This is a genomic window from Rhodovulum sp. PH10 (assembly GCF_000293785.1).
Lineage (GTDB): Bacteria > Pseudomonadota > Alphaproteobacteria > Rhizobiales > Xanthobacteraceae > Rhodoplanes.
On record NZ_AKZI01000121.1, the window covers coordinates 1 to 46,309 of the forward strand.

At 70.9% G+C, this 46,309-nt stretch carries 41 protein-coding genes, 1 tRNA gene and 1 riboswitch; of the genes, 26 read left to right on the forward strand and 16 right to left on the reverse strand.

What is annotated here, in order from left to right; all coding sequences use genetic code 11:
• From A33M_RS17960 to A33M_RS24180, 7 genes are all read left to right on the forward strand, one after another.
• Positions 1 to 1,164, forward strand: a 1,164-nt coding sequence (locus A33M_RS17960; RefSeq protein WP_040621521.1) for a gp53-like domain-containing protein, incomplete at its 5' end; no start/stop codon positions are given.
• 2 nt (positions 1,165 to 1,166) lie between these two features.
• Complete coding sequence (locus A33M_RS22540; protein WP_008390136.1) at positions 1,167 to 1,604, forward strand: hypothetical protein; 438 nt, start codon at positions 1,167 to 1,169, stop codon at positions 1,602 to 1,604.
• Between the two features lie 7 nt (positions 1,605 to 1,611).
• Entirely contained in the window at positions 1,612 to 1,785 is a 174-nt protein-coding gene (locus A33M_RS24175; protein WP_008390138.1) for a hypothetical protein, read from the forward strand.
• 86 nt (positions 1,786 to 1,871) lie between these two features.
• Positions 1,872 to 2,132, forward strand: a complete 261-nt coding sequence (locus tag A33M_RS17970) for a hypothetical protein (RefSeq protein WP_008390141.1) — start codon at positions 1,872 to 1,874, stop codon at positions 2,130 to 2,132.
• Entirely contained in the window at positions 2,132 to 3,070 is a 939-nt protein-coding gene (locus A33M_RS22545; protein WP_008390142.1) for a hypothetical protein, read from the forward strand. Before A33M_RS17970 ends, A33M_RS22545 begins: the two co-directional genes overlap by 1 nt.
• Positions 3,067 to 3,282, forward strand: a complete 216-nt coding sequence (locus A33M_RS17980; protein ID WP_008390145.1) for a hypothetical protein — start codon at positions 3,067 to 3,069, stop codon at positions 3,280 to 3,282. Before A33M_RS22545 ends, A33M_RS17980 begins: the two co-directional genes overlap by 4 nt.
• Positions 3,283 to 3,285: 3 nt before the next feature.
• Positions 3,286 to 3,981: a hypothetical protein gene (locus A33M_RS24180; RefSeq protein ID WP_008390147.1), complete on the forward strand. Its 696-nt coding sequence runs from the start codon at positions 3,286 to 3,288 to the stop codon at positions 3,979 to 3,981.
• Between the two features lie 137 nt (positions 3,982 to 4,118).
• Here A33M_RS24180 and A33M_RS17990 read toward each other — a convergent pair.
• Positions 4,119 to 4,195: transfer RNA gene (locus A33M_RS17990), tRNA-Arg, on the reverse strand.
• A gap of 431 nt (positions 4,196 to 4,626) precedes the next feature.
• Between A33M_RS17990 and A33M_RS17995 the strand changes: the two genes are divergently transcribed.
• Complete coding sequence (locus tag A33M_RS17995) at positions 4,627 to 6,318, forward strand: methyl-accepting chemotaxis protein (RefSeq protein ID WP_008390149.1); 1,692 nt, start codon at positions 4,627 to 4,629, stop codon at positions 6,316 to 6,318.
• Positions 6,319 to 6,429: 111 nt separating this feature from the next.
• Here the strand turns inward: A33M_RS17995 and A33M_RS18000 are convergent, their stop codons facing one another.
• Both A33M_RS18000 and cobS read right to left on the reverse strand, forming a co-directional pair.
• The gene (locus A33M_RS18000) at positions 6,430 to 6,996 is read right to left on the reverse strand and encodes a histidine phosphatase family protein (protein ID WP_008390151.1); all 567 of its coding nucleotides are present in this window, start codon (positions 6,994 to 6,996) and stop codon (positions 6,430 to 6,432) included.
• Between the two features lie 14 nt (positions 6,997 to 7,010).
• Entirely contained in the window at positions 7,011 to 7,796 is a 786-nt protein-coding gene (gene cobS, locus A33M_RS18005; protein ID WP_008390153.1) for an adenosylcobinamide-GDP ribazoletransferase, read from the reverse strand.
• 15 nt (positions 7,797 to 7,811) lie between these two features.
• Between cobS and cobT the strand changes: the two genes are divergently transcribed.
• Positions 7,812 to 8,828: a nicotinate-nucleotide--dimethylbenzimidazole phosphoribosyltransferase gene (gene cobT / locus A33M_RS18010; RefSeq protein ID WP_008390155.1), complete on the forward strand. Its 1,017-nt coding sequence runs from the start codon at positions 7,812 to 7,814 to the stop codon at positions 8,826 to 8,828.
• A 159-nt stretch (positions 8,829 to 8,987) separates the two neighbouring features.
• Positions 8,988 to 10,430, forward strand: a complete 1,443-nt coding sequence (locus tag A33M_RS18015; protein WP_008390157.1) for an aldehyde dehydrogenase family protein — start codon at positions 8,988 to 8,990, stop codon at positions 10,428 to 10,430.
• Positions 10,431 to 10,707: 277 nt separating this feature from the next.
• Here A33M_RS18015 and A33M_RS18020 read toward each other — a convergent pair whose 3' ends face one another.
• On the reverse strand, positions 10,708 to 11,103 hold the full coding sequence (locus A33M_RS18020) for a rhodanese-like domain-containing protein (RefSeq protein WP_008390160.1): 396 nt from the start codon (positions 11,101 to 11,103) through the stop codon (positions 10,708 to 10,710).
• Between the two features lie 330 nt (positions 11,104 to 11,433).
• Here A33M_RS18020 and A33M_RS18025 point away from each other — a divergent pair, with 330 nt between their 5' ends.
• The 8 genes from A33M_RS18025 (at position 11,434) to A33M_RS18060 (ending at position 24,555) form a co-directional block, all read left to right on the forward strand.
• Positions 11,434 to 11,904 carry a PaaI family thioesterase gene (locus tag A33M_RS18025; protein ID WP_008390161.1) on the forward strand — a complete coding sequence of 157 codons (471 nt, stop codon included), beginning with the start codon at positions 11,434 to 11,436 and terminating at the stop codon, positions 11,902 to 11,904.
• A gap of 80 nt (positions 11,905 to 11,984) precedes the next feature.
• Positions 11,985 to 12,584, forward strand: coding sequence for a Uma2 family endonuclease (locus A33M_RS22555; RefSeq protein WP_008390163.1), 600 nt, complete (start codon positions 11,985 to 11,987; stop codon positions 12,582 to 12,584).
• A gap of 437 nt (positions 12,585 to 13,021) precedes the next feature.
• Positions 13,022 to 18,271: an alpha-2-macroglobulin family protein gene (locus A33M_RS18035; RefSeq protein WP_008390165.1), complete on the forward strand. Its 5,250-nt coding sequence runs from the start codon at positions 13,022 to 13,024 to the stop codon at positions 18,269 to 18,271.
• A 3-nt stretch (positions 18,272 to 18,274) separates the two neighbouring features.
• The gene (gene pbpC / locus A33M_RS18040) at positions 18,275 to 20,554 is read left to right on the forward strand and encodes a penicillin-binding protein 1C (protein WP_008390167.1); all 2,280 of its coding nucleotides are present in this window, start codon (positions 18,275 to 18,277) and stop codon (positions 20,552 to 20,554) included.
• A 141-nt stretch (positions 20,555 to 20,695) separates the two neighbouring features.
• A complete protein-coding gene (locus A33M_RS18045) occupies positions 20,696 to 22,564 on the forward strand; it encodes an ArnT family glycosyltransferase (RefSeq protein WP_052027118.1) in 1,869 nt (622 codons plus the stop codon).
• Positions 22,561 to 23,436: a phosphatase PAP2 family protein gene (locus tag A33M_RS18050; RefSeq protein WP_157223545.1), complete on the forward strand. Its 876-nt coding sequence runs from the start codon at positions 22,561 to 22,563 to the stop codon at positions 23,434 to 23,436. Before A33M_RS18045 ends, A33M_RS18050 begins: the two co-directional genes overlap by 4 nt.
• A gap of 16 nt (positions 23,437 to 23,452) precedes the next feature.
• Positions 23,453 to 24,187, forward strand: coding sequence for a glycosyltransferase family 2 protein (locus tag A33M_RS18055; protein WP_008390172.1), 735 nt, complete (start codon positions 23,453 to 23,455; stop codon positions 24,185 to 24,187).
• A gap of 5 nt (positions 24,188 to 24,192) precedes the next feature.
• Positions 24,193 to 24,555 (forward strand): lipid-A-disaccharide synthase N-terminal domain-containing protein, encoded by a 363-nt coding sequence (locus A33M_RS18060; RefSeq protein ID WP_085977092.1) that lies wholly within the window; start codon positions 24,193 to 24,195, stop codon positions 24,553 to 24,555.
• A 64-nt stretch (positions 24,556 to 24,619) separates the two neighbouring features.
• On the opposite strand, the gene A33M_RS18065 is transcribed toward A33M_RS18060, so the two are convergent.
• The 3 genes from A33M_RS18065 to metC all read right to left on the reverse strand — a co-directional run bounded on the left by A33M_RS18065 (position 24,620) and on the right by metC (position 26,599).
• The gene (locus A33M_RS18065; protein WP_008390176.1) at positions 24,620 to 25,033 is read right to left on the reverse strand and encodes a DUF5615 family PIN-like protein; all 414 of its coding nucleotides are present in this window, start codon (positions 25,031 to 25,033) and stop codon (positions 24,620 to 24,622) included.
• Complete coding sequence (locus tag A33M_RS18070) at positions 25,030 to 25,293, reverse strand: DUF433 domain-containing protein (RefSeq protein WP_040621528.1); 264 nt, start codon at positions 25,291 to 25,293, stop codon at positions 25,030 to 25,032. Before A33M_RS18070 ends, A33M_RS18065 begins: the two co-directional genes overlap by 4 nt.
• A gap of 100 nt (positions 25,294 to 25,393) precedes the next feature.
• Positions 25,394 to 26,599 carry a cystathionine beta-lyase gene (metC, locus tag A33M_RS18075; RefSeq protein ID WP_008390180.1) on the reverse strand — a complete coding sequence of 402 codons (1,206 nt, stop codon included), beginning with the start codon at positions 26,597 to 26,599 and terminating at the stop codon, positions 25,394 to 25,396.
• Positions 26,600 to 26,860: 261 nt separating this feature from the next.
• On the opposite strand from metC, the gene A33M_RS18080 reads away from it, so the two are divergent.
• The 4 genes from A33M_RS18080 (at position 26,861) to A33M_RS18095 (ending at position 31,209) form a co-directional block, all read left to right on the forward strand.
• Positions 26,861 to 27,877, forward strand: a complete 1,017-nt coding sequence (locus A33M_RS18080; RefSeq protein WP_008390181.1) for an amino acid ABC transporter substrate-binding protein — start codon at positions 26,861 to 26,863, stop codon at positions 27,875 to 27,877.
• 15 nt (positions 27,878 to 27,892) lie between these two features.
• Positions 27,893 to 29,068, forward strand: coding sequence for an amino acid ABC transporter permease (locus tag A33M_RS18085; protein ID WP_008390182.1), 1,176 nt, complete (start codon positions 27,893 to 27,895; stop codon positions 29,066 to 29,068).
• Between the two features lie 172 nt (positions 29,069 to 29,240).
• Entirely contained in the window at positions 29,241 to 30,404 is a 1,164-nt protein-coding gene (locus A33M_RS18090) for an amino acid ABC transporter permease (protein WP_008390183.1), read from the forward strand.
• A gap of 16 nt (positions 30,405 to 30,420) precedes the next feature.
• On the forward strand, positions 30,421 to 31,209 hold the full coding sequence (locus A33M_RS18095; protein WP_008390184.1) for an amino acid ABC transporter ATP-binding protein: 789 nt from the start codon (positions 30,421 to 30,423) through the stop codon (positions 31,207 to 31,209).
• 30 nt (positions 31,210 to 31,239) lie between these two features.
• Here A33M_RS18095 and A33M_RS18100 read toward each other — a convergent pair whose 3' ends face one another.
• The 3 genes from A33M_RS18100 to sseA all read right to left on the reverse strand — a co-directional run bounded on the left by A33M_RS18100 (position 31,240) and on the right by sseA (position 32,981).
• Positions 31,240 to 31,734, reverse strand: a complete 495-nt coding sequence (locus A33M_RS18100; RefSeq protein WP_008390185.1) for a hypothetical protein — start codon at positions 31,732 to 31,734, stop codon at positions 31,240 to 31,242.
• Positions 31,715 to 32,029: a nucleotidyltransferase family protein gene (locus A33M_RS18105; RefSeq protein WP_008390186.1), complete on the reverse strand. Its 315-nt coding sequence runs from the start codon at positions 32,027 to 32,029 to the stop codon at positions 31,715 to 31,717. The genes A33M_RS18100 and A33M_RS18105 overlap by 20 nt, the downstream gene beginning before the upstream one ends.
• A gap of 73 nt (positions 32,030 to 32,102) precedes the next feature.
• The gene (gene sseA / locus A33M_RS18110) at positions 32,103 to 32,981 is read right to left on the reverse strand and encodes a 3-mercaptopyruvate sulfurtransferase (RefSeq protein ID WP_040621532.1); all 879 of its coding nucleotides are present in this window, start codon (positions 32,979 to 32,981) and stop codon (positions 32,103 to 32,105) included.
• 196 nt (positions 32,982 to 33,177) lie between these two features.
• Here sseA and A33M_RS23180 point away from each other — a divergent pair, with 196 nt between their 5' ends.
• Entirely contained in the window at positions 33,178 to 33,330 is a 153-nt protein-coding gene (locus A33M_RS23180) for a DUF3096 domain-containing protein (RefSeq protein WP_008390188.1), read from the forward strand.
• Here the strand turns inward: A33M_RS23180 and A33M_RS18115 are convergent.
• Positions 33,318 to 34,799: a cryptochrome/photolyase family protein gene (locus tag A33M_RS18115; protein WP_008390190.1), complete on the reverse strand. Its 1,482-nt coding sequence runs from the start codon at positions 34,797 to 34,799 to the stop codon at positions 33,318 to 33,320. The genes A33M_RS23180 and A33M_RS18115 overlap by 13 nt on opposite strands.
• Before the next feature lie 226 nt (positions 34,800 to 35,025).
• Here A33M_RS18115 and A33M_RS18120 point away from each other — a divergent pair, with 226 nt between their 5' ends.
• Both A33M_RS18120 and thiL read left to right on the forward strand, forming a co-directional pair.
• Positions 35,026 to 36,252 carry a GGDEF domain-containing protein gene (locus A33M_RS18120; RefSeq protein WP_008390192.1) on the forward strand — a complete coding sequence of 409 codons (1,227 nt, stop codon included), beginning with the start codon at positions 35,026 to 35,028 and terminating at the stop codon, positions 36,250 to 36,252.
• A gap of 121 nt (positions 36,253 to 36,373) precedes the next feature.
• On the forward strand, positions 36,374 to 37,405 hold the full coding sequence (gene thiL, locus A33M_RS18125) for a thiamine-phosphate kinase (protein WP_008390194.1): 1,032 nt from the start codon (positions 36,374 to 36,376) through the stop codon (positions 37,403 to 37,405).
• Here thiL and A33M_RS18130 read toward each other — a convergent pair.
• From A33M_RS18130 to pdxA, 3 genes are all read right to left on the reverse strand, one after another.
• On the reverse strand, positions 37,392 to 38,348 hold the full coding sequence (locus A33M_RS18130; protein ID WP_008390197.1) for a homoserine O-succinyltransferase: 957 nt from the start codon (positions 38,346 to 38,348) through the stop codon (positions 37,392 to 37,394). The two genes, thiL and A33M_RS18130, sit on opposite strands and share 14 nt — an antisense overlap.
• A 42-nt stretch (positions 38,349 to 38,390) precedes the next feature.
• Positions 38,391 to 38,510: riboswitch (SAM-I-IV-variant riboswitch) on the reverse strand.
• A 33-nt stretch (positions 38,511 to 38,543) separates the two neighbouring features.
• Positions 38,544 to 39,467: a DeoR/GlpR family DNA-binding transcription regulator gene (locus tag A33M_RS18135; protein ID WP_008390198.1), complete on the reverse strand. Its 924-nt coding sequence runs from the start codon at positions 39,465 to 39,467 to the stop codon at positions 38,544 to 38,546.
• Complete coding sequence (gene pdxA, locus A33M_RS23185) at positions 39,425 to 41,875, reverse strand: 4-hydroxythreonine-4-phosphate dehydrogenase PdxA (RefSeq protein WP_008390200.1); 2,451 nt, start codon at positions 41,873 to 41,875, stop codon at positions 39,425 to 39,427. Before pdxA ends, A33M_RS18135 begins: the two co-directional genes overlap by 43 nt.
• A gap of 591 nt (positions 41,876 to 42,466) precedes the next feature.
• Between pdxA and A33M_RS18145 the strand changes: the two genes are divergently transcribed.
• Positions 42,467 to 44,590, forward strand: a complete 2,124-nt coding sequence (locus tag A33M_RS18145; protein WP_008390203.1) for a sodium-translocating pyrophosphatase — start codon at positions 42,467 to 42,469, stop codon at positions 44,588 to 44,590.
• Positions 44,591 to 44,710: 120 nt separating this feature from the next.
• Here the strand turns inward: A33M_RS18145 and A33M_RS18150 are convergent, their stop codons facing one another.
• Positions 44,711 to 45,955 (reverse strand): lipid A biosynthesis lauroyl acyltransferase, encoded by a 1,245-nt coding sequence (locus tag A33M_RS18150; protein ID WP_008390205.1) that lies wholly within the window; start codon positions 45,953 to 45,955, stop codon positions 44,711 to 44,713.
• A gap of 69 nt (positions 45,956 to 46,024) precedes the next feature.
• Positions 46,025 to 46,309: hypothetical protein (locus A33M_RS25065; RefSeq protein WP_040621535.1), on the reverse strand; the 285-nt coding region annotated here is incomplete at its 5' end.

A 46,309-nucleotide genomic window follows, 5' to 3' on the forward strand; every position in this document is an offset into this window, starting at 1 on the left:
GCCACCCCCCCCCCCCCCCCCCCCCTCACGCCGTTCGCGCGCGGCCTGCTCGCCGACGAGACGGCCGGTGACGCACGGGCGACGCTCGGCGTCGCGATCGGCTCCGACGTGCAGCCGCATGACGCGGACCTCGACGCGCTCGCCGCGCTGTCGACGAGCGGCCACGTCGTGCGCACCGGTGCCGCGACCTTCGCGACGCGCACACTCGTCGGCCCGGCGGCGGGCCTGACCGTTGCGAACGGCACGGGCGTGGGCGGCAATCCTACCCTCGGGCTTGCGAACGACCTCGCCGCGCTCGAAGGGCTCGCCGGGACCGGCATCGCGGTGCGCACGGCGGCCGACACCTGGGCACAGCGCACCATCACCGGGTCGGCGACGGTCGCCGTCGCCAACGGGGACGGCGTCTCCGGCGACCCGACGCTTTCCGTGCCGGACGGGGCGATCACCCTCGCCAAGATGGCGCCGCTCGCGACCGCCCGGCTGATCGGGCGCGATACGGCCGGAACGGGCTCTCCCGAAGACCTGACGATCTCGCAGGCGCTCGACCTGATTGGGTCGGCGGCGCACGGCGATATTCTGTTTCGCGGCGCGTCCGGATGGCAGAAGCTCGCGGCCGGGACGGGGGGACAGTATTTACGGACGGCAGGCCCCAACGCCGATCCGGGATGGGACACGATCGCCGGCGGCGGTGATCTGCTCGCGGCGAACAACCTGTCCGACGTCGCGAGCGCGCCGGCGGCATTCGCGAACATCAAACAGGGCGCGACGGACAGCGCCTCCGGCGTCGTCGAGCTTGCGACCAGCGCAGAAGCCTTGGCCGGCACTGATGCTGTTCGCGCTGTCACGTCGGCTGGGCTCGCGAGCGGCCTCAGCAAGGCGTCGAGCGGGTATGTCAAGCTCCCAGGCGGCCTGATCATCCAGTGGGGGATGACGGGGAGTCCGTCCAACGGGACACGGACTACCAGCTTCCCCGTCGCTTTTCCTGCTGTCTGCTGCTCAGTGCAGGTGACGATGAACGTCGGGAACAATCCGGCCCTACTGCGATCCGTGTACGTCACCAGTGCCTCTCGCACTTCGTTCGTGACCGAGCATCGATCGATCGACAACACTGGTGTTATTGCTGCGGCCGGTGCTGCCGCCTTCTTCATCGCCATCGGATACTGATCATGAGCAAATTCGTAATTCTCGACGCTGCCGGATTTGCCACGGCCTTCTACTCCGACGACATCAATCCGACGATCCCTGCCGAGTCTGTCCCGATCACCGACGAGCAGTGGCGCGAGATGATCGAGCATCCCGGACGGCGGCGATTGATCGATGGCGCGCTCGTGAGCTTTGAGCCTCCGGCCGAGCCCGATCCTGTTCCAGAGATCAGCAAGGCACAGTGCCTGCTCTGGCTCCTCGACCTCGGCAAGACCGAGGCGGATGTGGCCGCGGCGATCGGCGCCATCACGGATCAGACGGAGCGCGCACGCGCCGAGATCGAATGGAAATACCGGGCCACGTTCAACATCGCTAACCCCCTATTCAGCACACTCGCCCCCGCGCTCGGGATCGACCCCGCGACACTGCCCGATGCGTTCCGCGCTGCCGCAAGACTGTGAGGCCATCATGCCGACCTGGGTTCTCGTCTTCCTTCTGATCACGACGTCACAGCCGGCGTTCCTGTCACCGTATCCCGACGCCGAAGCCTGCGAGGCCGCCCGCGCGCGGCTCGCCACCAGCACGGGGCATGCGCTCCGGGCCTCTGCCTGCGTGCCGATCGGCGGCGTGCCGAAGAACTGATCACCTTACCAGACGGGTAACGGCCGGCCGCCTTCGGGGCGGCTTTTTTGTTGCCTTCGCCACCTCCTAACGAAAGGGAAATGGAAATGGGTTTCCTTAGCGACGTCTCGACCGCCTTGCAGGTCTTGCTCGGCGGCATGGCTGCGATCGGCGGATGGACGGTCCTGTCCGGGCTGTTCGCCGCCGCCCGCAAGGCCATCGCGTCCTGGCAGGCCGCGGCCAATGCCCCGAACCCGAATGACGCCCGCCTCGAAGCCGTCGAGGAGGCGCTCCGCGAGATGGCGGAGGCGCTCGACAAGCGCAACGCCGTCGCCGTGGCCGACCCGCCGAAGGGCGAGGTGGGCTGATGGCGAACCCCTCTTTCGCGGCCTCCAAAGTCGGGCTCGCGAACCTGTGGGCGAAAGCGACGATCTCGCCGGACGATCACGCCCGCGCCGTCTCGGCGGCGCGCAAGCTGATCGCCAACCGCGCCCGCTACGAGGCCGTTCAGGCCAAGACGGGCGTGCCGTGGTGGTGGATCGCCTGCGCCCACTGGCGCGAGTCGAGCGGCGACTTTGCCGGCGTCCTGCACAACGGCGAGAAGATCATCGGCACCGGGCGAAAAACGCGCCTTGAACCGCCGAACCGCGGCCCGTTCTCGACCTGGGAAGCCGCGGCGATCGACGCGCTCACCATGCCGGGTAAGCAGCTCGACAAAATCACCGACTGGTCGATCCCGCGCGCCCTCTACCAGTGGGAGCGCTTCAACGGCACCGGCTACATCGCCCGCGGCGTGAACTCGCCGTACCTCTTCGCCGCCACGAGCTTGCAGCAGCGCGGAAAGTACATCGCGGACGGGAAGTGGTCCTCGACCGCCTGGGACGAGCAGCTCGGCACCGTGGCGATCGCCAAGGCGCTCGTCGAGCTCGACCCGCACGCCCTCGACCTTCCGTCCGGGCCTTCCCCCGTCATCGAGATCGGCGCCGCCACCGGCGCCGTCGTCGCCGCGACCGCCGCCGGCGTCCCGTCCCCGATCGTCGTCGGCGCGGCAGTCGTCGTCCTCGTCATCCTCGCCGCCAATGTGCGGCGCCTCTTCGAAGGAAAAGCCATGTTCTCCGCCATTTTCGCCAACTGGAAGACCTCGACCGCCGGCGGCGCCGGCATCCTCGGCGCCGTGATCGACATCCTCGTGCAGATCAACACGGGCTCGTTCGACCTCGGCCGGCTGATGACCGACGCCACGGTGATCGCCACCGCGCTCGGCCTGTTCGCCGCCAGCGACGCGCCGAAGGCGGCCGCGAAGTGACTCGCTGGGGCTGGGGGGCATTCGTCGTCGCGGTGATCGCGACGTTCGGCCTCCTCGAAGGGTGGGCGCTCGCGACCGACACACCCACCCTGTCGCAGACCGTGTGGTGGGCCAGCGCGGCGTTCCCGCTGCTCGGCCCGCTCGTCGGCTTCGTGGTCGGCGGGCTGTTCGTCCATTTCTGGTGGCCGAACCAGGGACCGGGGAAGGACTGAGCCATGGCGCGCACCACCGTCGCCGAACTCGGCGCCGTCCTCGCCCGGATCGAGGCGCGGCAAGAGGACATGGTCCGCCGGCTCGACCGCATCGACGAGAGGATCGAGCAGGCGTTGACGCCGCGGGACCTGGCGCCGGTGGTGGAGCGCGCCCTTGCCTTGGCCGCGCGAGTGGAGACCCTGGAAAGCGGCCACCGGCACGTCGTGCGCTCGATCGCCGGTGCCGTGCTCACCGCGGCCGCCGGCGCGCTCGCCGCCGCCGTCCGGTTCGGCGCGGTGGCCGCGGTCGCCGCCGTGGGCCTGGCCGGCTCGTCCGCCACCGCCCGCGCCGACTGGCGGATCACGGACGATCCGGGCGGGCCGATCGCTCTCTATAGAGTCAAGTACGACGGTCTCGCACGGGAGGGCCGGCGGGTGGTGATCGACGGGCCGTGCCTGTCCGCCTGCACGCTCGTCCTCACCCTGCCGCGCGACCAGGTGTGCGCCACGTTGGGTTTCCACTCGGCGTGGGCGCCGACCGCAGACGGTCGCCGGGTCTATAGCCGAGAGGGCACCGCCGCGCTGTGGCGCTCCTACCCGGCGCCGGTCAGGGCCGCGCTCCGCCGGCGAGGATGGCGGGGAGGCCCGCACCCGGACCTCGTGATGCTCGGCGGCCGGGCGCTGGCCCGGATTGTCGCCCCGTGCGACGCTGTGCAATAGTTGCACGCGCCGCCGCTCGGTTGCGGGGCTCCTTGCTCGACCGAAAGCCGCCCCCGTGCCACCGGGGGCGGCTTTTCGTGCCGAACGTTGTCGAACCTTGTCGAACCGGCCCTTAACCCATTGAAATCAAAGAGTGTTGGCGACCCCGGCAGGATTCGAACCTGCGACCAACAGCTTAGAAGGCTGCTGCTCTATCCGGCTGAGCTACGGGGCCGTGAGAGAAGACTGTCCGCTCGTTTCGACACGGCGGCTCCTGCCGTTTCGGCACCCGCCGGCTCGCCGGCCCAGATAACCCGGCAGCGCGGTCCGGAGCAAGTCGCCGGATGCGATCGCGCGGCCGAAGGCGGCCCGGCCGCTGCCGCCGGGCCGCGCGGGCGGCGCGAGCAGCGCCGGCGGTGCCGCATCGCCGGCGCGACGTCCTCGCTCGCGGGCGGTCGGACGCTCGTTTTCGGAATCCGAAGTTTTCGTGTCGAGCGCTGTCCGCGAATACGCTGCGATACCGGCCGAGAACTGCCTTCACGCGAGGCGGATGCTCGAATTGCACGGGCCGATTGTTTTTATCTCCTCCCTTAATACTAATTTCAGCGTCGCCGGGACGTAATGCCTCGCCTTCCACGTGATGCAACAGTCTCGGATTTTTCTCCCATGTCCCGGTTCTTCCGTCTTTCCGTTCGCGCCAAGGTCGTGGCGGCCTTCGCGCTGGTCGCGCTCACCGCGGCCGGGCTCGGCGCCTTCGCGATTCGCCAGCTCGCCAATGTCGACGCCTCGGCGGCCGAGCTGCGCGACGTCTGGCTGCCGGCGATCGGGCGGCTCGGCACCACCGGCAAGCTGGTCGAGCAGATCCGGCTGGTCGAGGCCTCGCACATCATCGCCTCGCGGCCGGAGGACAAGACGCGGCTCGACGGGCTGTTCGACGAGGGCAACAAGGAGCTCGACGAGACCTGGGCCGCCTATGCGGCGAGCGTCAAGACCCCCGAGGAGAAGGCGTTCGTCGAGGCCTTCGAGCGCGACCTCGCCGCCCATCGCACCGAGGGGCGGGCGCTGCTCGCGACCTCGTGGACGGACGACATGGCGGCGGCCCGCAAGCAGTTCGTCGGCAATGTCCGCAAGCTGTTCTTCGGCCTGCGCAAGCGCGTCGAGACGGCGCTCGCCGGGCACATCGAGGGCGGCCGCGCGGCGGCCGAGCGCGGTGCCTCGGTGTTCGCCTCGGCGCGGGTGCTGATCCTCGGTGCGATCGGCTTGGCGCTGGTGCTGTGCCTCGCCGCCGGCTGGTTCGTGGTCACCGGGCTCCTGCGGCCGGTGGCGCGGATGACGGCGACCATGCAGAAGCTCGCGGCGGGTGACCTCGGGGTCGAGATCGAGGGCGCCGACCGCCACGACGAGATCGGCCGGATGGCGGCGGCGCTGCAGGTGTTCAAGGACAATCTCGTGCGGGTGGCGGCGCTCGAGAGCGAGCAGAAGGCGGCCGAGGCGCGCACCGCCAGCGAGCGCGAGGCGACCCGCGAGCGGCTCGCCTGCGAGTTCGAGACGGCGGTCGGCGCGATCGTGTCGGGCGTCTCGTCGGCGGCCAAGGAGCTCGAGGAGACCGCGGCGTCGCTGACCCGCACCGCCGAGACCACCCAGTCGCTCGCCTCGACGGTCGCCGCCTCCTCGGCGCAGGCCTCCGACAACGTCCAGAGCGTCGCCTCGGCCACCGGCCAGCTCACCGCCTCGGTGAGCGAGATCGGCCGCCAGGTGCAGGAATCGGCGCGCATCGCCGACGAGGCGGTCAAGCAGGCGGAGAAGACCGACGGCCGCATCAATGCGCTGTCGCAGGCGGCGGGCCGGATCGGCGACGTCGTCGAGCTGATCACCGCGATCGCCGAGCAGACCAACTTGCTGGCGCTGAATGCGACCATCGAGGCGGCCAGGGCCGGGGAAGCGGGGCGCGGATTTGCCGTGGTCGCCCAGGAGGTGAAGGCCCTGGCCGGCCAGACCGCCAAGGCGACCGGCGAGATCGCGACGCAGATTTCCGGCATGCAGGCGGCGACCGGCGAATCGGTCGCGGCGATCAAGGAGATCGGCGGCACCATCGGGCGCGTCGCGGAGATCGTCGGCTCGATCGCCGCGGCGGTGGAAGAGCAGGGCGCGGCGACCGCCGAGATCGCCCGCAACGTGCAGGAGGCGTCGCACGGCACCACCGAGGTCGCCTCGACCATCACCGAGGTCGACCAGGGGGCGGGCGAGACCGGCGAGGCGTCGAGCCGCGTGCTGTCGTCGGCCCGGGCCTTGGCCGGCGAGAGCGACCGCCTCGCCGAGGAGGTGGCGAAGTTCCTCCGCACGGTGCGCGCCGCTTGACGGCGCGCCGAGCCAAGCACGGTGCGCGCCGCTCGACGGCGCGCCGAGGCAGCACCCTGCGCGCCGCTCGACGGCGCGCCGAGGCCAGCACGACGATACGGGGCGGCCGCGTCAGCGCCGGTTGACGCAGCCGACCCGCCAGCTCCCCGCCAGGCGGTCGAGCCGGGTGAGCGACAGCGGATCGGCGACGAACCGCAGCGCGCATTCCGGGGCGAGGTCGAGCGCGATCGACAGCGCCGCGCGGATGGTGCCGGAATGCACCACCAGCACGGCGTCGCCGTCGGGCAATGTGTCGATCCCGCGCTTCACCCGCGCGATCTGATCGCAGAAGCTTTCCCCGCCCGGCGGCCGGCGGCGCGCCGGCGCCCGCCAGAAGATCGTGTAGGCGGGGCCGAGCTCGACCGCGAGGTCGTCGTGGCGCCGCCCGGTCCACTCGCCGAACCCCTGCTCGCGAAAATCCATCTCCTCGGTCGCGGTGAGGCCGAGCGCCTGCGCGGTCTCCACCGTGCGGCGCGCCGGGCTCACCCAGGCGGGTGCGTCTTTCGGCAGCGCCGCCTTCAGCGCCTCGAGCCGTGCGGTGTCGGTGAGATCGGCGGGCGCGTCGGGCGCGTGGATCACCCCGCGCGGCCCGTCGACCGGGGCGTGCCGGATCAGCCAGAGGCGAAGCTCGTCGGCCATCGCGTCGCGTCCCGTCACGCCGCGAAGCGCGACGCGCAGGCGACCAGCACGGCGACCTCGACCGCCTGCTCGGCGGCGCCCAGCACGTCGCCGGTCTGCCCGCCGATCTGGCGCATCGCCAGCGCGCCGATCGCCGCCGCCGCGGCGACCGCCAGCAGCACCGAGAGCAGCGCCTCGCGCAGCGGCAGCATCAGCAGCGCCACCACCAGCGCGATCATCGCGGCGGTGACCGCGACCGACTGCTCGGGCGCGCCGACCCGCGCGCCGAGCCCGTCCTTGCGCGCCGCCGGCAGCTTGACCGACAGCGCCGGGATCGCCGCCCGGCCGAGCGCGTGCGCGGTCACCAGCACCGGCAGCACCGCCACCACCGGCAGCGACGCGATCGCGAACAGTTTCGTGGCGAACGTCACCACCAGCGTCACCGAGCCGTAGGTGCCGAGCCGGCTGTCGCGCATGATGTCGAGCTTCTTCGCCTTGGTGTGGCCGCCGCCGAAACCGTCGCCGACATCGGCGAGCCCGTCCTCGTGCAGCGCGCCGGTGACGAGCGCGCTCGCCCCGAGCGCCAGCGCCGCACCGACCGGCGCCGGCACGCCGAGCCCGTGCAGGGCGAGATAGACGAGGCCGACGATCGCACCGATCAGCGCGCCGACGAGCGGGAAGACTCGGAGCGCTCGCGCGAGGTAAGACGGTGCCGGCCCGTCCGGATGCGTCATCGGGATTCGGGTCAGCAGCGCGATTGCCACCCGCATGTCGTCGCGCCAATCGCGCAGGCTGTTCGTATTGCTGAATGGACTGGTCATCGGGAAGGACTCTCCTTGAATTTCGACACTCTAGACGACCTTCGCGCCGCCTGTCGCGACCTGCCGGAGGGTGACCGCGCCTCCGCCGAAGCCGCGGCCGAGCGGCAGGGCCGACTCACCAAGCCGCCGGGCAGCCTCGGCCGGCTCGAGGAGCTGGCGATCTGGCTCGCCCGCTGGCAGGGCCGGCCGATCCCGCGGCTCGACAAGGTCGAGATCGTGGTGTTCGCCGGCAATCACGGCATCGCCGCGCGCGGCGTCTCCGCCTTCCCGATCGACGTCACCCGGCAGATGGTGGCGAACTATGCGGCGGGCGGGGCAGGGATCAACAAGCTCGCCGAGGAGGCCGACGCGGCGCTGCGCGTGGTGCCGCTCGATCTCGATCGGCCGACCGGCGACTTCACGCAAGGGGTCGCGATGGACGACGCCGATTTTCTCGCCGCCGTGACGGCGGGATACGAGGCGGTCGACCCAGAGACGGATCTGTTCGCGGTCGGCGAGATGGGCATCGGCAACACCACCGCGGCGGCGGCGCTGTGCGCGGCGCTGCTCGGCGGCGGCGGCTCGCGCTGGGTCGGCCGCGGCACCGGGATCGACGAGGCGGGCCTCGCCCGCAAGCGCTCGGTGGTCGATGCCGGGCTCGCCCGCCACGAGAAATTGGTGGCCGATCCGCTGCGCATCGCCGCGGCGCTCGGCGGGCGCGAGCTCGCCGCGATGATGGGGGCGACGCTCGCTGCGCGCCACCACGGCGTGCCGATGCTGCTCGACGGCTTCGTCGCCACCGCCGCCGTGCTGCCGCTCTCGCGGGTGAACGCCGACGCCTTGGCGCACTGCCGCGCCGCCCACGTCTCGGCCGAGCCCGGCCACCGCGCCGCGCTCAACGCGCTCGGCCTGGTGCCGCTCCTCGACATCGGCATGCGGCTCGGCGAGGGGACGGGCGCGGCGGTCGCCATGCTGCTCGCCCGCGCAGCCCTCGCCTGCCACGCCGGCATGGCGACCTTCGACGAGGCGGGCGTCGCCGAGAAGACGGTGTGACATCGCCGCCGAACCGTCGCCGGGCTTTTTCTTTCCCCGCCCGGCGACGGACCGGGCGCGACGGGAGCGGGCGGGTGCGGCGCCCGCCCGCGTTGCCTCGACGGACGGAGCCTCTATGATCCGGCCGTCCCGAAAACTTCAGCGGAAGACCTTCCCGGCATGACGGTGCATCAGAATTTCATCGGCGGCGAATGGGTCGCGGCCGCCAATGCGGCTCCGAACGTCAACCCGTCCGACCTCTCCGACACCGTCGGCGAGTACGCCCGCGCGAGCCGCGCCGACGCGGAGGCCGCGATCGCCGCGGCGAAGGCGGCGTTTCCGGCGTGGTCGCGCACCAGCCCGCATCTGCGCTACGAGGCGCTGAAGAGGATTTCCGACGAGATTCTCGCCCGCAAGGAGGAGCTCGGCCGGCTGCTCGCGCGCGAGGAGGGCAAGACGCTCGCCGACGGCATCGGCGAGGCGACCCGCGCGGGCCAAGTGTTCGCATACTTCGCCGGCGAAGCGGTGCGGATGGCCGGGGAAAAATTCGCCAGCACGCGGCCCGGCGTCGAGGTCGACGTCACCCGCGAAGCGGTCGGCGTGGTGGCGATGATCACGCCGTGGAACTTTCCGATCGCGATCCCAGCCTGGAAGATCGCGCCTGCGCTCGCTTACGGCAACTGCGTGGTGATCAAGCCGGCCGATCTGGTGCCGGGCTCGGCCTGGGCACTCGCCGACATCATCGCGCGGTCGGGCATTCCGGCCGGCGTGTTCAATCTGGTGATGGGGCGCGGCTCGGAGATCGGCGACGTGCTGCTCGGCCACGACGACGTCGCGGCGATCTCCTTCACCGGCTCGGTCGCGACCGGCCGAAAGATCGCCCAGGCGGCCGTCACCGCGCCGGTGATGAAGAAGGTGCAGATGGAGATGGGCGGCAAGAGCCCGCTCGTCGTGCTCGACGACGCCGATCTCGGCGTCGCCGTGGAGTGCGCCGCCAACGGCGCTTTCCACCAGACCGGCCAGCGCTGCACCGCCGGCACCCGGCTGATCGTCACGGAAAAAATTCACGACCGCTTCGTCGACGGCCTCACCGAGCGCATGAAGGCGCTGGTGGTCGACCATGCGCTGAAGCCGGGCACCCATATCGGTCCGGTGGTCGACGACAATCAGCTCGAGCAGGATCTGCGCTACATCGCGATCGGCCAGAAGGAGGGCGCGACGCTGCACTGGGGCGGCGAGCGGCTCAATCGTGATACCCAGGGCTTTTATCTCCAGCCGGCGCTGTTCGTCGGCTGCCGCAACGACATGCAGATCGCGCGGGAAGAGATTTTCGGGCCGGTCGCCGCGGTGATCAGGGTGAAGGACTACGAGGAGGCGCTGACGGTGGCGAACGACACCGCGTTCGGCCTGTCGTCCGGCATCTGTACCACGAGCCTGAAGCACGCGACCCACTTCAAGCGCAACTCCGACGCCGGCATGGTGAACGTCAATCTGCCGACCGCCGGCGTCGACTATCACGTGCCGTTCGGTGGCCGAAAAGGCTCGAGCTACGGTCCGCGCGAGCAGGGCCATTACGCCATCGAGTTCTACACCACGGTGAAGACCAGCTACACGCTGGCCTGACACACGCTCCCGTGACACGCTCGCGTGTGTGTCACGCGCGGATGCGCGGACCGTAGGGTGGGCACGGCGAAGCGTGCGCACCACGGGCCGACCCGATGGGCCGCCACGGTGGACTGGTGGGCACGGCGCCATGCGCCTCTGCCCACCCTACGGCTGCCGACCTACGGCTTTTCACCTCTCCCCGCCGTGCGGGGAGAGGTCGGAGTCCGAGCGACAGCGAGGGCTCCGGCCGAGGGGGCCTCGCGTGGGCCATCGCTGTCCGTCCAAAAAAATCACGTCACATGCCGGGCTCGAGCGGCTTCTCCACCGCGCCGCCGGCGGCCACCCAATCTTTGAACGCGCCGAGATTGAGCACCTTTTCGTAGCCGAGGTCCTTCAAGACTTTGCCGCCGAGCGCCGAGCGGCCGCCCGAGGCGCAGTAGACGATCACCGTCTTCGCCTTGTCGAACGCCTTGTCGTGGAACGGCGACTCCGGGTCGGCCCGGAACTCCAGCATGCCGCGCGACACGTGCACCGCGCCCTTCACCTTGCCGGAATTGGCGACTTCCGGGGCGTCGCGCACGTCGACCACCAGAACGTCGCCCCCCGCCATCAGGCCGCGCGCCTCGTCCGGGGAAATTTTCGGGACTGCGGCATTGGCCGCGGCCATCATCTCCTTCAGGCTGGTCGCCATTCCAACTCTCCATGTCACTTTCAGGGGTCTTTGCGGGGGTTTTCGCGCACGGCTGCTGCAGCGCAGCAACCGTGGGTCTCGTCCTACACCCTGCGCGGGCGTCGCGGGACCCGGAAATCGTTGCATGAGGCAGAAAGGAAGGCGGAAGCGGCCGATCTACAATCGCTTATGGTTGTGTGAGGCTCGCGGTAATATCGTCTGGTTGTCATGCCGTTTCGATCGGACGGGCGAGGCATGTCCCCGCGCAGCACCATCGGGCGTTGTCCGTCACGCGCGAGGCGTTATTCTCTTCCTCGCCACTCGCCCCCTTTGCCACCGCCGAGCGATCGCATGGATGCATTTCAGGACCACTATCCCGAGGCCGTCGCCCATTGTTACGGGTGCGGCCGGCTCAACGCGCACGGCCATCGAATCAAGACCGTGTGGGACGGCGACGAGACCGTCACCCGCTTCGTGCCGGAGCCCTGGCACACCGCCATTCCGGGCTTCGTCTATGGCGGGTTGATCGCCTCGCTGATCGACTGCCACTCGACCGGCACCGCCGCTGCCGCGATGTATCGCCAGGAGGGGCGGGGGCTCGACACGCTGCCGGCGTTCCGCTTCGTCACCGGCTCGCTGCACGTCGACTATCTGGCTCCGACCCCGCTCGGCGAGATCGAGATCCGCGGGCGCGTCGCCCAGATCAAGGGCCGCAAGGTGGTGGTGGAGACCGACGTTCTGGCCGGCGGCAAGGTGACCGCGCGGGGCACCGTGGTCGCGGTGCAGATGCCCGAAAATTTCGGCGCCGTGTCGCCCGACTGACTGCGTTTTCGCGCTCGCCGAGACGTCATTCGCGCCGCCTCCGGCGTTTCGCTATCCTCCCGTGCGCAAAAGGACGAGCGATGACCATTCCGCAGCGGCACATGGACAAGGCGACCTTCCTCGACTGGGTCGAGCGCCGTGCAGCGCCCGACCAGGAGGGCCGCTGCGAGCTGGTGGGGGGCTTCGTCGTCATGATGATGCGGCCGGTGAGGGGACACGCGCTGATCGTGGGGAACCTGCTCGTCGCCCTGCGCGAAAGGCTGGACCATACGCGTTGGGATGTGCTGTCGGACTTCGGCACCGAAACCGGCATCGACACGGTGCGGGCCCCGGACATCGTCGTGGTGCCGGCCGGCGGAAGCCCGAAGGACCGCACGACGACATTGCCGGTGCTGGTGGCCGAGGTCTTGTCGCCCTCGACCGTCACCGTCGACCTCGGCGACAAGGCGGCCGAATATCTCGGGCTCGACAGCCTCGTGGCCTATCTCGTGGTGGCGCAGGACGAGCCGAAGGTGTGGCTGTGGGTGCGCGGCGAAAACGGCTTTCCCGCCGGCCCGCAGCCGATCGCCGGGCGCGATGCGATGGCAAGAACTCCTCCGCTCGGGCTCGACCTGCCCTTGTCGGAGGTTTTTGCCGGCATCGTGCAGGACGAGGACGGAGCGGAGGGTAGGGCGGAATAGCGAAGCGTATTCCGCCGCAGGCACGGGAGGTTTGGTCGGCGGATCACGGCGCGGTGCGCCTGATCCGCCCTACGGGACTGCCGGGGTGACGGAGGAGCGCGAAACCGAAGGTAGGGCGGAGGGTAGGGCGAAATAGCGAAGCGTATTCCGCCGGGCGGCCGGGAATGCACCACCGGCGGATTGCGGCGCGGCTTTCGTGACTGGACGTCCCGCCGGCGGATCACGGCGCGGCCTTCGTGCTCGGACGGCGCGAAGCGCCGGTCCGAGTGCGCCTGATCCGCCCTACGACTGCCCACTCGCTACTCCCCACTCGCCATTCGCCACCCCATCGAACCATCCACCGCCGCCGCCACACCAAGCCGGTGGCGGAGTTGCGCCGCCGGCCTGCGATGCGGCCGGGAGGCACCGGGACGCCGCCCGGAGAGAGGATCTTTTCCATGCTCGATCGTCTGCGGGCCGGCGCGCTCGCCGTGCTTCTCGCGCTGCCGCTCGCTTTCGGCGCCACCGCCTTCATCGCCCCCGTCGGCGCGGCTGAAAAAGCCTTCCAGCGCGACGACCTCGCCGATGCCGCGATCCGGCTGGAGGCGCAGCTGCGCAGGGACGCCGGCCCGGCGGGCAAGGCGACGCCCGAGACGCTGCGCCGCGACGCCGCCCGCGCACTCTCCCGCAACGATGCCAAGACCGCGCTGCAGGCGCTGGCAAAGCTGGTCGCCGTGACGCCCGATGCCGCCGACGGCTGGCTGCGCTACTCGCGCGCCATCCTCGACACCACCGCCGCGAACGACCGCAACCGCTGGGGTTCTCTCGACCGCGCCGCCACCGCCGCCTATGCCGGCTACCAGCGCGCCACCACTCCGGCGGACGAAGCCTCAGCCCTCGTGCTGCTCGGCCGCGCCTATGGCGATCGCAACATCTGGCGCCCGGCGCTCGACACGCTGCGGCTTTCCCTCGACCTCCAGGACGACCCCGGCGTCCGCGCGCTGTACGAAAAGCTGCGCGCCGAGCACGGCTTTCGCCTGCTCGACTACACGGTCGATGCCGACACCGCCTCGCCGCGTGCCTGCTTCCAGTTCTCGGAAGCCCTTCCCGCCCGCACCGATTTTTCGCCCTACGTCGCGGTGGAGGGTCAGAACCGGCCGGCGCTCTCGGTCGAGGGCAGCCAGCTCTGCGTCGGCGGCCTGAGCCATGGCGAGAGCTATCACGTCACGCTGCGCGAGGGCTTGCCCTCGACCGTGCGGGAAAACCTCGCCACCGCCGCCGAGTACACGCTCTATGTGCGCGACCGAAAGCCGTTCGTCCGCTTCAGCGGCAAAGCCTATGTGCTGCCGCGCACCGGCCAGCAGGGCATTCCGGTGGTCAGCGTCAACACGCAGGCGGTGGCGATCACCGTCTACCGGATCGGCGACCGCAACCTGATCGACCCGCTCTCCAACGACAATCTCGAGCGCAATCTCGACCGCTACACGCTGGAGCAGATCGCGGAGACCCGCGGCCAGAAGGTGTGGACGGGCGACCTTTCGGTCGAATCGCCGCTCAATGCCGAGGTGACCACCGCCTTCCCGGTCGGCGAGGCGGTGAAGACGCTCGAGCCCGGCGTTTACGTGATGGCGGCCGAGCCGAAGGGAAAGCCCGACACCGACTACGGCCCGGTCGCGACCCAGTGGTTCGTCGTCTCCGATCTCGGCCTCTCTGCGGTCTCGGCCGGCGACGGCATCCATGTGTTCGTGAACGCCTTGGCGAGCACCGATCCGCGGGCGGGCGTCGAGGTGCGGCTGGTCGCCCGCAACAACGAGATCCTCGCCACCCGCACCACCGATGCCGACGGCCACGCGCTGTTCGAGGCCGGGTTTTCCCGCGGCGAGGCGGGGCTGGCGCCGGCCGTGCTGGTCGCCGCGCTCGCCGGGGACTACGCCTTTCTGAGCCTCACCGCGCCCGCCTTCGACCTCACCGATCGTGGTGTCGACGGCCGCCCGGCGCCCGACGGGCTCGACGCCTATGTGGTCACCGAGCGCGGCGTCTACCGCACCGGCGAGACCGTGCATGCGACGGCGCTGCTGCGCGACGCCAAGGGCGTCGCCGCGACCGGCGTGCCGCTGACGCTGGTCTTCTCGCGGCCGGACGGCGTCGAGCACCGCCGCATCGTGGTCGCCGACCAGGGGCTCGGCGGCCGCACCGTCGATCTGCCGATCGTCGCGACCGCCCCCACCGGCACCTGGCGGCTGCGCGCCTTCACCGACCCCAAGCGCCCGGCGGTCGGCGAGACCTCGTTCCTGGTGGAAGACTACGTGCCGGACCGGATCGAGTTCGACCTGAAGACCGAGGCGAAGGCGATCTCCGAGAGCGCGCCGGCGACCGTCACGGTCGACGGACGCTTCCTCTACGGCGCGCCCGCCGCCGACCTCGATCTCGACGGCGAGGTGACGGTGAAGGCGGTCGACGGACGGCCGGGTTTTCCGGGCTACGTCTTCGGCGTGAGTGAGGACGACGAGGAGGGCGCCGGCACCACCCGCCAGCCGCTCACCGACCTGCCGGCGACCGACGCGAAGGGATTTGCCGGCATCGAGGTGCCCTTGCGCGAGAAGCCGGCGACCTCGCGTCCGCTGGAGGCAACCGTGGCGATCCGCATGGCGGAGGCGGGCGGCCGGGCGGTGGAGCGCACGCTGACGCTGCCGGTCGCCCCGAGCGGCCCGGCGATCGGGATAAAAGCGCTGTTTTCCGGCGACACCGTGGGCGAGGGCGAGACCGCGCGCTTCGACGTGGTGGTGGCGGCGCCCGACGGCAGCACGCGTGCCCAGCGCGGCGTGAAATGGGAGCTTTTGAAAGTCGACACCCGCTATCAGTGGTATCGGCAGGACGGCTCCTGGAGCTACGAGCCGGTCAAGACCATCCGGCGCGTCGCCGACGGCACGCTCGACGTCGCGGCGGACACGCCCGGCCGCATCGCGGTGCCGGTCGAATGGGGCCGTTACCGTCTCGACGTGTCGTCCGCCGAGCCCGGCGTGCCGGGCGCCTCGGTTGCGTTCGATGCCGGCTTCTTCGCCGAAGCCTCCGCCGACACGCCGGACCTTCTGGAGATCGCGGTCGACAAGCCGGCCTATCGCAGCGGCGAGACGATGACCGTCGCGGTCACCGCCCGCACCGCGGGGCGGGTGCGCCTGAGCGTGCTCGGCGCCGACAAGCTGATCACCACGGTGAACCGCACGGTCGAGGCCGGCGTCGCGAAGCTCACCCTGCCGGTGACGGCCGAGTGGGGCAGCGGGGCCTATGTCGTCGCGACGCTGCTGCGGCCGCTCGATGCGCAGGCGAAGCGCATGCCCGGCCGGGCGGTCGGCGTGCAATGGGTGTCGGTCGACCGCGCGGCGCGCACGCTCGGCGTGGCGCTGAAGACGCCGCAGGTCGTGCGGCCGAACGAGACCTTGTCGGTGCCGGTCACCGTCTCCGGCCTCGCCGGCAAGCAGGCGAGAATCGTCGTCGCGGCGGTCGATGTCGGCATCCTCAACCTCACGAGGTACGAGCCGCCGGCGCCCGAAAACTGGTATCTCGGCCAGCGCCGGCTCGGCGCCGAGCTGCGCGACCTCTACGGCCATCTGATCGACGGCATGCAGGGGACGGTCGGGGCGATCCGCACCGGCGGCGACGGCGGCGGCATGGCGCTGCAGGCGAGCCCGCCGACCCAGCCGCCGCTGGCGCTCTTTTCCGGGCTGGTGCCGGTGGCGCCCGACGGCACCGCCGAGGTGAGCTTCGACATTCCGGCCTTTGCCGGCACCGTGCGGGTGATGGCGATGGCGTGGTCGGAGGCCCAGGTCGGCCACGCCTCGGCCGACGTCATCGTGCGCGACCCGGTGGTGCTCACCGCGACGCTGCCGCGCTTTCTGCTGAGCGGCGACGAGAGCACCGTTGCGCTCGAGCTCGACAATGTGGAGGGCGCCGCCGGCGACTACTGGATCACCGCCGAGGCGGACGGGCCGGTGACGCTCGGCCAATCGGCCGCGACCGTGCGGCTTTCCGCGCACCGGCGCCAGGGGTTGTCCATCCCGGTGAAGGCGAACGCCTCGGGGCATGCGACGGTCCGGCTCGCGGTGAGCGGCCCGAACGGCTTTTCGCTCGAGCGTGCCTTTTCGCTCACCGTGAAGCCGGCGACCCAAATCCTCGCGCGCCGCACGGTGCGGCCGGTCGCCCCCGGCGAAAGCCTCACGTTTGGCGCCGATCTGCTCGGCGACCTGGTGCCGGGCACCGGCGCGCTGTCGCTCTCGGTCGGGCCCTCGGCGGCGCTCGACGTCGCCGGGCTTTTGAAGGCGCTCGACCGCTACCCGTTCGGCTGCTCCGAGCAGATCACCAGCCGGGCGCTGCCGCTCCTCTATGCGAACGAGCTGGCCGCCGACGCCCGCGTCGCGCGTGATGCCGACGCCGACCAGCGGGTGCGCGACGCGATCGACCGGGTGCTGGCGCGGCAGGATTCCGGCGGCGCCTTCGGCCTGTGGGGGACCGGCGGCGGCGACGTCTGGCTCGATGCCTACGTGACCGACTTCCTCACCCGCGCCCGCGAGCGGGGCTTTTTGGTGCCCGACGCCGCGTTCCGGCTGGCGCTCGACCGCTTGCGCAACGTGGTCGCCAATGCTCCTGAACTCGGGCAAGGCGACGACGATGCCGCCCGCGGCCTGCCCTATGCGCTCTATGTGCTCGCCCGCAACGGCGCGGCGCCGGTCGGTGACCTGCGCTACATCGCCGACACCAAGCTCGATGCGCTCGCCACCCCGATCGCCAAGGCGCAGATCGGCGCGGCGCTGGCGATGCTCGGCGACCGGGTGCGGGCCGAGCGGGTGCTCGGCGCCGCGGTGAAGGCCGCCGCGCCGCCGCCGTCGGACGGGCTCGGAGCCGGGCGGCCGGACTACGGCTCGGCGCTGCGCGATGCGGCGGCGGTGGTGACGCTGGTCGCCGAGAGCCGGGCCGGGGCAGACCTGCTCGCCGCCGCTCAGACGGCGGTGGAGGAGGCCCGCGCCCGCGCGGTGCACACCTCCACCCAGGAGAATGCCTGGATGGTGCTCGCCGCCCGCGCGCTCGCCGGGGAGACCAAGCTGGCGCTGACGCTCGACGGCCGGCCCGTCGACGGCGCGCTCTACCGCAGCTTTGCCACTGATGATCTCGACCGGCCGATGCGGGTGGAGAACATCGGCGATCGGGCGGTGGAGGCGGTGCTCACCGTGTCCGGTGCCCCGGTGGTGCCGGAGCCCGGCTCTGCGCACGGCTTTTCCATCGAACGAAAGTACTTCTCGCTCGAGGGGCAGCCGGCCGACCCGTCGACCGCGATCCAGAACCAGCGCTTCGTGGTGGTGCTGTCGGTCACCGAGCCGCAGCCGCAGTTCGGCCGGGTGCTGGTGGTCGACCCGCTGCCGGCCGGCTTCGAGATCGACAATCCGCGCCTCGTCTCGTCCGGCGACACCGGCACGCTGTCCTGGATCACCGGCGGGGTGGCGCCGGTGAACACCGAGTTCCGCGACGACCGCTTCTCGGCGGCGTTCGAGCGCAACGCCCAGTCTCCGGCGATGTTCACGGTCGCCTATGTGGTGCGGGCGGTGTCGCCCGGCCGCTATGTCGCGCCGCAGGCCCATGTGGAGGACATGTACCGCCCCGACCGCTTCGGCCGCACCGCGACCGGCACCGTCGCCGTCACCGCTGCCCGGCAATAGGCGATGAACCGGGACAGGCTGCGACGAGCACTCGCCTCGATCGGCCTCGTGGTGAGGAGCGATCCGCAGGATCGCGTCTCGAACCACGGGGCCGCCCATTGGCTCGCCTCTCGGGCCGCCCCCGCCCTTCGAGACGCCCGCTCCGCGGGCTCCTCAGGACGAGGGCAGAAGACGCTCTGGCAGCCGGGCAAGGGCCGGGGGTGGTTCGTCGCGGCCGGACCGGTTCTGGTGCTGGTCGCCCTCCTTTGCACGGCCCTCTGGGTCGCCGCACTCGGTCCGCCGCCGGTGGGCAAGGATCTCGCATGGTCGGTCGAGGTGTCGGATCGGCACGGCGAGCTGCTGCGGCCCTACACGACGCCGGAGGGGCGGTGGCGGCTGCCGGTAAAATCCGACGAGGTCGACCCGCGCTTCTTCGACCTCCTGCTCGCCTACGAGGACAAGCGGTTCCGCGACCATCCCGGCGTCGACCTTTGGGCCGTGCTGCGGGCGGCCGGCCAGCTCCTCGCCAACGGGCGGATCGTGTCGGGCGGCTCGACGCTCACCATGCAGGTCGCTCGCCTGCTGGAGCCGCGGGAGGAACGCTCGCTCGCCGCAAAGCTGCGGCAGGCGGTGCGGGCGATCGAGATCGAGCGGCGGCTCTCGAAGGACCAGATCCTCGCGCTGTATCTCAGCCTCGCCCCCTATGGTGGTAATCTGGAAGGGATAAAGGCCGCCGCGCTCGCCTGGTTCGGCAAGCCGCCGCGGCGCCTGACGCTCGGCGAGGCGGCGCTTCTGGTGGCGCTGCCGCAGTCGCCCGAGGCGCGCCGGCCCGACCGGTTCCCGGGTGCCGCCAAGCGGGCACGCGACCGGGTGCTCGACCGCATGGTGGCGGCCGGCGTGGTCGAGCCGGCCGAGATCGCGCGCGCAAAAGCCGAGCCGGTGCCGACGCTTCGCCGGCCGATGCCGCTCGTCGCCCCGCACGTCGCCGACCGGACGCTAGCGTCCCGGACACTCGCATCCTCGACGCTCGCGTCATCTCCGAATAATCCGCCACAAGCCATTCGCCTGACGATCGAAAAGCCGCTTCAGAAATCCCTCGAAGCGCTCGCCCTCGAGCGGGCGCAAACGCTCGGGCCGGAGGTGTCGGTCGCGATGCTGGCGGTCGACCACGCGACCGGCGAAGTTCTCGCGCGGGTCGGCTCGGCCGACTGGGGCGACGCGAAACGGGCGGGGCAAGTCGACCAGACCCTGGCGGTCCGCTCGCCCGGCTCGACGCTGAAACCCTTCGTCTACGGGCTCGGCTTCGAGGACGGCTTTCTTCATCCGGAAACTCTGGTCGACGACCGGCCGGTGCGTTACGGCGCCTATGCCCCGACCAATTTCGATTTCGCCTATCAGGGCACGGTGACGGCGCGCCGCGCGCTCCAGCTCTCGCTCAACGTGCCGGCGGTGCAAATTCTCGACGAGGTCGGCGCCAGCCGCTTCACGGCGCGGCTCGCCCAGGCCGGCGCGACGCTGGCGTTGCCGAAGGGCGAGGCGCCCGGCCTCGCGATGGGGCTCGGCGGCACCGGCGTCACGCTCGAGGGCTTGGTCGGTCTTTATGCCGGGCTCGCCCGCCAGGGCACCACCGTGGCGCTGACCGAAACCCGTGACAACGCCCTGATCGTCCCGCCCAAAAGGCTGCTCGACCCGGTCGCCGCCTGGTACGTCGCCGACGTGTTGCACGGGGTGCCGCCGCCGGAAAACGCCGCCGGCGGGCGGATCGCCTTCAAGACCGGCACCAGCTACGGGTACCGTGATGCCTGGGCGTTCGGCTTCGACGGCCGCACCACCATCGGCGTATGGGTCGGTCGGCCGGACGGGGCGCCGGTGCCGGGCCTCACCGGCATCTCCGCGGCGGCGCCGATCCTGTTCGACGCTTTTGCCCGGCGGGGCGGGCCGCCCGCGGCGCTGCCACCGGCCCCGCGCGGCGTCGTGGTCGCCCCGACCGCCCGGCTGCCGACGCCGCAGCGGCATTTCCGCCCCGGCGCGCTGCCGAGCGAGGGGGCGCCCGCTCTGCGCATCGTCTTCCCGCCGAACGGCGCCAGGCTCGATGCGCTCGCCGGCGGCGGTGCTCCGGCGGCGTTGGCGGTAAAGATCGCCGGTGGCAGAAAGCCCGTCACCGTGCTGGTCGACGGCCGCCCGGCGGCGACGCTCCGCGACCGACGCAGCACGGTGGTGGCGCCCGACGGGCCGGGCTTCGTGCGCCTCACCGTCACCGACGCCGCGGGTGCGAGCGACAGCGTGCTCGTGCGGGTCCAGTAGAACTCGCATCAAATTATTGTCGAAAAAGCGGTTTTCCGTGTGTTGCCCGGCGGTGACAGAGGAGCCGCCCCGCGCCGTGGGGTGCTTCCCCGGCCGCTGCCTTTTCTCTATTGTCCGCGCGACTTTCAGCAGGACACCACGATGACGGTCGCTGCCCGATCGAAGCCGCGCAACGGCGTTGCGATGCGGCTCGAAACGTTGCTCGCTTGGTCGGCGGGCACGCACAGGCATGCCGCGATCTTTCTCGTGCTCGCCTGCCTTCTCGCCTTCGTGCCGGGCCTGTTCCGCCTGCCGCCGGTCGACCGCGACGAGGCGCGTTTCGCCCAGGCCACCAAGCAGATGGTCGAGAGCGGCGATTTCGTCGACATCCGCTTCCAGGACGAGAGCCGCTACAAGAAGCCGGTCGGCATCTACTGGCTTCAGTCGGCGGTGGTGGAGACCGCCGCCGCGCTCGGCGTGCCGAACGCCGACACGCGGATCTCGCTCTATCGCATCCCCTCGCTGATCGGCGCGACCGGCGGCGTGCTGCTGGTCTATTGGACGGCGCTCGCCTTCGTCTCGCGGCGCGCCGCGGTGCTCGCGGGCTTGATGATGGCGAGCTCGATCCTGCTCGGCGTCGAGGCGCGGCTCGCCAAGACCGACGCCATGCTCTTCCTCACGGTGATCGCCGCGATGGGGGCGCTCGCGCGCGCCTATCTCGCCGGGCGCAGCCCGCGCGACGGGCCGGGGGCGGCCGCCGGCTATGCCGCGGTGGGGGCCGCGATCGGCGCGATCCGCCATCCGTCGGGCCGCGCATCGGGCACACCTTCGGGCAGACCCTCGGGCAGGCCGGTGGTGGATGCCCCCGTGAGCGAGCCGCCGGCCACCGTCGTCTGCCGGCCGTGGCTGACGCCCGCGATCTTCTGGGGCGCGCTCGCCGGCGGCATCCTCCTCAAGGGGCCGCTGATCCTGATGGTGGTCGGGTTGACCATCCTCGCGCTGGTGATCGCCGACCGCTCGGGCGGCTGGCTGGTGCGGCTGAAGCCGCTGCCCGGCGTCGCCTTCATGCTGCTCCTGGTGCTGCCCTGGTTCGTGGCGATCGTCGTGAAGGCGGGCGACAGCTTCTTCGCCGATTCGCTCGGCCGCGACCTGCTGGCCAAGGTCGGCTCCGGGCAGGAGTCGCACTGGGGGCCGCCCGGCCTCTATTTCCTGCTGTTCTGGGGCACCTTCTTCCCGGCGGCGATGCTGGCGCCGATGGCGGCCGGCGCCGTGTGGCGCACCCGCCGCGAGCCCGGCACCCGCTTCCTGCTCGCCTGGCTGGTGCCGACCTGGCTGGTGTTCGAGGCGGCGATGACCAAGCTGCCGCACTACGTGCTGCCGGTCTATCCGGCGGTCGCCATCCTGATCGCCATGGCGATCGAGCGGGACGCGCTGTCGCGCAACGTCTGGCTGCGGCGCGCCGCGATGTGGTGGTTCATCCTCACCTGCGTGATCGCGCTCGGCCTGATCGTCGTCAATATCTGGATCGGTCAGCGGCTCGGGCTGGTCACCTGGGGCTTTTCGGCCGCGGCGGTGATCTCGGCGCTGTTCGCGTGGTGGCTGTTCGAGGCGGACGGCGTCGAGGTGTCGTTCATGCGGGCGTCGGCGGCGGCGATCCTGATCGCGACGGCCGCCTATGGCGCCACCTTCTCGACCATCGGCGCGCTGTTTCCCTCGCTCCAGCTCGCCCGCGCGGTCGCCTTCGGCAATTGCGACCGCCCGGCGGTGGCGACCGCCGGCTATCACGAGCCGAGCCTCGTCTTCCTGGTCGGCACCCAGGTGCAGCACGTGTTCGGGGCGGGCGCGGCCGACTTCCTCGCGGTCGGCGGGCGCTGCCGCTACGTCTTCGTGGAGAAGAGCCAGGAGCGCGCCTTTGCCCAGCGCGCCTGGACCATCGGCCTGCGTTACGTGCCGGGCCCCCGCATCGAGGGCGTCAACCTGTCGAGCGGCCGGCGGGTGTCGATCGCGACCTTTGCCGGGGTCGATCCGTGACGGCGACGACGTCCGATCACGGCGCGCCTTCGGGCGGGAAACGGGCGGCGTGGCCCGTGGTGGCGGCAAAAAACCTCGCGGCATGGCTCGACGTGCTGTTCGCGCGGCCGCGCCGGCCCTATCGCACGCTCGGCTACAAGGCGCTTCTGCGCGCGCACCGCCGCTGGGCGGCGGTCGTCGTCGTGCTGGTCGCCGCGCTGATGCTCCTGGTCGATCCGCTCGCCGCCGGGGTGCGCGGCTTTCCGCCGGTGGTGATCGGGCTGTTCGACGACGTCACCGATTTCGGCCGCTCCGGCTGGCTGCTGATCCCGCTCGGCGGCGCGATCCTGTGGATCGCCGCGCTGATCCGCCCGACGCTCGACCGCTGGTCGCGGGCGATTCTCGCCGCCTTCGTCGCCCGCATCGGCTTCGTGTTCGTGGCGGTCGGGCTGCCGGGGCTGGTCGGCACCATCCTGAAGCGCTGGATCGGCCGCTTTCGCCCCTCCGAGCACGGGCCGTGGGCGTTTTCGCCGCTCTCGTGGCGGTCGGAATATGCCAGCCTGCCGTCCGGCCACACCATCACCGCCTTCGCGGCGCTGGTCGCGATCGGCGCGGTGTGGCCGAAGGCGCGGCCTTACCTTTGGGCCTACGCCCTGGTGATCGCGGTGAGCCGCGTCGTCGTCTCCGCCCATTTCCCGAGCGACGTGGTCGCCGGCGCCGCCTTCGGCGCGTTCGGCGCGATCCTCGTGCGGGAGTGGTTCGCGACCCGCCGGCTCGCCTTCATCCCCGCCCCGGACGGCACGGTGCGCCCGCTGCCGGCGCCGTCCGCGGCCCGAGTCCTGCGCGCCCTCGCGGCGGCCGTCGAGCGACGGCCCGGCCCGGCGCACCCCTGAGGAGCCGTTTCCCGCCATGTCCCACCAAACCGATCCGGAACCGGCCGTCGCGGTCGTCGTGCCGGTGCGCAACGAGGCCGCCAATATCGCGCCCTTGGTCGACGAGATCGCGCTGGCGCTTTCCGCCGAGCGCTTCGAGGTCGTCTATGTGAACGACGGCTCGACCGACGAGACCGCCGCCGAGCTCGACCGTTTGCGCGCCGAGCGGCCGTGGCTGCGGCAGGTGCGGCACGCCGCCTCGTGCGGCCAGTCGGCGGCGGTGCGCACCGGGGTCGCGGCGGCCCGCGCGCCGCTGGTCGCGACGCTCGACGGCGACGGTCAGAACGACCCGGCCTTCATCCCGGCGCTGCTCGAAAAAGTGCGGGCGGACGCGAAGATCGGGCTGGTCGCCGGCCAGCGGGTGCGCCGCAAGGACACCGGCTTCAAGCGGTTCCAGTCGCGCATCGCCAATGCGGTGCGCAGCACCGTGCTCGCCGACGGCACCCGCGACACCGGCTGCGGCCTGAAAGTGTTTCGGCGGGACGTGTTTCTGGCGCTGCCCTATTTCGACGGGCTGCATCGGTTTTTGCCGGCGCTGGTGCGGCGCGACGGCTGGACCATCGCCTATGTCGACGTGGTCGACCGGCCGCGCCGCCACGGCACGTCGAAATACGGGATTTGGGACCGGCTGTGGGTCGGTCTCCTCGATCTTGCCGGAGTTTGGTGGCTGATCCGGAGGCGAAAGCGCGTTCCGCAGGTGTCGGAAGGGTGACCGTGATGCTGATCGACCTGTCGCATGCCATCGGCGGCTATCTCTACGACGTGTTCGTCACCCGGGTGGACTGGTGGGTGCTGCTGGGGCTGGTCGCCCAGGGGCTCTTCACGATGCGCTTCGTGGTGCAGTGGCTCGCCTCCGAGCGGGCCAAGCGCAGCGTGATGCCGGTCGCCTTCTGGTGGTTCTCGATCGGCGGCGGCGTGCTGCTGCTGATCTACGCGCTCTATCGGCGCGATCCGGTGTTCATCGCCGGCCAGGCGTTCGGCGTGTTCGTGTATTTCCGCAACCTGCATTTCGTGCTGCGCGAGCGCCGCGCCGGCGCGGCGGGCGTCGCCGCCCCGGTCCAGGGCACGCCGGCGGAGTAGGGGGTACGACGGGCAGACGCCGCGGGAGTGGGCACGGCGTGGCGCTGGGCGTTCGGCTGCCGCGTCAATCCCAGGACGGATGGTCGATGTGGCCGGGATCGTGGGCGGCGAGCGTCCATTCCCGCACGGTGACGCGGCCATCCGCCAAGACTTCCACCACTCGGTCGAAGCCTTCGTCCTCGCGGGCGGCGAGCGTGTCCAGGGCTGCCTCGAACAGCCGGCTCTGACCGGCCCGCGGCAAAGCCGGGACGATGACGACCAGCCCGAGATGGGCCGCCAGCTTGGCATATTCACGCAGAAAGTGTCGGCGGTTGTTGGTGACCATCAGGTAGTCGCCGTCGACCGCGAACGCGACGAGGTTGCGGTCCTGCCAGCCGCTCTTGCCGAGCCAAGTAACGTGATCGGCCGCGACCCCGCGGCTCTTGGCCACGGCGACGAGCCCGACGCTCAGGCATTCGTCGATCAGCAGCCGGCTCATCGCCCGGTCGGGGCCGTGTCCGACCGCAGGCGCCAGTCGGGGCCGTAGACGGCCTCCGCCCAGGCGACCACCGCCTCGATGCCGTCGAGGGGAAGGCTCGGATAATCCTCGAACAGATCACGCGGGCCCTGCCCGGCGCGCAGATAGGCGAGCACCGTCTCGGCCGGGATCCGCGTCCCGCTCACCACGGGAGCGCCGTCCATCACGGAAGGGTCGCGGACGACCTCCGTCGGGAACGCGGGCTGCCGTCGTGCGACCATCGTGTGTCTCCGAGCCGTGGTCCCCGGAAGATAGTGCAACCGGGCGCATGATGCACCCGGTCGCCTTCATCGGACGGATCGGACAACGCCCCGAAAAAGCTCACCCCGCCTGCGCGGCGGCGTTCAGGGCGGCAAAGCCTTCGTCGAGATTGGCGATCAGGTCGCCGACCGCCTCGAGGCCGATATGGAAGCGCACGGTCGGGCCGCCCGGCGCCCAGGTCGTCGCGGTCCGGATTTTCGAGCAGTCGAACGGGATGGCGAGGCTTTCGTAGCCGCCCCACGAGGCGCCGATCCCGAACAGGTCGATCGCGTTCAGGAAGGCGTCGACGGCGGTCTCCGGCACCGGCTTCAGCACGATCGAGAACAGCCCGCAGGCGCCGGTGAAGTCGCGCTTCCACAGGGCGTGACCCGGATGCGACGGCAGCGCCGGGTGCAGCACCCGCGAAACCTCCGGCCGGCCCTCCAGCCAGGTCGCGACCTCGACCCCGGCGGCAAAATGGCTCGGCAGCCGCACCGCGAGCGTGCGCAGGCCGCGCAGCGCGAGGTTCATGTCGTCCGGCCCGACGCACAGGCCGAGCGAGAAGACGGTGTCGCGCAACACGTCGGCATAGTGGGCGTTGGCCGCCACGCAGCCGAACATGATGTCGGAATGCCCGCCGATATATTTGGTGCCGGCCTGGATCGACAGGTCGACGCCGTGGTCGAGCGCCCGAAAATAGAGCGGCGTCGCCCACGTATTGTCCATCAGCACGGCGGCGCCGTGGGCGTGCGCGACCTCGGCGATCGCCGGCACGTCCTGGATCTCGAACGACAGCGAGCCGGGGCTTTCCACGAACACCGCTCTGGTGTTCGGCCGAACCAGCGCCTCGATGCCGGCGCCGATCAGCGGATCGTAATAGGTCGTGGAGATTCCCCACCGCGTGAGAAGGTGGTCGCAGACATGCCGGGTCGGCTCGTAGGCCGAGTCGGTCATCAGCAGATGATCGCCCGCCTTCAGCACCGCCAGCAGCGCCGCCGAGATCGCCCCGAGGCCGGACGGCAGCAGCGCGACGCCGGCACAGGCCTCGCCCTCGAGGTCGGCCAGCAGACTTTCGAGCGAGTCCGAGGTCGGCGTGCCGCGCCGCCCGTACTTGTAACGCGAGCGCCGGGCCCGGAAGTCCTCGGCGGTCGGGTAGAGCACGGTCGAGCCGTGATAGACGGGCGTGTTGACGAAGCCGTACTGCTCCTCCGGCCGGCGGCCGCCGACCACCAGGCGAGTGGAGGGCGCGAGCGGCTGCGCTGCGGTCCGATCGGGGTCGTTCTTCATTCCGGATTCCTCGGCCGTCCTCGAGCGTGACGGCATGGCGGGGGGTGGTCGCGAGCGGACCGTGTGGACGGCCGTGACGGGCGCGTGGACGCCCTTGACCCGGCTTTGCATTCGTTCTGATATGCTCGGCCGGACCACGCTCGGGGCGCGGGCACCGCCGGGCGGCCGGTTCTCGGCACGAGACATGCATCATCACGCGCACGGGTCGCGTCACGGACGCTGCCCATGCACCGGACTCCTCGCACTGTCAATGAGGCGATTATGAAATGGGTTTCCGTCGCACTGGCCGTCGCCGGCGCAGCCCTGGTCGGGCTCTCGTCCGCATCGGCGGCGACCCTCGACACCGTCAAGGCACGCGGCGTGCTCAATTGCGGCGCCAACGGGCAGTTGCCGGGCTTCGGCATGCCGGACGCCCAGGGCGTCTGGACCGGCTTCGACGTGGAGATGTGCCGGGCGCTCGCCGCGGCGATCTTCGACGACCCGGACAAGGTCAAGTTCATCCCGCTCACCGCCAAGGACCGCTTCACGGCGCTGCAGTCCGGTGACGTCGATGTGCTGATCCGCAACACCACCTGGACGCTGTCGCGCGACACCCAGCTCGGGCTCAACGCGACGATGATCAATTATTACGACGGCCAGGGCTTCATCGTCCGAAAGTCGCTCAAGCTGAACTCGGCGCTCGAGCTGAACGACGCGGCGGTGTGCGTGCAGCAGGGCACGACCAGCGAGCTCAATCTCTCCGACTATTTCCGCACCAACAAGATGCGGCTGAAGTCGGTGACCTTCGCCACCCTCGACGAGGCGCTGAAAGCCTACGACACCGGCCGCTGCGACGCCTACACCACCGACGCCTCGCAGCTCTACAGCGTGCGCCTGAAGCTCGCCAAGCCCGAGGACCACGTGGTGCTGCCGGAGGTCATCTCCAAGGAGCCGTTCGCGGCCTTCGTGCGGCACGGCGACGACCAGTGGTTCGACATCGTGAAATGGGTGCAGTTCGCGATGGTGAACGCCGAGGAGTTCGGCATCGGGCAGTCGAACGTCGACGAGATGGTCTCCTCCGCCAATCCGGAGATCAAGCGGCTGCTCGGCAGCGAGGGCAATTACGGCGAGCAGCTCGGCCTGACCAAGGACTGGGTGGTGCGCATCGTCAAGAAGGTCGGCAATTACGGCGAGGTGTTCGACCGCACGATCGGCCAGAACTCGGCCCTCAAGATCGCCCGCGGGCAGAACGCGCTGTGGACCAAGGGCGGGCTGATGTACGCCCCGCCGGTGCGCTGAGCGCGCGGAGCCGGCATGACGCGACCGAGCGGCGCCGCGCCCGTTCCCACCCTCGGCAGGCCGCGGCTGCGCGGCCTGCTGATCCAGGCGGGCTTGATCGTCGTCGTGGCGGCGCTCGCCTGGGTGGCGGTGATCAACGTCGCCGAGAACCTCGCGCGCGCCAATATCGCGACCGGGTTCGACTTCTGGAACGTCACCGCCGGCTTCGACATCAGCCAGACGCTGATCTTCTACTCGGCCCAGGCCTCCACCTACGGGCGGGCGTTCTGGGTCGGGTTTCTCAACACCGTGCTGGTGGCGGCGCTGGCGATCGCACTCGCCACCATCATCGGCTTCGTCGTCGGCATCGCGCGGCTGTCGCCGAACTTTCTGGTGGCGAAGCTCGCCTCCGGCTATGTCGAGCTGATCCGCAACATCCCGCTGCTGCTGCAGCTCCTGTTCTGGTACAACGCCGTCCTCAAGGCCTTGCCGGACATCCGTGACAGCGTGATGCTGCCGGGCGGCGGCTATCTCAACATCCGCGGCCTGTTCCTGCCCGCCCCGAACGTGTTCGGCGGCCAGACGCTGGCGCTCGTGCTGCTCGGCGGCATCGTCGCCGCGATCGCCTGGCGCTGGTGGCGCCGCAAGACCGGGCGGATCGCCGCGACGCCGCTCGACATCGCGGTGATGGCTTTTCTGGTGCTCGGCCTGCCGCTCCTGGTCGCGATTTTCATCGAGGCGCGCATCTCCTTCGCCTATCCGCAGATGGGCCGCTTCAACATCCGCGGCGGCCTGGAGATTTTGCCCGAGTTCGTGGCGCTGCTGGCGGGGCTGTCGATCTACACCGCGGCCTTCATCGCCGAGGTGGTGCGGGCGGGCCTCCTGTCGGTGCCGAAGGGGCAGACCGAGGCGGCCTATTCGCTCGGCCTGCGGCGGGGACCGACCATGCGGCTCGTCGTGGTGCCGCAGGCGATGCGGGTGATCGTGCCGCCGCTGACCAACCAGTATCTCAACCTGTTCAAGAACTCGACGCTGGCGGTGGCGATCGGCTATCCGGACCTCGTGCAGATCTTCACCGGCACGGTGCTCAACAACACCGGGCAGGCGGTGGAGGTCGTCGTCCTCACCATGGCGGTCTATCTGACGATCAGCCTCGCCACCTCGCTCGCGATGAACATTTACAACAAGCGCGTCATGCTGGTGGAACGATAGGCGGAGCCATGCGCGAGCGACCTCGCAACGCGGCCGTGACGACGCCCCCGACGCCCCCGACGCCCCCCATGCGCTCGGCGCGCGCGCCGATCTCCGCGCGGTCCCGCGAAAGCGGGAGCCCGGCCGGCGTGTCGACGGTTCTTCCGGATCTCCGCATCGAGGCGCACGCCGCATGAGCGACATGGCCACCACCACCGACACGGTGCTGTTCGTTCGCACGCAGCGCGCCGAACGGGTGGCGCCGCCGAAGGGGCCGCGCGGGCCGCTCGGTTGGGCGCGCGCGCATCTGTTCTCGTCGCCGTTCAACGGCCTCCTCACCGTCCTGATCGTCGCGGCGATCGCCTGGGTGGTGCCGCCGCTCCTCGACTTCCTCGTCTTCCACGCGGTGTGGAGCGGCGACGACGGCCGCGAGGCCTGTCTCGCCACCGCGCAAAACCCCGATCCCGGCGCCTGCTGGGCGTTCGTGCGCACCTGGATCAACTTCTTCGTCTACGGGCCGTACCCGATGGAGGAGCGCTGGCGGGTGAACGTCTTCTTCGCGCTGCTCGCGGTCGGCCTCGTCTGGATGATGTGGCTCGATGCGCCGCGCCGCGATCTCGGCGCCGCCTATTTCTTCCTCGCGCTGCCGGCCGCCTCCGTCGTGCTGCTGCACGGTCTTCCGATGATCGGCCTCGAGACGATCGACACCGCGCTGTGGGGCGGCGTGCTGGTGACGCTGGTGGTCGCCACCGTCGGCATCGTCGTGTCGCTGCCGGTCGGCGTGCTGCTCGCGCTCGGCCGCCGCTCCGAGATGCCGGTGGTGAAACTGTTCTCGGTGATCTTCATCGAGTTCGTGCGCGGCGTGCCGCTGATCACCGTGCTGTTCATGGCGAGCGTGATGCTGCCGCTGTTCGTGCCGCCCGCCTGGTCGCCCGACAAGCTGATGCGCGCGCTGGTCGGCATCGCGATCTTCTCGTCCGCCTACATGGCGGAGGTGGTGCGCGCCGGCCTGCAGTCGATCCCCAAGGGCCAGTACGAGGCGGCCGCCGCGCTCGGCCTCGGCTATTGGCGCACGCTGGCGCTGGTCATCCTGCCGCAGGCGCTGAAGGTGACGATCCCCAACATCGTCAACAACGCCATCGCGCTGTTCAAGGACACCACTCTGGTGTTCTTCGTCGGCATCTTCGATTTTTTGCGCACCATCGAGGTGGCGCGCAACGATCCCGCCTGGGCGACCCCGGTGACCAGCTTCACCGGCTATGCCTTCGCCGCGATGTGCTACTTCGTGGCGTGCCACTTCATGTCGCGTTACGCCTCGGGCGTCGAGCGGCGGCTCGGGGCCGCCGACCGGCGCTGAGCGAGAGGAGCGTTCGATGATCGAGACCGCGGAAAAGGCCGGGACGGCGGAGGCGGCGCCGGCCGCGACGCAAGGGCCCGCGGTCGCGATCACCGGCCTCTACAAATGGTACGGCGACTTCCAGGTCCTGTCGGACGTGAACCTCTCGGTGGCGCGCGGCGAGCGCATCGTCATCTGCGGGCCGTCGGGGTCCGGCAAATCGACGCTGATCCGCTGCGTCAACGCGCTCGAGCCGTTCCAGCGCGGCACCATCGTGGTCGACGGCGTGACGGTGACGCAGGACCTCAAGCGGATCGACGAGGTGCGCCGCGAGGTCGGCATGGTGTTCCAGCAGTTCAACCTGTTCCCGCATCTGACCGTGCTGGAGAACTGCACGCTGGCGCCGATCCACGTGCGCAAGATGCCGCGCAAGGAGGCCGAGGAGGTCGCCATGCGCTATCTCGCGCGCGTGCGAATCCCCGAGCAGGCGCACAAATATCCGGGCCAGCTGTCGGGCGGCCAGCAGCAGCGCGTGGCGATTGCCCGCGCGCTGTGCATGAGCCCGAAGATCATGATGTTCGACGAGCCGACCTCCGCCCTCGATCCGGAGATGGTGAAAGAGGTGCTCGACACCATGGTCTCGCTCGCCGAGGACGGCACCACCATGCTGTGCGTCACCCACGAGATGGGATTTGCCCGCCAGGTCGCCGACCGCGTGGTGTTCATGGACGAGGGCCAGATCGTCGAGATCAACTCGCCCGACGCCTTCTTCACCGATCCGCAGCACGAGCGGACCAAGACCTTCTTGGGGCAGATCTTGGGGTGAGGACGCTCGCGTCCGTCACCCTCGCGTCGTTCAGCGCCCGGGCGGTGGCGGATCGCGAAACGTCTCCATGAAAGCGAGAACTTCGTCGCGGAACCGCTCGAACGCCGGGCGGGTCTCGGCGGCGCGCTGCGCGACGATCTCGGCGTCGAGCACGAGGCCGTAGGTGTTGCGCTGGCGGTGCCGAAACGCACGGAGCCGGTCGAGCGCGTCGAAGCAGGCGGGCGAGATCACCGCCGGCCGGACCGCGGAGGGTGTCGCCATGCGTTTCAGCAACGAGACGTGCCAGCCCTCGTCCCGCATGACGCGCGTGCCGTCGACATGCGTCGCGATCAGGCTCATCACCCGCTCGCAGCCGGTGTAGATTTTCTCGACGCCCGATGCGAGGCCCTGCACCATCAGCCAGCGGAACGCCGGTGTCTCGGCCGGACCACGGGTGCGATGAATGTCTGTCGCCTCGTCCAGCATCGCCACCTCGCGCGCGATGTCGGCGAGCTCGGTCGCGACGTCAGCGAAGGCGCTCCGCATCGATCGCCTCCCGGATGAACCGCGCGACCTTGTGGGGCGGCACCTCGTCCAGATAGACGACGTCGAAGCGAAGCCCGCCGAGCCCGTCCTCGACAAGACCCTCGATGGCGTATTTCAGCCGGGCGGGGCAGGCGACGACCAGGAAGTCGATGTCGGAGTTTTGGCGAAACTCGCCGCGGGCGAGCGAGCCGAAAATTCGCGCCGTCACGCCGAGCTCGGCGAGACGGCCGCACACGGCCTTCGTACGCGCGATCACCTCGGCGTGCGGGTCGGTGGAAACGGTCGCCTCGTCCATGGCCGGCTCCGATGGATCGGCCACGACGATAAGGCGCACTCCGCGGCGGTCAATCCCGCGGTGCCGGGGGGCGTCACCCCTCTCCGGTGGCGATCGGCAGGTCGCCGCGGCCGGCCCATTCGGTCCACGAGCCGTCATAGAGCGCGACCGGCGCCTTGCCGAGCGTGTCGAGTGCGATCCACAGCACCGCCGCGGAGACGCCCGAGCCGCAGCTCGTCAGCACCGGCTTGTCCAGATCCACCCCGCCGGCGGCGAAGGCGGCGGCGACCTTTTCGGGCGGCACCAGCAGGCCGTCCTCGACCAGCGCCGCGTGCGGCACGTTGAACGATCCCGGGATGTGGCCGGACGGCAGGCCGGGGCGGGGCTCCGGCGCCGCGCCGCGAAAGCGGTCGTTCGCCCGCGCATCGACCACCTGGGCGCTCCGCTCGGCGATCGTCTTCTGCACCCGCGCCACGTCGGCGACCGACCGGGCGACCAGATCGGCCGGCGTCGTCACCCGAAACGTCTTCGGCGGCCGCGTCACGGATCCGGCCTCCACCGGCCGCCCCTCGGCGACCCAGCGGGGAAAGCCGCCCTCCAGCACGAACACCTTCTCCGCACCGAACAAACGAAACGTCCACCACACGCGCGGCGCCGAGAACAGGCCGAGCCCGTCATAGACGACGATGGTGTCGGTCTCCGAAATCCCCATCTCGCCGACCTGGGCGGCGAACTGCTCGGCCGAGGGCAGCATGTGCGGCAGCGTCGTCGTCTTGTCGGCGACCCGCTCGATGTCGAACCGCAGCGCGCCCGGGATGTGGGAGGCGAGATACTCGGCGTCGGCATCGCGGTTCTGGGTCGACAGGTAGTACGAGGCGTCGAGCACCACGAGGTCCGGCGATCCGAGCTTTTCGGCGAGCCATTCGGTGGTGACGAACGGACGGTACGGCGACGGAAACGGGGATGCGGGCATTGGCGGGATCCTGCACTCGGAGGGGTTTTCTTGGTAGTCGCTTTCGGTGAGGGCGTCGAGCAGGACACGTCGAGCCGAGAGACGTCGGGGGCGGCAGGAGGGGGCCGACAGGCGGGGGTGGAATCGGCTATCGAAGGATCGTTTTGTCCTCCGGGACGTTTCCGATCGTTCATTTCGTTCGAGCAAGGAGATCGTCATGGTCGTCACGACCGCTCATATCGCCCCGCTGGTCGCGCTCATCGCCGGCATTCTCATCCTGATCGCGCCGCGGCTCCTCAATTACGTCGTCGCCATTTACCTGATCGTGGTCGGCGTCCTCGGGCTGAACGCTCTGTATCACTTCTGGTGAGGCCGGCGGCTGCGGGCGAGCGCGTCCAGCGCCCGCTCGCGCCCCGCCTCGAGATCGACCACCGGCGCCGGATAGGTTTTCCCGAGCGTCACGCCCGCCGCGGCGAGATCGAGCGGTCTCGCCGCGAACGGCGCGTGAACGGCGGGCGCCGGCAGCGACCGAAGCGCCGGCACGAACTGACGGACATAGTCGCCCGCGGGATCGAATTTCCGGCCCTGCAGGACCGGGTTGAAGATGCGGAAATAGGGCGCGGCATCGGCGCCCGAGCCCGCCACCCATTGCCAGCTCGCCGGGTTGCTGGCGGCATCGGCATCGACCAGCGTGTCCTGGAACCACCGCTCTCCCGCCCGCCAGTCGGTGAGCAGGTGTTTTACCAGGAACGAGGCGGCGACCATCCGCACCCGGTTGTGCATCCAGCCGGTGGTCCAGAGTTCGCGCATCCCGGCGTCGACGATCGGATAGCCCGTCTCGCCCCGCTGCCAGGCCGACAGCGCCGCCGGGTCGTCCCGCCACGGGAAGGCGTCGAATTTTTCCTGGATGTTCGCGGTGGCGATGTCCGGATGGGCGGCGAGCAGGTGCCAGGAAAATTCCCGCCACACCAGCTCGGCGACGAACTTGTCCACGTCGGTGTCGCTCGGGCGGCGGCCGGGCGGTGCCTCGCGGGCGAGTGCGGCGGCGGAAAACACCTGGAAGGGGGAGAGCTCGCCGAACCGCAGCCGGGGCGACAGCCGCGACGTGTGGGGCAGGTCCGGGCGGTCGCGCTTGTCCGCATAGCCGGCGAGGCCGTCCTCGACGAACTCCGAAAGCCGCGCTTGCGCCGCCGCCTCGCCGCGCGTCCAGGTTTCCCGTAAGCCCCCGGCCCAATCCGGCCTTTGCGGCTCGAGCGCCCAGTCGTCGAGCGCATCCGAGGCAAGTCCCTCTACGCCCTGCATCGGTCCGGGCGCCGGCAGCGGCGCCCTGGGGGACGGCCCGGCGAGCACCGCGCGCAGGAACGGCGTGAACACCGCGAACGGTTTTCCGCTCTTGGTCCGTAACGCTTCGGGCTCGGCGAGCAGCGACGCCTGAAACGTCTCGACCGCGACGCCCTGCCGGGCGAGCGCCGCCTCCACCGTCCGGTCGATGGTCGCCGCCGCCGGCTCGTAGCGTCGGTTCCAAGCCACGGTCGTCGCGCCGGCCGCCGCCGCCACCTCGGGCACCACCGTCGCCGCACCCCCCCGCCGCAGCACCAGCGTCACCCCGCGCTGCGCCAACCCCTCCCCGAGCGCCCGCAAGGATCCCGCGAGCCACCAGCGCGCCGCCCCGCCGAGCGGGCGCAGGCCGGGGCTCTCCTCGTCCAGCACGAACAGCGCGGCGACCGGCAAACCCTTTCGCGCGGCGGAATCGAGCGCCGGGTGGTCGGCGACGCGCAGGTCGTCGCGGAACCACACCAGCACGGCGGGCGGGTTTTTCGACGTGTCGGGGCTGGTCATCGGGCTCCGGGGGTGGGGGCGTCGGCCGGCCCCTCGTCCGGACTGCCGGACGCACGGCCGATGCGCGGCATTTTCGGCGAAAGCGGTGGGTTTCGGCAACCGGCGCGTAACCGTGCGGGCGAAGGGGGGTGGATCGGTCGCGACCTTCAGGAGTTGTTGGGAGCCCACCCGTTAGCGAAGGAGGTCTGCGACCGCGGCAAACGCGGTCGCCGCCGAGTTTCGGACCATGGCCATCGACGTCAACACGCTCTTCCTGGTCACCATCTATGTCGAGGCGATCCTCGGCCTGCTGCTCCTGTTCGTCTGGTTCCAGAACCCGGCGATCGAGGCGGTGGCGTGGTGGGCCGGCGCGCATCTCCTGCGGGCGGGCTCGATCACGCTGTTCGGCATGTACGGCAGCTGGCCGACGGAGATCACCATCGATCTCGCCAACGCGGTGCTGTTGACCTCGTTCGCGGTGACCTGGACCGGCGCCCGGGTGTTCGACGGGCGCCGGCCGATGCCGCTCGTGATGATCGCCGGCGCGGTGCTGTGGCTCGGCGCCAGCCACGTCCGGTTCGAGTGGGAGACGATGGAGCTGCGCGCGCTGGTGAGCGCGGGCATCATCGCCGGCTACACCTGGGCGACCGCCGCCGAGTTCTGGCGCGGCCGCGCCGAGCCCTTGGTGTCGCGGCTGCCGGCGACCTTCCTCCTGTTCGCGCACGGCGCGCTGTTTCTGCTGCGCACGCCCTTGAGCGTGCTGCTGCCGTGGTCGCCGTCGAACCAGATGTTCGGCAGCGTGTGGCTGACCGTTCTCAGCTCCGAGGCGCTGCTGTTCTCGATCTCGATCGCCTTCATCCTGCTGGCGATGGCCAAGGAGCGCACCGAGTTCCGCCACCGCACCGCCTCGATGGTCGATCTCCTCACCGGCATCACCAACCGGCGCGGCTTCCTCGTCGAATGCGACCGCATCGCCAAGCGGCAGGTGGAGGCGCCGCGGCCGACCGCCGTGCTGCTCGCCGACCTCGACGCCTTCAAGTCGATCAACGACCGGTTCGGCCATGCGGTCGGCGACCGCGTGCTGAAGATCTTCGCCGAGAGCGCCCAGCGGGCGGTGCGGCCGGGCGACGTGGTCGGCCGGATCGGCGGCGAGGAGTTCGCGGTGGTGCTGCACGACGTGCCGCGCGACGGCGCGATCGCCATCGCCGAGACCATCCGCACGTCGTTCGCCGAGATGGCGAGCGTGGTCGACGGCTGGCCGGTGCAGGCGACGGTGAGCATCGGCATGGTGTTTTCCCACGACGCCGTGCTGGACCTCTCGATGCTGCAGCACCAGGCCGATCAGGCGCTCTACCGGGCCAAGGAGCGCGGCCGCAACCGCGTCGAGGTCGCGCCGGGCGGCCGCCGCGTGAACGTCGACGCTGCGCTCTTGCCGCGCCACCCGACCATCCGGCTCGGGATCGACGCCGCCTGAGCCCGACACGGGACATGGGATACGCGACATGGGACACGGGACCGGGGCGCGCCGGGCCGGGCGAAGGCTGCTATAGGGACGCCTGCCACAGGGACGGCGGGACGACTCGAAGGACGACCACATGAGCGGAGCAGGGCAGCCGGATCCGGGTTCGCCGTCGGGATCGGCATCGGGCGAGGACCGGCTGATCGCGAGGCACTTCGCGCCGCTCGCAAAACATCCCGGCGCGCTCGGGCTCGCCGACGACGCCGCGCTGCTGACGCCGCCCAAAGGCCACGAGCTGGTGCTCAAGGCCGACGCCATCGTCGAGCGCATGCACTATCTGCCCGACGATCCGCCCGCCACCGTCGCCCGCAAGGCGCTGCGCATCAACCTCTCCGACCTCGCCGCCAAGGGGGCGGCGCCGCTCGGCTTCCTGCTTTCGCTCGCGCTCCCGAAGGGGTTTTCGGACGACTGGCTCGCCGCCTTCTCGCAGGCGCTCGGCGAGGATGCCGAGGCCTATCGATGCCCGCTGCTCGGCGGCGACACGGTCGGCTCGCCGGGGCCGGTGATGGTGTCGATCGCGGCGTTCGGCTCGGTGCCCGCCGGGACGATGGCGAAGCGCAGCGGGGCGAAGCCCGGCGACCGCATCGTCGTCACCGGCACGATCGGCGACGCCGCGCTCGGCCTTCTGGTGCGGCAGGATGTTTCGATCGCCGAGCGGTGGGGGCTCGACGCGGCGCTGCGCGACCATCTGGTCGAGCGATACCGGGTGCCGCAGCCGCGCACCGCCGCAGCGGACGCCGTGCGGACGCACGCCACCGGCAGCATGGACGTGTCGGACGGCCTGGTCGGCGACCTGGCAAAGCTCTGTGCCGCCTCGGGCGTCGGCGCGACCCTCGACGCGGTGAGCGTCCCGTTGTCGCCCGCCGCGGCGCGGGTGATCGCGGCGGAGCCGGAAAAGCTCGCCACCGTGCTGACCGGCGGCGACGACTTCGAGATTCTCACGACCGTCGCTCCGCAAAACCTCGCGGACTACCTCGCCGCGGCGGCGGCGGCGGGCGTCACGGCGACCGAGATCGGCGAAATCCTGCCCGATCCGGCGCCGCTCGCGGTGATCGGCCCGGACGGCGGCCGCATGCGGTTTCCCCGCGAAAGCTTCAGTCACTTCTGACCGTGGCGTCCTGCCCGATCGTCGCGTCCTGCCCGATCGTCGCCACGTCGAACGGCGTGGTGCGGTAGATCTCGGCGATCCAGTTGGCGAACAGCAGGTGCGCGTGGCTGCGCCAGCGGTTCTCCGGCGGTCGCGACGGGTCGTCGTCCGGAAAATAGTTCTTCGGAATGGCGATGGTCTTTCCGGCGGCGACGTCGCGGGTGTACTCGGCGGCGAGCGTCGCCGTCTCGTATTCGAGATGGTCGAACATGTGCAGCGTGCGGTTTTCCGGGTCGTCGACCAGGCACAGCCCGGTCTCCTCGCCCTCGGCGAGCACCGACAGGCCGCGGCCCGCCGGGATGTCGGCGCTCAGCATCGAGGTGCGCCGCGACACCGGGGTCGGGAAGCGGTCGGAGAAGCCGCGCAGATAGGGCGAGGTCGGCACCAGCACGCGGTGGCGAAACACCCCGAACGCCTTTTGCGGCAGCGTGTGCTTCGGCATGCCGTGGAAGTGGTGGACCGCCGCCTGCGCCGCCCAGCAGATCGTCAGGCAGCGATGCACGTGGGTGCGGGTCCAGTCGAAGATGTCGGTCAGCTCGTCCCAATAGGTGATGCTGTCGAACGGCAACAGCTCGACCGGCGCGCCGGTGACGATGAAGCCGTCGAACTTCTCGGTCTTCACGTCGCTCCACGGGCGGTAGAAGGTCGCCATGTGGTCGGCGGCGGTGTGGCGCGACACGTGGTCGGTGATCCGCACCAGCGTCAGTTCGACCTGCAGGGGGGTGGCGCCGATCAGCCGGGCGAACTGCGTCTCGGTGCGGATCTTGTCCGGCATCAGGTTGAGCAGGCCGATGCGCAGCGGACGGATGTCCTGCCGGATCGCGTCCGTCTCGTTCATGACGGTGACGCCTTCCGCCTCCAGCGTGCGGCGGGCGGGCAGGCCATCGGGGATTTTTATCGGCATTTGGGGGTCGTCCGTCCTCTGGCTCGGGGCGGACGCGGGTGGCGTGATCCGTTTGGTTGCCGGCTCGGCCACATCCTCCCCGGTCGATCGGACCCTGGGAGTGCCACCTTGCCCGGAACGGCAGGTTGGCGTTGGGCGTCGCCCCAACTCTCGATGCGGGATCGATTTTAGGGGGTGCCGTCGCCGAGGGCAAGATCAGTGGTTCTGCGCCTCCGTCCGGTCCGGCGCGCCCTGCGGCGCGTGGGCGCCCTGCGGGGCGTGGGCGTCGTGTGGGGCGCGAGCGTCGTGCGGGGCGCGAGGGTCCTGTGGGGCGTGAGCGTCCTGGCCGTCCGCGTCGGCGGGCGGGCGGTCGGCGCCGGCCTCGGCCACCACCACGGTGACCTCGGGCAGGGCGCGGAACGGACGGAGCTGCTCGGGGGTCGCCTCGGCGTCGGTCACCAGCGTCCAGGGGCGGCCGAGCGGCAGCCAGGCCGGCTGGTGGGCGCTGCCGAGCTTGCTCGCATCGACCAGCAGGAACACGTGCGCCGCCTGCTGCACCATCCAGTCCTTCAGCGCGATCTGCTCCTGCGTCGCCTCGCACAGGCCGCGGCCGGCGACCACGCCGTCGGCGCCGAGAAACAGCTTGTCGACGGTGATCCGCCGCATCATCAGCTCGGCGAGCGGCCCGAACGTGCCCATGCTGATCGAGCGCAGCGTGCCGCCGAGCAGCGTCAGCTCGATCGTCTCGGAATGGGCGAACACCGGCACCAGGGCGAGATTGTTGGTGACGACGGTGAGCCTGCGGCTCTTCAGCCGCAGCCCGAGCGCCTCGACGGTCGAGCCGACGTCGAGCAGCACGCGGTCGCCATCGTCGACCATCGCCGCCGCGGCGCGGCCGATCGCCTGCTTGGCCTGGAGGTTGATGTGCTCGCGGCTCGCCAGCGCGTCCTCGACCGCCGGCCGCGACAGGATGGCGCCGCCATAGGTGCGGGTGACGGCGCCGGTCTCCGACAGCCGGTGCAGATCGCGGCGGATGGTCGAGAGAGACACGTCGAGCCGCTCGGCCAACACCTCGACATTCTCCTCGCCGGAGCGGATCAGGTCGAGAATCTGCTGCTGTCGCTCGCGTCGGCGGCGCATTCCGGTGGCCTTTCGTGATGCTCGGATGATCGGGGGGAGGCCGGTGCGCGGGCGCGCCGGGCGAGGTCGGCCGCGAGCGTCAGCGCGGCGATCATGCTGCGCGCGTCGGCGATGCCGAGGCCGGCGATGTCGAACGCGGTGCCGTGATCGACCGAGGTGCGCACCACCGGCAGGCCGACGGTGACGTTCACGCCCGACTCGATCCCGGTGACCTTGATCGGGATGTGGCCCTGGTCGTGATACATCGCCACCACCAGGTCGAAGTCGCCGCGCTGGGCGCGGAAGAACAGCGTGTCGGCCGGCAGCGGCCCCTCGATGGAATACCCCTTCGCACGACAGGCGAGGATGGCGGGGACGATCTTCGCCTCCTCCTCGCCGCGGCCGAACAGGCCGTGCTCGCCGGCATGCGGATTGATCGCGGCGACGCCGATCCGCGGCTGCGCCACCCCGGCGGCGACCAGCGTGTCGCGGCCGCGGGCGATGGTGCGGGCGACCAGGCCCGGCTCGATCGCCGCCACCGCGTCGACCAGGCCGAGATGGGTGGTGACGTGAACGACCCGCAGCCGCGGGCCGACCAGCATCATCGAGACTTCCGGCGTGCCGGTCAGCTCGGCCAACAGCTCGGTGTGGCCGGGATAGGGATGGCCGGCGGCGTGCAGCGCCTCCTTGCTCAGGGGCGCGGTGCAGATCGCGTCGGCCTCGCCGGCGGCGACGATCGCCGCCGCGCGTGCGACGTAGCGATACGCGGCCTCGCCGGACAGCGGCGACACCACGCCGAACGGATGGCCGGGCGGCACCACGCCGAGATCGACGCAATCGATGGTGCCGCGGGCGAAGCCGGCCTCGGCGGCGCGTTCGATCCGCCGCACCGCGACCGGCACCCCGAGGATTTTCGCCGCCTCCTCGAGCCTTGCGGCGTCGCCGATCACCAGCGGCCGGCACAGGTCCAGCATCTCGCCGCCGGCGAGCGCCCGCACCACGATCTCCGGGCCGATGCCGGAGGGATCGCCCATCGTCACCGCCACCACCGGCTTCTGCCGGGTGGCGTCGCCGTCCGTGCCGGTGCCGGTCGCCGAAGGGCGGCCGAGCGCAGCGGACAACCGGTCGAGGCAGTGGGCGAGCGAGTGCTCGTCGCCGAAGCTGCCGGCCTTGGTGACGATCGGCAGCGCGGTCGCCCCGATGGTGCGGCCGAGCGGGATGCCGGGCTCGATCTCGGCGCACAGCCGGATGCCGGTCACGCCCATGCGGGCGAGCAGCGGCCGCAGTGTGCCGCCGCCCGGCACGATCATCCCGCCGAGACGGGGAGCCACCGGCGCGACGATCTCGGCGAGCGTGTTGCCGACCACGTCCGCCCAGACGAGATCGGTCGTGGCCGAGGTCTCGGTCTCCACCAGCACGTCGCCGGTGGCGAGCGCCGCCTCGATCCGCGCCGTCAGCTCGGCCGCGGCGGGGGAGCTCGGCGCATCGCGCAGCACCGCCTCCGGCAAGGTGACGGTGGCGACCCGGCCGGATGCCGACAGTTTTGCCGAACCCTTTCGCGAGACGTCGGCGAGGCTGCCGACCACGACCAGGACGGGACCGGGCGTTTCGGGGGCCGCCGGCGGCGCCCGCCCGTCCGGGCGCTCGGTGGCGGCGAGCGCGCCGGACAGCCCGCCCGAGCCGACGAACACGAGCCGGTCGGCGAGCGGCAGCGTCGCCGCGGCGATGATCGCGAGGTCCTCGTCGGTGACGGCGTCGCACACCAGCACGCGGCGGCCGGCGGCGATCGCCGAACTCACCGCGGCGCGCACCGCCTCCGCCCCGCGGCGGACGCAGGCGAGCGGGATGGTGTCGGCCGACACCCCGACCGCGGCGAAGCGGGCCGGCAGGTCGCCCGGATCGTCGAGGCCGGCGGCGTGGCGGCGCGAGAGCGGCGTGGCCTCCGCCAGCGGCCTGCCGTGCACCCGCACGCGGCCGGCCTCGGTGGTGCGGCCGTTCGCCGGGAAGGCCGGCGCGACGAAGGCCGTGCGCGGAGCGCTCTCACGTTCGGCGAGCGCCTCCAGCAGCGCGGTGGTCTCCGCCGCGACATGCCCGCGCAAGGTGGAATCGATCTTTGCAAAGATCCGGTCGCCGGGCCGGAGATGGGCGGCGAGCGCCGCCCGCTGGCGGGCCGGCGCGCCCGCCGGGTCGAGCCGGCGGCCGTCGGTGTCGACCGCCAGCACCACACCCGCCGTGCCGGACGGGGAGCCGTCGTCGCTCGCCTGCGGGGACGCGCCGGCGTCGGCCGGGGGACGGTCGCCGTCGAGCACGACGACACCCTGGTAGCCGCGGGCGGCAAAGGCGACGGCGCAGTCGGCGGCGCCGGTGAGGTCGTCGGCGAGAACGAGCCAGGACGGGCCGGGCGGAGGGGGCGGTGCCGCGGGGCTCACGACCGCCTCCGCTCGCAGGTGCGCCGGAGTTTTGCGGCGGTCGAGCGGCTCGAAACGTCTTGCCGGACGCCGCTTTGGCGGGGCAGGGGGACCACGGCACGTCCTTCACGTTGACCGAACTGCGCACACGGGCGGCCGAGGCCGCAGGTCGGCGCGGCGCCGTCTCGTCACGATGTGGCGGAGGCGTCGCCGAATCATCACATGCGCAGGCCCCGAGGCAACCGCGGATGACCGGATCACGCAGTTTTTTTGAGATGTGATCCCGTGTGTCCGGGATCGGAGCCGGCCTGCGCGGCGGCCTCGCGCCAGTGAATCGCGATCCGTCCGCCGTCGCGGCGTCCTCGCCGGACGCCCGCCGCCGTTTCGTCGCGTGCCGCGGGAAGGGCGAGCGAAGGCCGCCGCCGGACCGTCCGGGCGGGCGGAAAGAGACCGTGGATCAGGGCTTTCGTACCGTGGTTTTCGTTGCGTCACATACGTGTTTTTGGCAAGGTCCGCGCGCGGCTTTTCCGGCCGGCCGGAATGGGAGCCGGCCGTGCGTTGTGCGCCCCGGTCCCGGGGCCCCTGCCAACGAAAATCAGTCGAGGGTCATCAATGACAGCTTTGTGGGTCATCGTCCTATGCGGGGCGCTCTCCATCGTCTACGCCATATGGGCGGTACGCTCGGTGATGGCGTCGGACGCCGGGACCGAGCGCATGCAGGAGATCTCCGGCGCCGTGCGCGAGGGCGCCCAGGCGTACCTGAAGCGCCAGTACAGCTATATCGGCGTGGTCGGCATCGTCATCTTCGTGCTGCTCGGCCTGTTTCTCGGCTGGCTGGTGGCGGGCGGCTTCGCCATCGGCGCGATCCTGTCGGGCGCGGCCGGCTTCATCGGCATGAACGTCTCGGTGCGCGCCAATGTCCGCACCGCCCAGGCGGCGATCTCCTCGCTCGCCGGCGGCCTCGACATGGCGTTCAAGGCGGGCGCGATCACCGGCCTTCTGGTCGCCGGCCTGGCGCTGCTCGGCGTCACCGTCTATTTCGGCGTGCTCACCCAAGGGCTCGGCTTCGCGGCCGACCAGCGCGTGGTGATCGACGCCCTGGTGGCGCTCGGCTTCGGCGCCTCGCTGATCTCGATCTTCGCCCGTCTCGGCGGCGGCATCTTCACCAAGGGTGCGGATGTCGGCGGCGACATGGTCGGCAAGGTCGAGGCCGGCATCCCGGAGGACGATCCGCGCAACCCGGCGACCATCGCCGACAATGTGGGCGACAATGTCGGTGACTGCGCCGGCATGGCCGCCGACCTGTTCGAGACCTATGCGGTGACCACGGTGGCCACCATGGTGCTGGCGGCGATCTTCTTCCGCGGCACCGACATGCTGCTGCCGATGATGATGCTGCCGCTCGGCATCGGCGGCCTGTGCATCATCACCTCGATCGTCGGCACCTTCTTCGTGAAGCTCGGTGCCAACCAGTCGATCATGGGCGCGCTCTATCGCGGCTTCATCGCCACCGCGGTGCTGTCGCTGATCGGCATCGCCGGCGTGGTCGCGCTGCTGATCGGTTTCGGCCCGCTGCCGGGCGTCGGCTATTCCGGCTGGCAGCTCTATGTGTGCGGCGTCACCGGCCTCGCCGTCACCGGCCTGATCGTGTGGATCACCGAGTACTACACCGGCACCAACTTCCGCCCGGTGCAGACGATCGCCAAGGCCTCGGTCACCGGTCACGGCACCAACATCATCCAGGGCCTCGCGGTCTCGCTCGAGGCGACCGCGATGCCGACCATCGTGATCATCGCCGGCATCCTGGTCACCTATGGGCTCGCCGGCCTGTTCGGCATCGCGGTGGGCGTCACCACCATGCTGTCGCTCGCCGGCTTCGTGGTCGCGCTCGACGCGTTCGGCCCGGTGACGGACAATGCCGGCGGCATCGCCGAGATGGCCGGCCTGCCGGCGGAGGTCCGCAAGTCGACCGACGCGCTCGACGCCGTCGGCAACACCACCAAGGCGGTCACCAAGGGCTATGCGATCGGCTCCGCCGGTCTCGGCGCGCTGGTGCTGTTCTCGGCCTACAACGAGGATCTTCGCCACTTCATCGGCGATTCGGCGACCTACCCGTACTTCGAGGGGGTGCAGCTCGATTTCGCGTTGACCAACCCCTACGTCGTGGTCGGCCTCCTGTTCGGCGGCCTGCTGCCGTACCTGTTCGGCGCCATGGGCATGATGGCGGTCGGCCGGGCGGCCTCGGCGATCGTCGAGGAGGTGCGGCGCCAGTTCCACGAGCGGCCCGGCATCATGAAGGGCACCGAGCGGCCGAACTACGGCCGTGCCGTCGATCTGCTGACCAAGGCGGCGATCAAGGAGATGGTGATCCCGTCGCTTCTGCCGGTGCTGTCGCCGATCGTCGTCTATTTCGCGATCTACGTGATCGCGGGGGGCGGCGCGGCCGGCAAGTCGGCGGCCTTCTCCACGGTCGGCGCGATGCTGCTCGGCGTGATCGTCACCGGCCTGTTCGTCGCGGTCTCGATGACCTCCGGCGGCGGCGCCTGGGACAACGCCAAGAAGTACATCGAGGACGGCCATTACGGCGGAAAGGGCTCGGAGGCGCACAAGGCCTCGGTGACCGGCGACACCGTCGGCGACCCCTACAAGGACACGGCGGGCCCCGCCGTGAACCCGATGATCAAGATCACCAACATCGTCGCGCTGCTGCTGCTCGCGGTGCTGGCGCACGGCTGATCGGGTAAAGCCCGCGGGCGGCTTCGGCCGCCCGCCGAGGAGACGACACGCGAAGGGCCCGCCGGTGTGGCGGGCCCTTTTGCGTCGAAGAGGTCGTCGGAGCGGCGAGAGGCGAGGGGGCTACCGCCAGCGGCGGTGCAGCCACAGCCACTGCTCGGGATGGTCGCGCACCCAGCCCTCGATCACGTCGGTGACCATCTGCATGGTGCCGTCGACCTCGATCTTGCCGTCGGCGTCGCGCGGCAGCGCGAGCGGCCCGACCAGCTCGAAGCGGAACCGCTCGTCCGGCAGGCGGATCGCGCGGGCGCCATAGATCGGGCAGTCGAACATCCGGGCGAAGCGGCCGAGCATCGGGTTGACCTTGCAGCGCCGGCCGAAGAAGTCGACGTCGATGCCGCGCACGTAATGCTGGTCGACCAGCATGCCGACCATCTTGCCGCTCTTCAGCGCCTCGCGGATCCGCAAGGGGGTGTCGGGGCCGGCGGAGATCACGGTCGAGCCGAGCGCGCTGCGCTGCTTGACCATCTCCTTGGTGAAGGCGCCGATCCGCGGGGCGCGAAACACCACGGCGATCTCGCGCCCGAGCGTGGTGGCGCCGAGCGGGGTGATCTCCCAATTGGCGATGTGGCCGGTGAAGAACATCGCCCGGCCGCCGCCGCGGCAGGCGCCCTTCAGCCGCTCGGCCGAGGCCGCGTCCATCTCGATCCGCCCGCCCGGCTTCGGGTCGTCCCAGTCGTAATCCCACAGGCGATCGAGGTGGGCGTACTCGACGAACAGCCGGCCGAAATTGTCCCACATGCCGGCGAGCACCTTTTCGCGCTCGGCCTTCGACATGTCGGGAAACACGGTCGCGAGCTGCTCGTCGGCGGTGCGGTGGCCGCGCAGCCGCGGTCCGATCCGCCGCATCGCCGCTCCCGCGAACGCCGCGCCGCGCTCGAGGTCGAGCTTGCGCAAAAGCCGCAGCGCACCGACCCCGGTGCTGCCGACCGCGGTGTCGATGCGATCGCGAATGCTGCGGTGCTCGATCGAGCCGACCTGCGGATTGGCCTCCTGGATGCGGGCGGTCAGCGCATGGACGAACGGAAAGTAGCTCTTCGAGCGGTCCTCGACGCTGCGCAGCCCGGTCCAGTGCGCGGCGGAGATTTTTTCACGGCCGCCGTCCTTGCGGTGGAGCAGGCAGGTCCAATAGGCGCCCGGCACGCCCGGAATGCGGGCGAGAAAGACCTCGAGCGCCGCGATGTCGGCAAATGCGAGCCGCCGTTCCCGGCCGTTCTCGGTCCAGGCGAGGGCGTCGGGCGCGATGCGGTAGCTGCGTTCGGCGGCGAACCGGCCGCGGCGGTGGGTGTAGCTGCTGGGCTCGGTCATGAATCGGCCGGATCGTGCCGGCGGGGGACCGGCCGAGTTGCGTTGCTTGGACAATCGTTCGGGCGAGTTTTAGGGGGTCGCGGCCGGCTCCGCCAGCGCCTCGTCGAGCAGCCGCTTGCAGGCGTCGAGATCGGCCAGCACCGTGGTCAGCCGCGCGCGGTCGGTGTCGCTCAGGGAGAACACCGGGGCGGGCGGGACCGGCGCCGGGGCAGGGGCGACATGGACGGGCGCAACCTGTGGGGCGATCTGGGGCGCGGCCTGGGGCGCGACTCGATCGGGGCCCGGCGGCTCGGCGGAGACGTGCGGCGCGGCCGTCGCGGCGGCCCGGCGGGCGGCGGCGTCGCCGGCCTCGGC

Bases quoted from the DNA above. Each gene is read 5' to 3' on its own strand.
- A33M_RS18090 (WP_008390183.1), top strand. From the start codon at position 29,241: ATGAGCGACATGGCCACCACCACCGACACGGTGCTGTTCGTTCGCACG.
- A33M_RS24180 (WP_008390147.1), top strand. From the start codon at position 3,286: ATGGCGCGCACCACCGTCGCCGAACTCGGCGCCGTCCTCGCCCGGATC.
- A33M_RS18020 (WP_008390160.1), bottom strand. From the start codon at position 11,103: ATGGCGACCAGCCTGAAGGAGATGATGGCCGCGGCCAATGCCGCAGTC.
- A33M_RS18130 (WP_008390197.1), bottom strand. From the start codon at position 38,348: ATGCCGATAAAAATCCCCGATGGCCTGCCCGCCCGCCGCACGCTGGAG.
- A33M_RS18085 (WP_008390182.1), top strand. From the start codon at position 27,893: ATGACGCGACCGAGCGGCGCCGCGCCCGTTCCCACCCTCGGCAGGCCG.
- A33M_RS18070 (WP_040621528.1), bottom strand. From the start codon at position 25,293: ATGGTCGCACGACGGCAGCCCGCGTTCCCGACGGAGGTCGTCCGCGAC.
- sseA (WP_040621532.1), bottom strand. From the start codon at position 32,981: ATGCCCGCATCCCCGTTTCCGTCGCCGTACCGTCCGTTCGTCACCACC.
- cobS (WP_008390153.1), bottom strand. From the start codon at position 7,796: ATGACCAGTCCATTCAGCAATACGAACAGCCTGCGCGATTGGCGCGAC.
- metC (WP_008390180.1), bottom strand. From the start codon at position 26,599: ATGAAGAACGACCCCGATCGGACCGCAGCGCAGCCGCTCGCGCCCTCC.
- A33M_RS18025 (WP_008390161.1), top strand. From the start codon at position 11,434: ATGGATGCATTTCAGGACCACTATCCCGAGGCCGTCGCCCATTGTTAC.
- A33M_RS18145 (WP_008390203.1), top strand. From the start codon at position 42,467: ATGACAGCTTTGTGGGTCATCGTCCTATGCGGGGCGCTCTCCATCGTC.
- A33M_RS18150 (WP_008390205.1), bottom strand. From the start codon at position 45,955: ATGACCGAGCCCAGCAGCTACACCCACCGCCGCGGCCGGTTCGCCGCC.
- A33M_RS18065 (WP_008390176.1), bottom strand. From the start codon at position 25,033: ATGAGCCGGCTGCTGATCGACGAATGCCTGAGCGTCGGGCTCGTCGCC.
- A33M_RS18115 (WP_008390190.1), bottom strand. From the start codon at position 34,799: ATGACCAGCCCCGACACGTCGAAAAACCCGCCCGCCGTGCTGGTGTGG.
- A33M_RS22540 (WP_008390136.1), top strand. From the start codon at position 1,167: ATGAGCAAATTCGTAATTCTCGACGCTGCCGGATTTGCCACGGCCTTC.
- A33M_RS18100 (WP_008390185.1), bottom strand. From the start codon at position 31,734: ATGCGGAGCGCCTTCGCTGACGTCGCGACCGAGCTCGCCGACATCGCG.
- A33M_RS17995 (WP_008390149.1), top strand. From the start codon at position 4,627: ATGTCCCGGTTCTTCCGTCTTTCCGTTCGCGCCAAGGTCGTGGCGGCC.
- A33M_RS24175 (WP_008390138.1), top strand. From the start codon at position 1,612: ATGCCGACCTGGGTTCTCGTCTTCCTTCTGATCACGACGTCACAGCCG.
- A33M_RS23180 (WP_008390188.1), top strand. From the start codon at position 33,178: ATGGTCGTCACGACCGCTCATATCGCCCCGCTGGTCGCGCTCATCGCC.
- A33M_RS18015 (WP_008390157.1), top strand. From the start codon at position 8,988: ATGACGGTGCATCAGAATTTCATCGGCGGCGAATGGGTCGCGGCCGCC.
- A33M_RS18095 (WP_008390184.1), top strand. From the start codon at position 30,421: ATGATCGAGACCGCGGAAAAGGCCGGGACGGCGGAGGCGGCGCCGGCC.
- A33M_RS18105 (WP_008390186.1), bottom strand. From the start codon at position 32,029: ATGGACGAGGCGACCGTTTCCACCGACCCGCACGCCGAGGTGATCGCG.
- A33M_RS18080 (WP_008390181.1), top strand. From the start codon at position 26,861: ATGAAATGGGTTTCCGTCGCACTGGCCGTCGCCGGCGCAGCCCTGGTC.
- A33M_RS18120 (WP_008390192.1), top strand. From the start codon at position 35,026: ATGGCCATCGACGTCAACACGCTCTTCCTGGTCACCATCTATGTCGAG.
- A33M_RS18045 (WP_052027118.1), top strand. From the start codon at position 20,696: ATGACGGTCGCTGCCCGATCGAAGCCGCGCAACGGCGTTGCGATGCGG.
- A33M_RS22545 (WP_008390142.1), top strand. From the start codon at position 2,132: ATGGCGAACCCCTCTTTCGCGGCCTCCAAAGTCGGGCTCGCGAACCTG.
- pbpC (WP_008390167.1), top strand. From the start codon at position 18,275: ATGAACCGGGACAGGCTGCGACGAGCACTCGCCTCGATCGGCCTCGTG.
- thiL (WP_008390194.1), top strand. From the start codon at position 36,374: ATGAGCGGAGCAGGGCAGCCGGATCCGGGTTCGCCGTCGGGATCGGCA.
- A33M_RS18060 (WP_085977092.1), top strand. From the start codon at position 24,193: ATGCTGATCGACCTGTCGCATGCCATCGGCGGCTATCTCTACGACGTG.
- A33M_RS18035 (WP_008390165.1), top strand. From the start codon at position 13,022: ATGCTCGATCGTCTGCGGGCCGGCGCGCTCGCCGTGCTTCTCGCGCTG.
- A33M_RS17970 (WP_008390141.1), top strand. From the start codon at position 1,872: ATGGGTTTCCTTAGCGACGTCTCGACCGCCTTGCAGGTCTTGCTCGGC.
- A33M_RS18055 (WP_008390172.1), top strand. From the start codon at position 23,453: ATGTCCCACCAAACCGATCCGGAACCGGCCGTCGCGGTCGTCGTGCCG.
- A33M_RS22555 (WP_008390163.1), top strand. From the start codon at position 11,985: ATGACCATTCCGCAGCGGCACATGGACAAGGCGACCTTCCTCGACTGG.
- A33M_RS18000 (WP_008390151.1), bottom strand. From the start codon at position 6,996: ATGGCCGACGAGCTTCGCCTCTGGCTGATCCGGCACGCCCCGGTCGAC.
- A33M_RS18135 (WP_008390198.1), bottom strand. From the start codon at position 39,467: ATGCGCCGCCGACGCGAGCGACAGCAGCAGATTCTCGACCTGATCCGC.